The 57671-nt window shown below is 67.6% G+C and carries 46 protein-coding genes, 2 tRNA genes and 4 pseudogenes (1 of these 52 running past the window's edge); 36 read left to right on the forward strand and 16 right to left on the reverse strand.

All coding sequences use genetic code 11. The features are described from left to right. The first annotated feature begins 72 nt into the window (after nucleotides 1–72). From dnaA to HBK84_RS00045, 10 genes are all read left to right on the forward strand, one after another. Nucleotides 73–1701 (forward strand): chromosomal replication initiator protein DnaA, encoded by a 1629-nt coding sequence (dnaA, locus tag HBK84_RS00005; protein WP_167317866.1) that lies wholly within the window; start codon nucleotides 73–75, stop codon nucleotides 1699–1701. 600 nt (nucleotides 1702–2301) lie between these two features. Next, nucleotides 2302–3426, forward strand: coding sequence for a DNA polymerase III subunit beta (dnaN, locus tag HBK84_RS00010; protein WP_144997575.1), 1125 nt, complete (start codon nucleotides 2302–2304; stop codon nucleotides 3424–3426). Between the two features lie 4 nt (nucleotides 3427–3430). Continuing rightward, entirely contained in the window at nucleotides 3431–4678 is a 1248-nt protein-coding gene (gene recF / locus HBK84_RS00015; RefSeq protein WP_167317867.1) for a DNA replication/repair protein RecF, read from the forward strand. Next, the gene (locus tag HBK84_RS00020; protein WP_064845489.1) at nucleotides 4675–5268 is read left to right on the forward strand and encodes a DUF721 domain-containing protein; all 594 of its coding nucleotides are present in this window, start codon (nucleotides 4675–4677) and stop codon (nucleotides 5266–5268) included. The genes recF and HBK84_RS00020 overlap by 4 nt, the downstream gene beginning before the upstream one ends. 239 nt (nucleotides 5269–5507) lie before the next feature. Further along, a complete protein-coding gene (gene gyrB / locus HBK84_RS00025) occupies nucleotides 5508–7577 on the forward strand; it encodes a DNA topoisomerase (ATP-hydrolyzing) subunit B (protein WP_085107213.1) in 2070 nt (689 codons plus the stop codon). Nucleotides 7578–7651: 74 nt separating this feature from the next. Continuing rightward, nucleotides 7652–10378, forward strand: coding sequence for a DNA gyrase subunit A (gyrA, locus tag HBK84_RS00030; protein ID WP_144997569.1), 2727 nt, complete (start codon nucleotides 7652–7654; stop codon nucleotides 10376–10378). After that, nucleotides 10375–10857, forward strand: a complete 483-nt coding sequence (locus HBK84_RS00035) for a DUF3566 domain-containing protein (protein ID WP_035962792.1) — start codon at nucleotides 10375–10377, stop codon at nucleotides 10855–10857. The genes gyrA and HBK84_RS00035 overlap by 4 nt, the downstream gene beginning before the upstream one ends. Before the next feature lie 92 nt (nucleotides 10858–10949). After that, a tRNA-Ile gene (locus HBK84_RS00040) sits at nucleotides 10950–11023 on the forward strand. Nucleotides 11024–11072: 49 nt separating this feature from the next. Next, nucleotides 11073–11195 (forward strand): hypothetical protein, encoded by a 123-nt coding sequence (locus HBK84_RS13005; protein ID WP_255359867.1) that lies wholly within the window; start codon nucleotides 11073–11075, stop codon nucleotides 11193–11195. A gap of 53 nt (nucleotides 11196–11248) precedes the next feature. Further along, nucleotides 11249–11321: transfer RNA gene (locus tag HBK84_RS00045), tRNA-Ala, on the forward strand. A 538-nt stretch (nucleotides 11322–11859) separates the two neighbouring features. On the opposite strand, the pseudogene HBK84_RS13080 reads toward HBK84_RS00045, so the two are convergent. Continuing rightward, nucleotides 11860–12009 (reverse strand): annotated as a pseudogene (locus HBK84_RS13080) (hypothetical protein); the annotation flags it as partial. Between the two features lie 36 nt (nucleotides 12010–12045). Continuing rightward, nucleotides 12046–13360, reverse strand: a pseudogene (locus HBK84_RS00055) (ISL3 family transposase). A gap of 553 nt (nucleotides 13361–13913) precedes the next feature. Between HBK84_RS00055 and HBK84_RS00060 the strand changes: the two are divergent. The 3 genes from HBK84_RS00060 (at nucleotide 13914) to HBK84_RS00070 (ending at nucleotide 19415) form a co-directional block, all read left to right on the forward strand. Further along, the gene (locus HBK84_RS00060) at nucleotides 13914–14882 is read left to right on the forward strand and encodes an AAA family ATPase (RefSeq protein ID WP_167317868.1); all 969 of its coding nucleotides are present in this window, start codon (nucleotides 13914–13916) and stop codon (nucleotides 14880–14882) included. Nucleotide 14883: 1 nt separating this feature from the next. Next, the gene (locus HBK84_RS00065; protein WP_240919024.1) at nucleotides 14884–17409 is read left to right on the forward strand and encodes a S8 family peptidase; all 2526 of its coding nucleotides are present in this window, start codon (nucleotides 14884–14886) and stop codon (nucleotides 17407–17409) included. Nucleotides 17410–18119: 710 nt separating this feature from the next. Then, on the forward strand, nucleotides 18120–19415 hold the full coding sequence (locus HBK84_RS00070) for an Nramp family divalent metal transporter (protein WP_064845492.1): 1296 nt from the start codon (nucleotides 18120–18122) through the stop codon (nucleotides 19413–19415). A 202-nt stretch (nucleotides 19416–19617) separates the two neighbouring features. Here HBK84_RS00070 and HBK84_RS00075 read toward each other — a convergent pair whose 3' ends face one another. Further along, nucleotides 19618–20523, reverse strand: a complete 906-nt coding sequence (locus tag HBK84_RS00075) for a hypothetical protein (RefSeq protein ID WP_098053827.1) — start codon at nucleotides 20521–20523, stop codon at nucleotides 19618–19620. Between the two features lie 167 nt (nucleotides 20524–20690). Between HBK84_RS00075 and HBK84_RS00080 the strand changes: the two genes are divergently transcribed. From HBK84_RS00080 to HBK84_RS12735, 6 genes and pseudogenes are all read left to right on the forward strand, one after another. After that, nucleotides 20691–21236 carry a peptidylprolyl isomerase gene (locus tag HBK84_RS00080; RefSeq protein ID WP_064845494.1) on the forward strand — a complete coding sequence of 182 codons (546 nt, stop codon included), beginning with the start codon at nucleotides 20691–20693 and terminating at the stop codon, nucleotides 21234–21236. Between the two features lie 103 nt (nucleotides 21237–21339). Next, nucleotides 21340–22098, forward strand: a complete 759-nt coding sequence (locus HBK84_RS00085) for a rhomboid family intramembrane serine protease (RefSeq protein ID WP_240919025.1) — start codon at nucleotides 21340–21342, stop codon at nucleotides 22096–22098. Between the two features lie 509 nt (nucleotides 22099–22607). After that, on the forward strand, nucleotides 22608–23858 hold the full coding sequence (locus HBK84_RS00090) for an MFS transporter (RefSeq protein WP_144932786.1): 1251 nt from the start codon (nucleotides 22608–22610) through the stop codon (nucleotides 23856–23858). Then, nucleotides 23855–24874 (forward strand): annotated as a pseudogene (locus tag HBK84_RS00095) (amino acid--tRNA ligase-related protein); the annotation flags it as partial. The gene HBK84_RS00090 and the pseudogene HBK84_RS00095, both read left to right, overlap by 4 nt. Nucleotides 24875–25007: 133 nt before the next feature. Beyond that, nucleotides 25008–25511 carry a DedA family protein gene (locus tag HBK84_RS00100; RefSeq protein ID WP_240919026.1) on the forward strand — a complete coding sequence of 168 codons (504 nt, stop codon included), beginning with the start codon at nucleotides 25008–25010 and terminating at the stop codon, nucleotides 25509–25511. After that, complete coding sequence (locus HBK84_RS12735; RefSeq protein ID WP_240919027.1) at nucleotides 25508–25681, forward strand: hypothetical protein; 174 nt, start codon at nucleotides 25508–25510, stop codon at nucleotides 25679–25681. Before HBK84_RS00100 ends, HBK84_RS12735 begins: the two co-directional genes overlap by 4 nt. Here the strand turns inward: HBK84_RS12735 and HBK84_RS00105 are convergent. Further along, the gene (locus tag HBK84_RS00105; RefSeq protein WP_240919028.1) at nucleotides 25665–26042 is read right to left on the reverse strand and encodes a hypothetical protein; all 378 of its coding nucleotides are present in this window, start codon (nucleotides 26040–26042) and stop codon (nucleotides 25665–25667) included. The two genes, HBK84_RS12735 and HBK84_RS00105, sit on opposite strands and share 17 nt — an antisense overlap. A gap of 140 nt (nucleotides 26043–26182) precedes the next feature. Here HBK84_RS00105 and HBK84_RS00110 point away from each other — a divergent pair, with 140 nt between their 5' ends. After that, on the forward strand, nucleotides 26183–27439 hold the full coding sequence (locus HBK84_RS00110; RefSeq protein WP_167317871.1) for an MFS transporter: 1257 nt from the start codon (nucleotides 26183–26185) through the stop codon (nucleotides 27437–27439). A gap of 93 nt (nucleotides 27440–27532) precedes the next feature. Here the strand turns inward: HBK84_RS00110 and HBK84_RS00115 are convergent, their stop codons facing one another. The 3 genes from HBK84_RS00115 to HBK84_RS00125 all read right to left on the reverse strand — a co-directional run bounded on the left by HBK84_RS00115 (nucleotide 27533) and on the right by HBK84_RS00125 (nucleotide 32337). Then, a complete protein-coding gene (locus tag HBK84_RS00115) occupies nucleotides 27533–29194 on the reverse strand; it encodes a thiamine pyrophosphate-dependent enzyme (RefSeq protein ID WP_167317872.1) in 1662 nt (553 codons plus the stop codon). A gap of 200 nt (nucleotides 29195–29394) precedes the next feature. Further along, a complete protein-coding gene (locus HBK84_RS00120) occupies nucleotides 29395–30825 on the reverse strand; it encodes a sugar porter family MFS transporter (protein ID WP_167317873.1) in 1431 nt (476 codons plus the stop codon). A gap of 255 nt (nucleotides 30826–31080) precedes the next feature. Beyond that, nucleotides 31081–32337 (reverse strand): ROK family transcriptional regulator, encoded by a 1257-nt coding sequence (locus tag HBK84_RS00125; protein WP_167317874.1) that lies wholly within the window; start codon nucleotides 32335–32337, stop codon nucleotides 31081–31083. A 338-nt stretch (nucleotides 32338–32675) separates the two neighbouring features. Here HBK84_RS00125 and HBK84_RS00130 point away from each other — a divergent pair, with 338 nt between their 5' ends. After that, entirely contained in the window at nucleotides 32676–33530 is an 855-nt protein-coding gene (locus HBK84_RS00130; protein WP_167317875.1) for a phosphatase PAP2 family protein, read from the forward strand. A gap of 147 nt (nucleotides 33531–33677) precedes the next feature. On the opposite strand, the gene HBK84_RS00135 is transcribed toward HBK84_RS00130, so the two are convergent. The 4 genes from HBK84_RS00135 to HBK84_RS00150 all read right to left on the reverse strand — a co-directional run bounded on the left by HBK84_RS00135 (nucleotide 33678) and on the right by HBK84_RS00150 (nucleotide 38432). Next, nucleotides 33678–34088, reverse strand: coding sequence for a universal stress protein (locus HBK84_RS00135; protein WP_064846944.1), 411 nt, complete (start codon nucleotides 34086–34088; stop codon nucleotides 33678–33680). Between the two features lie 41 nt (nucleotides 34089–34129). Beyond that, complete coding sequence (locus tag HBK84_RS00140) at nucleotides 34130–35638, reverse strand: APC family permease (RefSeq protein ID WP_167317876.1); 1509 nt, start codon at nucleotides 35636–35638, stop codon at nucleotides 34130–34132. A gap of 245 nt (nucleotides 35639–35883) precedes the next feature. Continuing rightward, the gene (locus HBK84_RS00145; protein WP_085108195.1) at nucleotides 35884–37395 is read right to left on the reverse strand and encodes a peptide MFS transporter; all 1512 of its coding nucleotides are present in this window, start codon (nucleotides 37393–37395) and stop codon (nucleotides 35884–35886) included. A 206-nt stretch (nucleotides 37396–37601) separates the two neighbouring features. Then, entirely contained in the window at nucleotides 37602–38432 is an 831-nt protein-coding gene (locus HBK84_RS00150; RefSeq protein WP_085108198.1) for an aldo/keto reductase, read from the reverse strand. 145 nt (nucleotides 38433–38577) lie between these two features. On the opposite strand from HBK84_RS00150, the gene HBK84_RS00155 reads away from it, so the two are divergent. Then, nucleotides 38578–38916 (forward strand): hypothetical protein, encoded by a 339-nt coding sequence (locus HBK84_RS00155; protein WP_144932800.1) that lies wholly within the window; start codon nucleotides 38578–38580, stop codon nucleotides 38914–38916. Between the two features lie 78 nt (nucleotides 38917–38994). On the opposite strand, the gene HBK84_RS00160 is transcribed toward HBK84_RS00155, so the two are convergent. Continuing rightward, on the reverse strand, nucleotides 38995–39687 hold the full coding sequence (locus HBK84_RS00160) for a hypothetical protein (protein WP_167317877.1): 693 nt from the start codon (nucleotides 39685–39687) through the stop codon (nucleotides 38995–38997). Between the two features lie 43 nt (nucleotides 39688–39730). Between HBK84_RS00160 and HBK84_RS00165 the strand changes: the two genes are divergently transcribed. The 5 genes and pseudogenes from HBK84_RS00165 to HBK84_RS00185 all read left to right on the forward strand — a co-directional run. Then, on the forward strand, nucleotides 39731–41068 hold the full coding sequence (locus HBK84_RS00165) for an MFS transporter (protein ID WP_159450052.1): 1338 nt from the start codon (nucleotides 39731–39733) through the stop codon (nucleotides 41066–41068). Between the two features lie 85 nt (nucleotides 41069–41153). Next, on the forward strand, nucleotides 41154–41639 hold the full coding sequence (locus HBK84_RS00170; RefSeq protein ID WP_064846950.1) for a MarR family winged helix-turn-helix transcriptional regulator: 486 nt from the start codon (nucleotides 41154–41156) through the stop codon (nucleotides 41637–41639). A 29-nt stretch (nucleotides 41640–41668) separates the two neighbouring features. After that, a complete protein-coding gene (locus HBK84_RS00175; RefSeq protein WP_370520552.1) occupies nucleotides 41669–43636 on the forward strand; it encodes an ABC transporter ATP-binding protein in 1968 nt (655 codons plus the stop codon). A 3-nt stretch (nucleotides 43637–43639) separates the two neighbouring features. Next, complete coding sequence (locus HBK84_RS00180; RefSeq protein ID WP_167317878.1) at nucleotides 43640–44230, forward strand: DUF421 domain-containing protein; 591 nt, start codon at nucleotides 43640–43642, stop codon at nucleotides 44228–44230. A 662-nt stretch (nucleotides 44231–44892) separates the two neighbouring features. Beyond that, nucleotides 44893–45415, forward strand: a pseudogene (locus tag HBK84_RS00185) (transposase); the annotation flags it as partial. A gap of 94 nt (nucleotides 45416–45509) precedes the next feature. Here HBK84_RS00185 and HBK84_RS13010 read toward each other — a convergent pair. After that, nucleotides 45510–45644, reverse strand: a complete 135-nt coding sequence (locus HBK84_RS13010) for a hypothetical protein (RefSeq protein WP_255458068.1) — start codon at nucleotides 45642–45644, stop codon at nucleotides 45510–45512. A gap of 157 nt (nucleotides 45645–45801) precedes the next feature. Between HBK84_RS13010 and HBK84_RS00190 the strand changes: the two genes are divergently transcribed. The 6 genes from HBK84_RS00190 (at nucleotide 45802) to HBK84_RS00215 (ending at nucleotide 52926) form a co-directional block, all read left to right on the forward strand. Then, nucleotides 45802–46968 (forward strand): ABC transporter ATP-binding protein, encoded by a 1167-nt coding sequence (locus HBK84_RS00190; RefSeq protein ID WP_144997545.1) that lies wholly within the window; start codon nucleotides 45802–45804, stop codon nucleotides 46966–46968. Next, a complete protein-coding gene (locus HBK84_RS00195) occupies nucleotides 46965–47768 on the forward strand; it encodes an ABC transporter permease (protein ID WP_240919029.1) in 804 nt (267 codons plus the stop codon). Before HBK84_RS00190 ends, HBK84_RS00195 begins: the two co-directional genes overlap by 4 nt. Continuing rightward, complete coding sequence (locus HBK84_RS00200; protein WP_064846971.1) at nucleotides 47765–48442, forward strand: ABC transporter permease; 678 nt, start codon at nucleotides 47765–47767, stop codon at nucleotides 48440–48442. Before HBK84_RS00195 ends, HBK84_RS00200 begins: the two co-directional genes overlap by 4 nt. Then, entirely contained in the window at nucleotides 48439–49425 is a 987-nt protein-coding gene (locus HBK84_RS00205) for an ABC transporter substrate-binding protein (protein ID WP_206069167.1), read from the forward strand. The genes HBK84_RS00200 and HBK84_RS00205 overlap by 4 nt, the downstream gene beginning before the upstream one ends. Nucleotides 49426–49937: 512 nt before the next feature. After that, complete coding sequence (locus HBK84_RS00210; RefSeq protein ID WP_085108222.1) at nucleotides 49938–51902, forward strand: amylosucrase; 1965 nt, start codon at nucleotides 49938–49940, stop codon at nucleotides 51900–51902. 415 nt (nucleotides 51903–52317) lie between these two features. Next, nucleotides 52318–52926: a hypothetical protein gene (locus tag HBK84_RS00215; RefSeq protein WP_167317879.1), complete on the forward strand. Its 609-nt coding sequence runs from the start codon at nucleotides 52318–52320 to the stop codon at nucleotides 52924–52926. 90 nt (nucleotides 52927–53016) lie between these two features. Here HBK84_RS00215 and HBK84_RS00220 read toward each other — a convergent pair whose 3' ends face one another. Beyond that, nucleotides 53017–53673 (reverse strand): N-acetyltransferase, encoded by a 657-nt coding sequence (locus tag HBK84_RS00220; RefSeq protein WP_144997539.1) that lies wholly within the window; start codon nucleotides 53671–53673, stop codon nucleotides 53017–53019. Between the two features lie 162 nt (nucleotides 53674–53835). Here HBK84_RS00220 and HBK84_RS00225 point away from each other — a divergent pair, with 162 nt between their 5' ends. Both HBK84_RS00225 and HBK84_RS00230 read left to right on the forward strand, forming a co-directional pair. Then, entirely contained in the window at nucleotides 53836–54456 is a 621-nt protein-coding gene (locus HBK84_RS00225) for a superoxide dismutase (protein ID WP_035962724.1), read from the forward strand. Between the two features lie 180 nt (nucleotides 54457–54636). After that, nucleotides 54637–55614 carry a D-glycerate dehydrogenase gene (locus HBK84_RS00230; RefSeq protein WP_167317880.1) on the forward strand — a complete coding sequence of 326 codons (978 nt, stop codon included), beginning with the start codon at nucleotides 54637–54639 and terminating at the stop codon, nucleotides 55612–55614. A 94-nt stretch (nucleotides 55615–55708) separates the two neighbouring features. Here the strand turns inward: HBK84_RS00230 and HBK84_RS00235 are convergent, their stop codons facing one another. Then, a complete protein-coding gene (locus HBK84_RS00235; protein WP_240919030.1) occupies nucleotides 55709–57145 on the reverse strand; it encodes a cysteine desulfurase family protein in 1437 nt (478 codons plus the stop codon). A 71-nt stretch (nucleotides 57146–57216) separates the two neighbouring features. Between HBK84_RS00235 and HBK84_RS00240 the strand changes: the two genes are divergently transcribed. Further along, complete coding sequence (locus HBK84_RS00240) at nucleotides 57217–57549, forward strand: cupin domain-containing protein (RefSeq protein WP_085108234.1); 333 nt, start codon at nucleotides 57217–57219, stop codon at nucleotides 57547–57549. Here the strand turns inward: HBK84_RS00240 and nadC are convergent. After that, nucleotides 57546–57671, reverse strand: the final stretch of a protein-coding gene (gene nadC / locus HBK84_RS00245) for a carboxylating nicotinate-nucleotide diphosphorylase (protein WP_167317881.1). It continues 774 nt past the right edge of the window; the window shows 126 of its 900 coding nt (coding positions 775–900); its start codon lies off the right edge, out of view; the stop codon is at nucleotides 57546–57548. The genes HBK84_RS00240 and nadC overlap by 4 nt on opposite strands.

Below are 57671 nucleotides of genomic sequence, written 5' to 3' on the forward strand. Positions count from 1 at the left end.
GAAGTTATCCACCGCTGTGTACAAGTCTGTGGAAAACTGGGGCTTCCCCGTATCTCACGTCAGGAGTCGTTCATGCAGCAGGACAACAGGGCTTTGCTCGAGCAATGGGCAGAGTGCGTCCGCGTCATGAACGAGAACCCGCGGGTCACGGGACGGGCACGCGGGACCATCGCGGTGTGTGAACCCCGCGGCCTGATGGGCACCACGCTGCTGATCGCGGTCCCGAGTGAGGCCACGCGGGAATTCCTACAGAACCGCCCCATGTCCGAGATCCTGGACGAGAGCGTGGGCCGGGTCCTGGGAGCGGACACGCTCGTGGCATTCGTCGTGGACCCCGAGCTCGAGGTCCAGCCGCCCACCACGCGCGCCGCGACCGACGCACGGTCCTCCGACCGCACCATCCCCTCGCTCAACGAGCTCGAAGCCGAACGTACGCCCGGGTCCTTCCAGCCCGCTCCCGGCCGCGATGCGCCGTCGGGCGAGAGCGTCTCGCGCTCCCCGGCCGGCCTGGCAACCACCGAGCCCGGCGACGGCGCCGGCGAGTACGACGATCTGCCCCCGCGCCGCCTACCCGAAGCCGCGCCCCCGGTGCCGCAACAGCGCGAGGTGCTCAGCACCGGCAACGGTTCGGACACCAGCCCGGCGGATTCGGAATGGGACAGTTCCGCCCGACTGAACCCCAAGTACGTCTTCGACTCCTTCGTGATCGGCCAGTCGAACCGGTTCGCCCACGCCGCAGCCTTCGCGGTCGCAGAGACCCCCGCCAAGGCATATAACCCGCTGTTCATCTACGGGGATTCGGGTCTCGGCAAGACCCACCTGCTGCACGCGATCGGGCACTACGCCAAGCGGCTCTACCCCAAGCTGCGCGTGCGGTACGTGAACTCGGAAGAGTTCACCAACGACTTCATCAACTCCATCCGCGACGACGAGGGCTCGTCCTTCAAGGGCATCTACCGCAACGTGGACCTGCTGCTGATCGATGACATCCAGTTCCTCGCGGGCAAGGAGCACACGCAGGAGGAGTTCTTCCACACCTTCAACGCGCTGCACAATCACGAGAAGCAGATCGTGATCACCTCGGACATGCCGCCCAAACAGCTCACGGGATTCGCCGAGCGGATGCGCTCCCGCTTCGAGTGGGGACTGATCACGGACGTGCAGCCGCCCGAGCTCGAGACCCGGATCGCGATCCTGCGCAAGAAGGCGATCAGCGAGGGGATGGACGCCCCGGACGATGTCATGGAGTACATCGCCTCCCACATCTCCACCAACATCCGCGAACTGGAAGGGGCGTTGATCCGGGTCACGGCCTTTGCGTCCCTCAACAAGCAACCGGTGGATCTCCCGCTCGCAGAGCTCGTGCTGAAGGATCTGATCACCGACGACGGGGGACAGGAGATCACCGCGGCCTCGATCCTGGGGCAGACCGCTGCGTTCTTCAACATCACCCTGGACGAGCTGAAGTCCAAGTCCCGCACGCGCACCCTGGTGACCGCGCGCCAGATCGGCATGTACCTGTTGCGGGAACTCACGGACATGTCCCTGCCCAAGATCGGTCAGGAACTGGGCGGGCGGGACCACACCACGGTCATGCACGCGGACCGTAAGATCCGCACGCTCATGGCCGAACGCCGGCAGATCTTCGATCAGGTCACGGAGCTGACCAACCGGATCAAACAACAATCGCGCGAGGGCTAAGACCCGCCCCGATCACGCGATACCCGGAGACGGGCCCTCGGAACACGGTTCCGGGGGCCCGTTCTTCTTGTGATTCGTCCACAGGCCGAGCCCGCGGATCCACTGCTTTCGCCGCCCACGGTGCACAGGAAAATTCGGGGGTGTGGACGCGCTGTGCACAGTCCTGCTCAACGCCGTGTGGAAAAATCTGTGGACAACGCAGAACAGGCGGTGGACAACCGCCGCGCATCGGTGGGCGAGCCTGTGGAATCCGCGGAATCACGCGGAAGTTGTGCACTCGGCACGCACAAGGCAATCCACAATCGTCCACACCGGATCAACACCCTCGAACCGCGGGATTCCTGAGGAACAGGCAGTTATCCACAGAGTCCACAGGGGTTATTAACACTTCTACCCCTTAAGAAAAGATCGACCGAATAACAAAAATCCGGTCCTCCCTGACCGAACGGGTCCCCGGGATCTCTGTAATTACAAGAATCCAGGAACCGCCACGGGCGGATCCTGTCCGAACCCGACGATCCGGGGGGTTCGGATGACGTCCCCGCAGCCGGATACCATGCAGACAAAACACTTCGGTTCCGAACCAAAGAGGGGCACCCCGTGAAGTTCTCGGTCGAGCGCGACGTACTGGCTGAAGCAGTCACCTGGACTGCCCGTTCGCTGTCACCGCGGCCTCCCGTCCCCCTGTTGTCCGGACTGCTCATCAAGGCGGAGAACGGTTCGCTGTCCATCGCAAGCTTCGACTACGAGATCTCCGCGCGCCTGACCATCAGCGCGGACGTCCTCGAGGAGGGCACCACCCTGGTCTCCGGCCGTCTGCTCGCGGACATCTGCCGCTCGCTGCCCTCCGCTCCCGTGCAGCTCGAGGCCGACGGCGGCAAGGTCACCCTCACGTGCCGTTCCGCCAAGTTCAACCTCGCGGCCATGCCCGTGGACGACTATCCCCAGCTGCCCGGACTGCCAGACCTGTCCGGCGTCGTGGCCGGGGACGAGTTCGCGCACGCCGTGGCACAGGTCAACATCGCGGCGTCCAAGGACGACACCCTGCCGATCCTCACGGGCATCCGCATAGAGATCGAGGGCGAGAAGATGACCCTGCTGGCCACCGACCGCTACCGGCTGGCCATGCGGGAACTGACCTGGCGGCCCTCCGATCCCACGATCTCCACGGCGGCCCTGATCAAGGCCAAGACGCTCAACGACATCGCCAAGACCCTGGGATCCTCCGGGGACGTGAACATCGCGCTCGCTCAGAACACGGAACTCGTGGGATTCGAATCCGGCGGACGACGCACCACGAGCCTGCTGATCGACGGCGAGTACCCCAAGATCCGCTCGCTGTTCCCGGATCACACACCGATCACCGCCGTGGTGAAGACCTCGGAACTCGTGGAAGCGGTGCGCCGCGTGTCCCTCGTAGCCGAACGCAACACCCCCGTGCGGCTCGCGTTCAGCGAGTCCCGGGTCGCGCTCGACGCGGGAACCGGGGAGGACGCCCAGGCGTCCGAAATTCTGGACGCCCAGCTCAACGGGGACGACATCACCGTGGCCTTCAACCCCACCTACCTCTCCGAGGGACTGCACGCGTTCGACTCCGACTACGTCCGGTTCTCGTTCACGGCCCCTCCGAAGCCGGCCGTGCTCTCGGCCCAGAGCGAGCCCGACGGCGAGGACAGCGTGGACTACAAGTACCTGCTCATGCCGGTGCGTCTGCCCAACCAGTGATCGTGTGTTCGTAGACCACCTGTCGCTCGCCAACTTCCGGACCTACCCCGGTCTGGACCTCCCACTTGCCCCGGGTCTCACGGTGTTCGTGGGATCCAACGGTGTGGGCAAGACCAATATCGTGGAAGCGATCGACTGGGCCGCGACCCTGGGCTCCCACCGCGTGTCGGGCAACGGACCGCTCATCACCACGGGATCGGACCAGGCGATCATCCGGGTACGCGTCAACCGCGGGGGACAGCGCACGGTCCTCGAGTACGAACTCAACGCCGCGCGGGCCAATCGCGTGCGGATCAACCGGGCGGCCCCGGTCCGCGCCCGTGAGGCCCTGGGGACCCTGCACACCGTGTTGTTCTCCCCGGAGGACCTGACCCTGGTTAAGGGGGATCCATCCCACCGGCGGCGGTTCCTGGACGATCTCGCCACGGCCATGCGGCCGGTGCTCGGTGCCGCGCGCTCGGACTACGACCGGGCGCTGAAGCAGCGCAACGCCCTGCTGAAATCGGCGCGGCGCTCCCGGGGGTTCTCGGACTCGGATCGTGCGACGCTCGCGGTGTGGAACGACCAGCTCGCGCGCGCCGGCGCGGCCGTGATGGGTGCGCGGTTGCAGTTGCTCAAGGCTTTGGAGCCCGAGGTGGACCGGGCATACCAACAGCTCACGGACGGACCCAAGCACGTGTCCCTGGGCTACGAGAGCTCGTCCGTGGCACCCGGTGCCGATCAGGAAGCGCTCGAACACTTCTCGGTCACGGACCTCTACGAGCTCATGATGAATGCCTTCGAGCGCATGGCACGTCATGAGCGGGATCGCGGGATCACCCTGGTGGGACCGCATCGGGACGACCTCGTGATCCGGCTGGGCGACACCCCCGCCAGGGGCTACGCGTCCCACGGGGAGACCTGGTCCACGGCCCTGGCCCTCCGCCTGGGCTCGTGGTATGTCCACCTCGCCGACGATCCGGCCCGGGGTTCGGCGCCCGTGCTGATCCTGGACGACGTGTTCGCGGAACTGGACGCGCGCCGTCGACGCCGCCTGGCCGAGCTCGTGCGGCAGGCCGAGCAGGTGCTCGTAACCGCCGCGGTGGACGAGGACCTACCCGCGGCGCTGCTCGAGGACTCGCCCACGGTGATCGAGGTAGAGCCGGGGGCGGTATGGAACCGCGCAGCGTCGTCGGCCGAGCCCGAGCCCGAGTCCGGACCCGAGCCCGGGTCCGGCGGGAACCAGAACGCTCCCCAGGCGGAGCAGCCGTGAGCGAGCCCGTGCATCGCGACGTCGTGGACGCGGCGGCCGTGGCCCTGCAACGGGCCCGGAAGGCCGCCCGCGACCGCGGGGACACGCCCCTGTCCAAGGCGGCCGCGGCCAAGAACATGCGCGCTTTCGGCACGGCCATGGAGGAGGGAACGGGCTCCCCGGCATTGCGCGCGCGGGACCGCTACGGCGTGGATCCGCGGCAGCTCGGGGGCTTCTCGGGACCGGGGCGTTCCGCGCGGGACCCCCGAGCGCTGTCCACCGTGGTGGACGCGCTGATGACCCACAGGGGCTGGAAGACGCCCGTGAACGTGAGCAGTGTGCTCGCGGACTGGCCGTCCCTCGTGGGGGCGCGCAACGCTGAGCACACGTGGCCCGAGAGTTTCGAGGACACCGTGGTGCGCGTGCGCTGCGACTCCACGGCCTACGCGACCCAGCTGCGGTTGATCCAACCCCAGATCATCAGGAAGTTCTCGGACAAGCTGGGGGAGGGGATCGTCACGCGGCTCGAGATCCACGGTCCCGTGGGGCCGAGCTGGAAACGGGGGCGCTGGTCGGTGCAGGGCAGGGGGCCGCGGGACACCTACGGGTGAGCTGAAAGCGCCAAAAACGCGCCAGAAGCGCGCGAGGCGCACCGCACCCCGAAAATGGGTCCACCCAGCGCGGCGGGGCTCCGGGGCGTCTGCGGGCCGTCCAGCGCTTCATGCGGTAGAATGGGAAGCCAAAGATCTTCCCGTCCCGCCAGCCGATGAGCCGCGAGCCGTCTCATCGGCTGTATTCATATGGGCCGGGTGATGATCGCCATCGATTACGCAGGAGGACCGGAGACCCCGTGGCTACAGAGGATCCCCTACAGCACGAGTACGGTGCGAGCGACATCACCGTTCTGGAAGGCCTCGAGGCGGTCAGGAAGCGCCCGGGGATGTACATCGGTTCCACTGGCCCCCGCGGCCTGCACCACCTGGTCTACGAGGTGGTCGACAACTCCGTGGACGAGGCGCTCGCGGGGTACTGCGACCACATCGAGGTGACCCTCCAGTCGGACGGCGGCGTGCGCGTGAGCGACAACGGCCGCGGCATCCCGGTGGACATGCACCCCACGGAGGGCAAGCCCACCGTGGAGGTCGTGATGACCATCCTGCACGCCGGCGGCAAGTTCGGCGGCGGTGGCTACGCCGTGTCCGGCGGTCTGCACGGCGTGGGCATCTCGGTGGTCAATGCCCTGTCCCGGCGTGTGGACACCGAGGTCCGCCGGCAGGGCTACGTCTGGCGGATGAGCTTCGCGAACGGCGGCCACCCCCAGGGTGAGCTCGAACGCGGCGAGCAGACGGACGAGACCGGGACCACCCAGGTCTTCTACCCGGACCCCGAGATCTTCGAGACCGTGGATTTCGATTTCGAGACCCTGCGGGCGCGGTTCCAGCAGATGGCGTTCCTCAACAAGGGTCTGCGGATCACGCTCACGGACGAGCGTGTCACGGACGAGACCGGCGAGGAGATCGCGGGGGAGTCCCCCGTGGACGCCTCCGGTCCGGTCGAGGGACAGGACGGAGGGACGGTCGGCGCGGACGACGCCGCTGTCCACGCCCACGCGGGCGCCCGCCGGGTGGTCTACTGCTACGAGCACGGGCTGCTGGACTACGTCACGTTCCTGAATTCGGCCAAGAAGGTCGATCTGATCCACGACGACGTCATCTCGCTCGAGGTGGACGACCCGGACAAGAAGATGTCCCTGGAGCTGGCCATGCAGTGGACCACGGCGTTCAACGAGTCCGTGCACACGTACGCCAACACCATCAACACCCACGAGGGCGGCACCCACGAGGAGGGCTTCCGCACCGCGCTGACCACGCTCATCAACCGCTACGCGCGGGAGAACAGGCTGCTGCGCGACAAGGACGACAACCTCACGGGCGAGGACGTGCGCGAGGGGCTCACCGCGGTGATCTCGATCAAGCTCGCGGAACCCCAGTTCGAGGGGCAGACCAAGACCAAGCTGGGCAACTCGGAGGCCAAGACCTTCGTTCAGCGCGAGATGTTCGACTTGTTCGGGGCGTGGTTGGAGCGCAACCCCAACCCCGCCAAGGACATCATCCGCAAGGCGATCTACGCGTCCCAGGCGCGGTTGGCCGCGCGCAAGGCACGCGAGACCACACGACGCAAGGGCCTGCTGGAGTCCGGGGGCATGCCGGGCAAACTCAAGGACTGCTCGTCCAAGGACCCCACGGTCTCCGAGATCTACATCGTGGAGGGTGACTCCGCGGGTGGTTCCGCCGTGCAGGGCCGCGATCCCGCGCACCAGGCGATCCTGCCGCTGCGCGGGAAGATCCTCAACGTGGAGCGGGCCCGGTTGGACCGGGCGCTGTCCAACGCGGAAGTGCAGTCCATGATCACAGCCTTCGGCGCGGGGATCGGTGACGACTTCGACATCGAGAAGGCCCGCTACCACAAGATCGTGCTCATGGCGGACGCGGACGTGGACGGTCAGCACATCACCACCCTGTTGCTCACGCTGCTGTTCCGGTTCATGCGTCCGCTCATCGAGCACGGGTACGTGTACCTCGCGCAGCCGCCGCTGTATCGCATCAAGTGGTCCAACGCGCCGCACGACTACGTGTTCTCGGACGCCGAGCGCGATGCCGCCCTGGCCAAGGGGCTGGCGGAGAACCGCCGGCTGCCCAAGGACAACGGCATCCAGCGTTACAAGGGTCTGGGCGAGATGGACTACACCGAGCTGTGGGAGACCACCATGGACCCGGAGCACCGCACGCTGCTGCAGGTCACCATGGACGACGCCGCCGCGGCGGACCAGGTGTTCTCGGTCCTCATGGGCGAGGACGTGGAGTCCCGCCGCGAGTTCATCCAGCAGAACGCGAAGGACATCCGCTTCCTGGACATCTGAGCATGTGACGCCCGGAATATTCCGGCGCGAGTATGAACGATGATCCCGGGGACGAGAGAAGGAAACAGCAACCCATGAGTGACGAGACGCAGGACGGCAACGGCCCCGTGGACCCGCAGGACGCACCCGAGGCCGGCGACGGCGTCGTGACCGACGAGGTGGCGATCACGGGCGACCGCGTGGAGCAGATCGATCTCCAGACGGAGATGCAGCGCTCCTACCTGGACTACGCCATGGCGGTGATTGTGGGGCGCGCGCTGCCGGACGTGCGGGACGGTCTCAAGCCCGTGCACCGGCGGGTGCTCTACACGATGTACGACGGCGGTTACCGCCCCGATCGGTCGTTCAACAAGTGCGCGCGCGTGGTGGGCGACGTGATGGGCAACTACCACCCGCACGGTGACTCCGCGATCTACGACGCCCTGGTGCGACTGATCCAGGACTGGATCATGCGCTACCCACTCGCGCTGGGGCAGGGCAACTTCGGTTCCCCCGGTAACGACGGCGCCGCGGCCCCCCGGTACACCGAGACCAAGATGGCGCCTCTGGCCATGGAGATGGTCCAGGACATCCACGAGGACACCGTGGACTTCCAGGACAACTACGACGGCAAGCAGCAGGAACCCGTGGTGCTGCCCGCGCGGTTCCCCAACCTGCTGGTCAACGGCTCCTCAGGTATCGCGGTGGGCATGGCCACCAACATCCCCCCGCACAACCTGCGCGAGGTCGCGGACGGCGTGCAGTGGTACCTCAAGAACCCGCACGTGGACCGCGAGACCCTGCTCGAAGAACTCATCAAGCGGATCAAGGGTCCGGACTTCCCCTCCGGGGCGCAGATCCTCGGCCACAAGGGCATCGAACAGGCCTACCGCACCGGTCGTGGTTCCATCACGCAGCGCGCGGTGGTCAATGTGGAGGAGATCCACAACCGCACGTGCCTCGTGGTCACGGAGCTGCCGTACCAGGTCAACCCGGACAACCTGGCCATCAAGATCGCGGACCTCGTCAAGGAAGGGCGGGTCCAGGGCATCGCCGACATGCGCGACGAGACCTCGGGGCGCACGGGTCAGCGGTTGGTGATCGTGCTCAAGCGGGACGCCGTACCCAAGGTCGTGCTCAACAACCTCTACAAGCACACGCAGTTGCAGGAGAACTTCTCCGCGAACATGCTCGCGCTCGTGGACGGGGTGCCCCGGACGCTGTCCCTGGACGCGTTCGTGCACCACTGGGTCACCCACCAGATGGAAGTCATCGTCCGGCGCACCACGTACCGCCTCAAGCAGGCGCAGGAGGAAGCGCACATCCTGATCGGCCTGCTCAAGGCCCTGGACGCCCTGGACGAGGTCATCGCCCTGATCCGGCGCTCGCCCACCGTGGAGCAGGCACGCACCGGGCTTATGGAGCTGCTCGAGATCGACGAGGCCCAGGCCCAGGCGATCCTCAACATGCAGTTGCGCCGCCTGGCCGCGCTCGAACGGCAGAAGATCCAGGACCGGCACGCCGAGCTGCAGCGGTTGATCGCCGAGTACGAGTCGATCATCGCGTCCGAGGAGCGTCAGCGCGAGATCATCTCGGAGGAACTGCAGGGCATCGTGGACCACTACGGTGACGACCGCCGCACCGAGGTGCTCTACGGCTTCGACGGGGACGTCTCCATGGAGGACCTCATCCCGCAGGAGCAGGTCGTCGTGACCATCACGCGCGACGGCTATGTCAAGCGAACCCGCGCGGACGAGTACCGCGCCCAGCACCGAGGTGGCCGCGGCATCAAGGGCGCGCAGTTGCGCGGCGACGACGTCGTGGAGCACTTCTTCGTGACGAGCACCCACAACTGGATCCTGTTCTTCACGACCCTCGGGCGTGTCTACCGCGTCAAGGCCTACGAGTTCGTGGAGGCCGGCCGGGACGCAAAGGGCCAGCACGTGGCCAACCTCATGGAGTTCCAGCCCGAGGAACGCATCGCCCAGGTCATGGAGCTGCACTCCTACCAGGACGCCCCGTACCTCGTGCTCGCGACCCGCAACGGGTTGATCAAGAAGTCGCGGCTCACGGACTACGACACCAATCGTTCCGCGGGCGTGATCGCGATCAACCTGCGCGAGAACGACGAGTTGGTCTCGGCCATGCTCGTGAACACCGACGACGACGTCATGCTGATCTCGCGCCTGGGCCAGTCCCTGCGGTTCACCGCTGACGACGACGCCCTGCGCCCCATGGGTCGCGCGACCTCCGGTGTCACGGGCATGAAGTTCCGCCCCGGGGACGAGTTGCTCTCCGCCAACGTGGTCAGCGACGACTCCTACGTGTTCGTGGTGACCGAGGGCGGCTACGCCAAGCGCACGAGCGTCCAGGAGTACCGCGTGCAGGGCCGCGGTGGCCTGGGCATCAAGGTTGCCAAACTCGCCGAGGTCCGCGGTGGCCAGGTGGGCGGGCTGATCGTGGGCGAGAACGACGAGGTGCTCGTGGTCATGGAGAGCGGCAAGGTCGTGCGCTCCAACGTGAGCGAGGTCCCCGCCCGCGGCCGCGACACGATGGGTGTGATCTTCGCCAAGCCGGGTCCCAACGACGCCATCGTGGGGGTCGCCCGCAACGCCGAGCGGGAGATCGAGAAGGAGGTCGCGGAGGAGGATGCCGCCGAGGCCACCGGGCCGAGCGACGTCGCCCCCGGCTCCGCGATGGACTCCCCCGAAGCCACGACCGCGGACGTCCCCGCGGGCCAGGACGGTGCCGACGCCGCTGCGCCGGTCGGTGACGACGATGCAGTAGCGTTGGAGCACAACGACAACGGAGGTGACGCATGAGCGCGAGCTCAGCCTCGAAGGCGGGCCAGCCCGTGAAGACTTCTTCCCCCCAGAAGCCGTCCCCGCAGAGCGCCAAGAGCTCCGGCAAGGGACTCGTGCGACCCGCCCCCCGGGCCAAGGTGCGCCGCGCACGGCTCGTGGTGTCCAAGGTGGACACGTGGTCCGTGCTCAAGCTGGCCTTCCTGCTCTCCGTAGCGCTCGGGATCATCACGGTCGTGGCGTCCCTGGTGCTGTGGATCGTGCTGAGCCTCACCGGGCTGTTCGACGGGATCAACGAACTGCTGTCCATGCTCGGCGGCAGCGCCGGGGGAGCGGACATCAAGCGGTTCCTCTCGCTCGGCAATGTGGCCCTGTTCGCCACGATCATCTCCGTGGTCAACGTCATCCTGCTGACCGTGCTGTCCGTGCTCGGGGCGCTCGTGTACAACATCGCGGCGTCCCTGATCGGTGGCATCGGGGTGACCCTGACCGACGACTGATCCCGCGGTCCGCCCGATTTTGTGCGGCGGATGAAACTCCGGTAAAGTCTTGGCGTGGCCGATCGGAGGACGATTCTGGCGGTGCACGCTGAGGGCGTATAGCTCAGACGGTTAGAGCGCTTCGCTGATAACGAAGAGGTCCCAGGTTCAATTCCTGGTACGCCCACCCATCGAATTCCCGCCAACCGCGAGATGATCTCGTTCGGAGGGTCCCCATGAAGGCACGAATCGCAGCCCTGGCCGCACTGGCCGGTTTGTCCGTGGCAGCCTTCAAGTCTTGGCGCGAGGCGGAAGCCAAACGAGAGGCGTGGAATTCGGCCGTGGACCCCGTGGACTGACCGTCCCGGTACCGCGATCCGCGTTCTGCAGGATCAGCACCACAATTGAACACGGGGCCTTAGCTCAGTTGGTAGAGCGCCGCCTTTGCAAGGCGGATGTCAGGAGTTCGAATCTCCTAGGCTCCACCCAAAGTTGAATGTTCGAACCTTGCCCCGCGTGATCGCGGGGCAAGGTTCTTTCGTTGTGTGGCCTGGGGCTGGTGGCCAGGATTGTCTGGATCGCTTCGGTCGGCTGCAGGGTGGCTTCGTCCTCGTCATCGATGGTGATGCGGTCGAACAGTGCCCGGTTGAGCATCCTCCGTTCGGCGGGTTCGGCCTTCGCGTAGACGTCGCCGATGTCGGTGAGGAGTCCGAGGATTGAGTCGAGCCCGACCTTGGCCTTGTCGTAGGTGGTTTCCAGCGTGTCGAGCCGGCCGGTGATCGCTTGCAGGCTCGCGCGGATGCGGTCCTGTTCGGTCTTGAGCAGGTCGAGGGGGATCGCATCGGCGTAGTGGGCTTGGAGGAGCTTGACCTGTTCGGCTTCGAGCTTGGCCTTCTGCCCGGCGAGGAGCTTCTGCTCGTCGCTGGTGGATTCGGAGAGGGTGTCGAACACCTGTCCGAGCACGCCCTGGATCTGTGCTGCCTCGTCAGGGCTGAGGGAGATGCCACGGTAGCCCTCTTCGATGGACTGCTCGACGCGGTGGGTGAGGATGGCGGTGCGCTGGCAGTCGTTGCGTTTGAACCGGCGGCCGGTGCAGGTGAAGTAGTCGTAGGCGACGCCCTGGTGGTTGCGGGGTCGCTCGAACATGAGCTTCTTTCCGCATCCGCAGTAGATCGAGCCTTTGAGGGCTCTTCGGACATTCGGTGGGGATCAGGTCTTGAGGCCGCCAGCCGCGAGGAGCATGCGGAGGCGGTAGTTGTCACGGTTGCGGTAGCCGCGGGCGAGGCGGCGGTGGAGCTCGATGATGCCGTTGATGGCCTCGGTGCCGCCGTTGTTGGACCGTCCGGTGGTGAAGTAGGCCAAGAACGCCTCTTTCCAGCGGCGTAGCGTCCGCCCGAGTCTCGCGATCTCGGGGACCAGGCAGGTGTGGAAGATCGCCAGGATGCGTTCGGCCATGGCGCGGCCGGCTGTGAGGTCGGGGCAGCGGTAGGCGGCGCGCAGGTCCTGGGCGCAGCGCCAGGCGAGGTAGACGGCCTGGTGGGCGTCGTCGGCTTCGATCGCTGCGGCGAGCCGCTGGAGTTGGCGGTCGGTGAGGTTCTCCGCCCCGGCGCGCAGGAGCTTCTGGATGCCGTAGAGCGGGTCGCCCTTGCGACCCCGGTGGCCCCGGGTCTCTTGCTGGACGCGGCGGCGGACCTCATCGACGGCCTGGGTGCCGAGCTTCACGACGTGGAAGGCGTCCAGCACCGCGGTGGCGTCGGCGAGCTCGTCGGCGATCGCGCTCTTGTAGCCGGCGAAGGGGTCCAGCGCCGCGACCTGAACCCCGGCACGGAACGCGGCGCTGCGGTCATTCAGCCAGTCGGCGTAGGCCTTCTTCGACCGTCCGGGCACGAGGTCCAGCAGCCGGGCGCGGACCTTGCCCTCGGTGTCGCGGGTCAGGTCGACCATCCCGGTGAGCTCCTTCGCGCCGCGACGACGAGGGGCAACGTGATGCCAGATGTGCTCATCGACCCCGAGGCTGACCACCCCGTCGAAGCGGGACTCATCGGCGGCCAGCTCCACCAGACGAGGCTTGACCGCGCGCCACAGCGTCTTCCAGTCCACCCCCAGCTGGCCGGGCCAGTCCCTGCACCGTGGCGTGCTCGCGACGCAGCTGGACAATCGCCCACCCCACCGCCCGGCTCGTCAGCGAGCCGCGGGGCGCGACGAGGACGGGGACCTGCTCGACGAACGTGCCCCTCAAGCATGCAGGGTCGGGGCACCGCCAGGTCCGTTGTCGCCAGATCACCCGCACCGGCACGATGCCCGGCACGTCATGCAGCTCGCGCCGCCGCCGTCCACGGCTGGGCGCCACCACCACGCACGCCGGGCAGCCCATCAACTGCCACGGCGTGGAGACGGTGACCGTCACGAGCGCGTCGGTACGCTCGACGGCCTCCACATGAACGCCGGGAATCCCCAGCAGTGTGTCGCATCGCGCGCAGGGATCAGTGGTGGGCGCATCGCTGCACCCCGTAGCGTTGGTCAACGTCGAGGTCCTCGGAACGAACGGTTGCTTGGTCGCTACCGATCATCGAGGACCTCGACCCTTATGCGCCCTCAGCTTGCGTCGCGAGTCCCGCTCCCCACCGGAAGTCCGAAGAGCCAACAAACACGAGATCTAGGTCAGATTCGGCACCATCCGCTGTGGGAACGATGGTCGCGTTGGCGATCGAGTAGCGCGAATTTGAGAGCTGCTCTGAGCCGCAGTTGCTCGAAGCGCGCCGATCGTCTGACAGTGAGCCTGGCAGGTGTTCAGATCGGCGAGCCGGCCTCACTCGGGTCGCGTCGAGTTCTCGCGGCCTGCGGTGAGATCGAGGCGAGGCTCGACTACTCACTCGGCGACTAAGCCACCGGTAGGTGGGGCCGGGTTCGGTTCGTCAGCTGGGCCTGCTCTCCTCGTCGAGAGCGGACCAGTTCGTGCCACCCGCCGTCCTTCGCAGGCCGAGTCCGGACGGAGCGGCGCCGCTGGGCTGTCGGCCTTGGCCAGATAGACTGAGGGGAAATGGACGACGCACGGACCTGCGGAAGTGAGGTGCATCATGGCCGGTCTTGGACAGCACATCACCGCGATGGTGCGCAGTCACGCCTCGGGTGACGACGCCAGTTTCTACTCGGTCGCCCTTCAAGTAGCCGCGCGTGAGGCCAAGGCGGGACATCACGTCCTCGCCAACGACATCAAGAAGGCTGTCGACGCATCCCGCGAACGTGACTCTGTCGGCAAGATCACGACGCTTGCGCAGCCACGTGGTGAGCTTGCTGAACTTGTTGAGGCGACGCATCCCGCCGTACAGCTTCGAGAGCTCGTCGCACCTACCGAGCTCGTCGCGCAGATCAAGCAGGTTCTCGCCGAGCAACGCCAGCGCAAGAATCTTCTCGAGCATGGTTTCGCACCGGCGCACCGGCTACTCTTGGAAGGGCCGCCCGGAACCGGGAAGACGATGACCGCGGCCGTACTCGCAACCGAGCTTGCCGTACCGATGTTCACGGTCAGGCTCGACAGCCTGCTGAGCAAGTTCATGGGCGAGACCGCCAGCAAACTCCGCCTCGTCTTCGACTCCGTTGCTCAGCGTCGCGCCGTGTACCTGTTCGATGAGTTCGACGCCCTCGGGGCCGACCGTTCTGGGAACGACGTCGGAGAGGCCCGTCGAATCCTGAACTCGTTCCTCGTCTTTCTGGAAGAGGCGAGTACCGAGTCGCTCGTGCTCGCGGCTACAAACCACCGTTCGATCCTCGACAAGGCACTCTTCCGCCGCTTCGACGCGGTCTTGACCTACACGTTGCCCGATGCACGCCAGGCGACAGCCGTGATCAGGGCGCGTCTCGGGACGCTAGCCAGCGGCACCAGCATGGCGAAGCTGGGCGACTACACAACCGGCCTGAGCCATGCCGAGCTCGTGAAGGCGGCCGAGACCGCAGCGAAGACGGTCTTGATGCGCGGCGATACCAAGGTTCAACGAGACGATCTCATCGCCGCACTGACCTCGCGTCGAACGGCAAGTCTTGGCTGAGGTGCCACGCAATCTCGACCACCTCTACGTTCAGGGCCACGTCGAAACAGCAGACTTCCACCGCGCGGGCGGAGGACCGGGCAAGCCGCCCCGCCAAGTCGACCGCCGCGCCCACGGGTCCGGGCTGAAGAACGCTGTCGAGCAGGTCTTCGCTACCTTCGACCAACAAGCTGCAGCCGTCATGCCCTCGGATGAGGAACTCCGCGCAACCGGCACAGTCATCGTGCTCGAAGGAGAGGGCGCTGCGCACCCGCTGAAGGTCGACTCCTTCAACTCCTATACGGGCGGCAAGACACGTAAGCCGAAGTGGCTCCTGCTCTCGGTGCGTGAAGCTCAGGGTGAGATGCCCGAGACGGCCACCGTCTGGGTGTCCGACTCCTACCGCTCGCAGTTCTTGAAGCTCTTCGAGGATTACCTCAACGACGAGAAGAACACCAAGAAAGGTCGGCCGAGGAACCAGGACCTCGTCGCGAACATCTCGCGCATTCGCGAGGCAGTCCTTGATGACCTCTGGACTTCGGAGATCCAGCCGCCGAAGTTCGGTCGCCACTGGTGGGAGCTGTGGCTCGACGGAAGTAGCGCCCACCTCGCCGACTGGGAGAGCTTCGTAACCGCCCACCGGCTTCAAGCTCGTCGCAGCGAATTCCGCCTGGGTGATCGTCTCGTCGTCTGGGTAGAAGCATCATGGGCGCAGTTGCAGATCCTCCCTTTCACCTCGGTTCCCGTGACCGAGATTCGGAGGCCCGAATTCATCGACACAGTGGAAGACCTGAGCATCGATGAACAGACCGAGTACGTCGAGGACCTCGCCCGACGCACCGTTCACGCTCCGGCCGATGCGCCAGCCGTGTGCAACCTCGACACTGGAGTACTGCGCACCCACACTCTCCTCGAAGGGTCCCTGGCGCCCGACGACCATCACTCCATCTTCGGCGGATCAGGAATCGACGTTCACCCGCGTGGGCACGGAACATCGATGGCCGGTCTCGCATTGTTCGGGGACGTCGAGCCGCTGCTCACGGGGCGGACCCGTGTTGAGCTGCGTCACCGGCTGGAGTCCGTGCGGATGCAGCCCGGGCCTGGTGACCAGCGGATCGACCCGCTCGACTACGGCACCGCGACGGTAGAAGCGGTCTCGCACCCGGAAGCAGCCCGAGCCGATCGGAGCCGTACGTACTGCTTGACGTTGAGTACGGAGCCCGACAAGCCGGGCGAGCCGACGCTGTGGTCCGCGTCGGTGGACGCTCTGGCGGCCGGCACGGACATCGTCCGGGCAGGCAACGAGCTCCAACTGCTGTCGACGCCAGATCCCGCGTCTGCCCGACTTATCGTAGTCGCGGCGGGAAACGTGTCCTCCTACGACATCGATCACCACACGAACTCCGTGAACTCGCCGATCCAGGACCCGGCGCAGGCCTGGAACGCGCTTACTGTCGGTGCCTACACGGAACTCACACATGTCCCTTCGCACCCGCAGTACGCAGGATGGAACGTCGTGGCCGCATCCGGGGACATCTCGCCACACACCACGACCTCGCTCTACTTCAACAAAAGCCGATGGCCGATCAAGCCGGATATCTGCATGGAAGGAGGCAATGTCCTGACGGACGGCGCCGGTATGTTCGAGGATCGGTTGCCTTCGCTCTCGCTGCGCTCGACCGGGCACCAGACCGACGCCGCATTGACCTCGGCCAACGCCACGAGTGCCGCGGCCGCGCAGGCCTCCCGGTTGGCGACCCTGGCGATGGACCGGTATCCCTCGTACTGGCCCGAAACCGTGCGAGGACTCTTGACACATTCGGCGGAGTGGACCGAATCGATGGTCCAACAGCTCGGTACGGACGACACCAAGACCGCGCGCCAGACGCTCCTGCGTCAGTTCGGCTGGGGTGTGCCATCGGAAGAGGATGTGCTGAACTCGGGCCGCGGCGCGGTTACGCTCATCGCTCAGGACAGCTTCGTTCCGTTCAGCGGCAACACGTATTCGATGCGGCACTTCCGCCTCCACCCGTTGCCATGGCCGACCGATGTCCTCCAGAGCCTTGGCGCGACCGAGGTACGCCTCCGCGTTACCCTGTCCTACTTCATCGAGCCGTCCGCATCTCGACGAGGCTGGCGCAACAAGTACCAGTACGCATCCCACGGTCTGCGGTTCGACCTCCAGGGCCGACTGGAGAACCAAACCGAGTTTGTCCAGCGCGTCAACCGAGAAGCACAGAACGAAGAAGGCGGCTCTCGGCCGAGCGAGTCAGACCGTTGGTTCCTCGGCGAGCGAGGCCGACACCTGGGGTCGCTGCACCAAGACGAGTGGACCGGCACCGGTGCCGAGCTGGCCCACTGCAACAACGTCGCGGTCTATCCCGTCGGCGGCTGGTGGAAGAACAACAGCCGCAAAGACCGCCGCGATCTACCCGTCCGATACGCCCTTCTGCTCTCGCTCCAGACCAAGCAACAAGGCGTGGACCTCTACACGCCGATCGCGACCCAACTCCACATTCCCGTCATGGCCGAGATACCCGCAACATAGCCGGGGTCACTAGCAGCGCCCATGTGCGTCTCGAATTGATACACCCGCTCTACGGAGATGCGTCCGTACGGTGCCCGCGTCGAAGCCGACCCGCGCACCGACTCGCGCCAGTGACTCGCCCTGCTCATAGCGGCGGGCCATCTCCAGCACCTGTTCCGGGGAAGGAGACTGGCGACGGATCACGACCCCGCGCTCGCGCAAACGATCCGAGAGCCGCGGCCTGCTCACGTCCAGAGCATGCGCGACCTGCCGCAGCGTCTCCCCGTTGCGGTACCGGTGCTCTGCCTCGTCCAGCATCTCCACCGTCAAGCGCGGTAGCGGGACAGGTAGCCGCTCCATGAACTCCTGAGTGACTGTTACTGGCCTCCGCCGACGACGGATCTCTCGATGCGACGAGACCGCCAGCTGTAGAGACGGGGCAAGGTTCGAGCACTGTCGCGCTACCTCCACACCCGAGAACCCCCGGGGACCGCAGCGCCGGTCCCCGGGGGTTCCTTCGTGCCGGGCCTGTTCCTGGTCCGTGCTCATCCGCTCTCATCCGGTTCGTCCTGGCCCGGTTCCTCCTGTCCCCGGCCTTGCGTGCGCGTCCCCCGTCCTCGGCGGGGACACACCATCCATACTTCGCCACCGAAGGAGTGTGGCGCACCCGGCGTGAAAGACTGCATGAGCACAACTGTGACCTGATTCATGCCCGAAGTGTGGAGCCCCCGATGCGCGACAAGACCCCGCTGCAACCCCTTCCGTCCATCGACCCCGATGAGTCGTTGGAGAAGGTCAAACGGTGGCAGCTGATCGGTCCCGGTCTCGTGGTGGCGGCCACGGGCGTGGGTGCCGCGGACATGGTGGCCACGCTGACCGCCGGCTCGCGCTACGGCTACACCCTGTTGTGGGCGGTCATCGCGGGCACGATCATGAAGATTGTGCTCGTGGAGGGCGCCGGTCGGTACTCGCTCGCGAGCGGGCGCACCATTTTCGAGGGTTGGCGCTCCCTGGGCCGGTGGACGTCCTGGTACTTCGGTCCGTACATCCTGATCTGGGGATTCGTGTACGGCGCCACGGCCATGTCCTCCTCCGCCCTGCCGCTCGCCGCGCTGTTCCCCATCCTGCCCCTGTGGGCGTGGGCCATCCTCATGGGCCTGATCGGGTTCGTGATCGTGTGGGCGGGGCGCTACGCGGTGATCGAGAAGATCACCGCGGCCATGGTGGGGATCATGTTCCTGGTCATGGTGGGGCTCGCGATCATCACCCTGCCCAATATCCCTCAGATGCTTACCGGGCTGATCCCCGTGATCCCGCAGGGCGGTGTGGTCTACACGCTCGCGTTGGCCGGCGGCGTGGGCGGCACGATCACCCTCGCGGCTTACGGCTACTGGCTGCGGGAGAAGGGCTGGCACCAACCGCGGTGGATGCGCGTGATGCAGCTCGACAACACCGTGGCCTACACCGTGACCGGTATCTTCGTGCTCGCGATGCTCGTGGTGGGTGCCGAGGTCCTCTACTCCGCCGGCTACGCCATCAGCGCCGGGGACAAGGGCCTGCTGGACCTGGACCGGGTGCTGCGCGACCGCTACGGGGACGTCATCGGCATCGCGTTCCTCGTGGGATTCTGGGCGGCCTCGTTCTCCTCCGTGGTGGGTGTGTGGTCCGGGGTGTCCCTCATGTTCGCGGACTACTGGGGCAACATCCGCAAGAAGCCCAGCGGCCATCCGGACACCCGCAACGGCGGGAAGTACTTCAAGTTCTACCTGCTGTGGCTCACGTTCCCGCCCATGCTCCTGCTCCTGTTGGACCGGCCCGTGTTCCTCATCCTCCTCTACGGCGTGCTCGGGGCACTGTTCATGCCGTTCCTGGCGGTCACGCTGCTGGGACTGCTCAACACGTCCCGCACGCCCAAGCGCTGGCGCAACGGTGTGTTCACCAACGCGGTCCTGGTGGTCTGCGCCGTGCTGTTCATCATCCTGGGCGTCTACCAGATGTGGGACACGGTCTCCGACATCTTCTCCTGAGTCCCACCGCACGGGGCCGCGGGTCTCCCCGCACGGCCCGTGCGTTCGCAGCGAACGACTCATGCGTTCCTTCCATGTAGCCCGTGCGCTCGCCATGCACGGGTTCGTGTGTTCATTCCGGTACGACGACGACGCCGCACCCCCGAAGGGATGCGGCGCCGTCGTCGTGCGGGTCACGCGCGGTCGACGCGCGAGAACCGGCTCAGTGCTTGGGATCGCCCGGGTTGTGCTTGGAGCGGTTGTCCGGGGTGCCCATGTCGTCCGTCTTGGAGCCCTTGATCTGCTCCTTGACCTCGTTCACGGTCTGCTTGGCGTCCTCGGCCACGGACTTCACGCTGTCCGAGGCGCGGTGGGCGGCCTGGGACGCGGTGCCCGCCTTCTGGGCGGAGGAGGTGGGGTCCTTGACGTCGTCCACCTTCACACCGGTGCCGGCGGCGACCGTGGAGTTCGTGTTGACCGGGGAAGCCGAGACACGCGGGGAGGCCGTGACGGGGGTCTTCCAGGGGTCCTGCACCGGGCGGGACGCGCGCCACGCGGCCACACCGGCCACGCCACCGGCGGCGAGGAGACCGAGGAGCAGCAGACCCTTGTGGCCACCCTGGGCCTTCTTCTGCTGCTTGGCGTATTCCTTGGCCGAGTTTTTCGCGGCCTTCTGGATGCGCTTGACGGTCTTCTTGTCACCGGTCAGCTTGGCCACGAGGGCGTCGAACTGGTCCGAGGTGTCCGCGTGGGCGACCTTGGAGGCCAGCGCGGCCACGGCGCCGGAGTATTTGTCCTGCGCCACGGCACGGCCCTCGGCGGTCTTTTTGGCGGCCTTCGCGGCCATGGGGGCGGCGGCAGCGGCACCGGCGGCCTTGGCCTTCTCGCCGCGGTGCTTGATGTCCTCACCGAGGTTCTGCGCCTTGCCCAGACCGTCCTGGACGTAGGGACCCGTGGCCTCCACACCGCTCGCGAGGGCGGACGCACCCGCCTGCACGCCGTGCTGCAGCTTCTCCCCGAGCTCACCGATCTCGCTGGAGAGCCAGTCCCCAGCGCTGACGACCTTGGACTCGGCGTTCTTCCGGGCGTGCTCGGTCTGCTTCTGGGCCTTGCTCTTGAACAAGCTCATTGTGTGTCCCTCCTACAGTGGTGACCGTAAAAATCTCCACCTTCAGCATACGGTCTGACAACCCCGGGATTCCCGGGGAAAAGCGACACCCCAGCCCTTTTCACTGTGCGCTGAACACCTCGGGAGCGTTCTGTCGGCCCCGAGGACGCCGTGCCACAATGTGAATCATGACTTCCGCTATCGCCACGCACAAGGCCACCATCCACACCAACCACGGGGACATCGTGGTGGACCTTTTCGGCAACCACGCGCCCAAGACGGTCAAGAACTTCGTGGGTCTCTCGGACGGCACCCAGGAATGGGCGGACCCCCGCACGGGTGAGAAGCAGAACGGTCCGCTCTACAAGGACGTCGTCTTCCATCGCATCATCAAGGACTTCATGATCCAGGGCGGGGACCCGCTGGGCCAGGGCATCGGTGGCCCGGGCTACAACTTCGACGACGAGATCAGCCCCGAACTGAACTTCAACGCCCCGTACATGCTGGCCATGGCCAACGCCGGTACCCGCAACGGCCGCGGCACCAACGGCTCCCAGTTCTTCATCACCACCGCGCCCACCACGTGGCTGCAGGGCAAGCACACCATCTTCGGTGAGGTCGCGGATGACGAGTCCAAGAAGGTCGTGGACGAGCTCAACAACGTGCGCACCGGCGGCCAGGACCGCCCCGTGGAGGACTGCGTGATCACCTCCATCGACATCGAGAAGCTCTGACCCGCAGCTTTCACGCCCGGCACGAAGCCCACCCGGTCCCCGGGTGGGCTTCGTCCGTATTCGAGCCCCGTCCAGCCGCCCCGCCCACTCCCGGAGGATGACCATGACCCACCACCCCGACGACCCGCCGGATTACGGACGGCCCGCCGGCGCCCCGGACGCTCCCGCCCCGTGGAGCGGCGTGCCCGTTCCCGCCCCGCGGTACGGGCAGTACGTCCACGGTCAGCAGTCCGCCCACCCGGGTGGCGCGCCACGCGGCGGGTACGACGGCGCTGCGCCGCGCCGTCGTCGCAGCCCCCAGCGCGTCGGGGGCATGCCCGTGACGTGGACGCTCATCGGGATCTGCGTGGTCATGTGGGGCCTGCAGTGGCTCACGAGCCTGTTCACGCCCTACAGCCTGACGAGCATCCTGGGATACGCTCCTTCGCTCACGGACACCCAGCCGTGGCGGATGCTCACGAGCGGTTTCGTCCACGCGATGCCCTCACCGCTGCACCTACTGCTCAACATGTACACGCTCTATCTCTTCGGTCGGATGCTCGAGCCGTTGCTGGGGACCTGGCGGATGGCCGCCCTGTTCGTGGTGTCCGTGCTGGGCGGATCCGTGGGAGTGCTGTTGCTCGGTAATCCGTGGGTGCTCGTCATCGGGGCGTCCGGCGGCGTCTTCGGGCTCTTCGGCGCCATGTTCGTGTTCATGCGCCACTTCAAGAACAACATCACGCCCATCGCGGTGTTGATCGCGATCAACCTGGCTTTCGGTTTCCTGGTGGGCGGCATCGCCTGGCAAGCGCATGTGGGCGGGTTGATCGCCGGTGGTCTCGTGGCGCTCGCCATGCTGCCGGGGCTGCGTCGCCGACTCTGACCGGGCCCGGCCGCAAGCAGGGAAAGCTCTCCCGTTCCGCCGGATCCGGGTCGGGGATCGCGCTCTGATCCGGGCGTCCCAATGGCTGTCCACAGGGGTTGTCCACACCTGTTAACAACTTACAGATGTGTAATTCCACAACTGTGAACACCCCTGTGGATACCGCGACAGCGCGCTAGGACTGCCCCGTAGGGGACATGTCGATCGCGATATGCACAAGGTTCTCCACCCCTGTGGATAACTTTCGTGCACGGGGTGGGGACAGTTCATGATCGTGACCTCACCCACACGTGCGCGGGCTCGTGAATAAATCGCGCGTGCACCGTGTTGTAGTAATCCTGTGCCCGCCCGGGTGCTGCCCGAATGGTCCGCCCGCGCGGTTCACCCGCTACGAGCGCCTGCGCGGTGCGCTGTCATAGGCCACGGACCGATCGCCACGGCCTCTCCGGCCACTCGCCCGCATCCCTCTGGGGAGCTCCACCTGCGAATCCTCGAAAGGTCGCGCGTCCATGACCCAGTTGACCCCCGCCCGTCGCAGACTCGCGCTGTTCGCCCTGGCTCTGGGCGGTTTCGGCATCGGCTGCACGGAATTCGCGTCTATGGGACTGTTGCCCCAGATCGCCCAGAACCTCCTGCCCGATCTCTACGGTGCGTCCTCCGAGACCGGGATCGCACGCGCCGGGTGGCTCGTGAGCGCGTATGCCATAGGTGTCGTGGTCGGGGCCCCGGTCATCTCCTTCTTCGCCGCGAAGTCCTCCCGCACCACGATGCTGCTCGTGATGGCCGCGGCACTGCTCATGGGCAACCTCGCCTCTGCAATCGTGCCCACGTTCGAGTCCCTCCTGGTGATGCGGTTCCTCGCGGGTATTCCCCATGGCGCATACTTCGGTCTGGCGTCCCTCGTGGCCGCCACCGTGATGGGTCCGGGGAACCAGGCCAAGGGTGTGGCACTTGCTTTATCGGGGCTCACGGTCGCCAACGTCGTAGGTGTCCCCGTGATGACGGCGGTCGGTCAGGCCTACGGCTGGCGCATGGCATACGTCGCGGTGGCCGTGGTCTTCGCGGTCACTGCGATCGGCGTGTGGCTGACCGTCCCCCACCAGGACCGGGTGGTCGGAGCGAACCGGCGCCGTGAACTGCGGGCGTTCCGGCTGCCGCAGGTGTGGATCGTCATGGGGATCGCGGGGATCGGTTTCGGCGGGTTCTTCGCGATCTACAGCTACCTGACCCAGATGAGCCGTGAGCTGGCGGGGCTGTCCGGCGCCGGCATCCCGTGGTTGCTCGCGGTCGTGGGAATCGGCATGACCCTGGGCAACATCCTGGGCGGGATCAGCGCGGACCGCAGTGCCCGGCGCACCATGGCCGTGGGTTTCCCGGCCCTCACCGCGGCACTGTTGCTCGTGGGGGCGCTCGCGGGATCCCCCGTGGGGATCTTCGTGGCCGGGTTCCTCATGGCACTGGCCAACTCGTTCATCATGCCCAGCATCCAGAGCTGGCTCATCACGGCGGCGGGGCCCGCCCAGCTCATGGGCGCATCGCTCAACCACGCGGCGTTCAATGTGGCCAACTCGATCGGGGCCCTGCTGGGCGGTGCGGTGATCTCCGCCGGTTTCGGCTACCGCTCCCCGGCCCTCGTGGCGGCCGCGCTGGCCGTGATCGGAGGTCTCCTCGCGCTCGCGGGTGTCAAGCGCCAGAAGGCGGACCGGCGGCGTCGGCTCGAGGCCGGCCTCCCGGTGACGGCCTCGCAACAGGCCGTCTGACGCCCCACCCGCGCGGGATGGACCTGTTGCGTCAGCGCTCGCTCGCGGTGGACACCGTGCGCCGCGTGTTGACCGGGCAGGGCTACCGCGAGGTCGAGACACCGGTGCTGAACACGGTGCACGGTGGGGCCTCGGCGCGCCCGTTCCGCACGTACATCAACGCGTACGGGATGGACCTCACGCTGCGGATCGCACCCGAGCTGTACCTCAAGCGACTGCTCGTGGCGGGCAGCGGGCCCATCTTCGAGGTGGCCCGCAACTTTCGCAACGAGGGCGCGGACGCGACCCACAACCCGGAGTTCACCGCGCTCGAGGCGTACCACCCGTTCGCGGATTACACGGTCATGCGCGAGCTGACCGAGACGATGATCAAGACGGTGGCCCAGGCGTTGCACGGTACCCAGGTGCTGCCCCTGTACGACGTGCACAACCCCGACGCCGCGCCCGTGCTGACCGACGTGTCCGGGCCGTGGCCCGTGATCGCCGTGACGGATGCGGTGAGCAAGGCGGTGGGACGGCGGATCTCGATCGAGTCGGACTTCGAGACTCTGCTCGCAGTGGCCGCGCAGCACGACGTGGAGATCGGTCCGGGCATGGGCCCCGGGGCGGTGCTCGAGAGCCTCTATGAGGAGCTCGTGGAACCGCACACCGTGTTCCCCACGTTCTACTGCGACTTCCCGGAGGAGACCTCCCCGCTGACCGCACCCCACCGCTCCGAGGGCGGGCTCGTGGAACGCTGGGACTTGGTGGTCAACGGCATGGAACTCGGTACGGCGTACTCCGAGCTGACCGACCCGGTGGTCCAGCGCCACCGGCTCACGGAGCAGTCGCTCAAGGCCGCCGCGGGGGACCTCGAGGCCATGCGGGTGGACAATGATTTCCTGGACGCCCTGGAGGTGGGCATGCCCCCGGCCGGTGGCATGGGGATCGGGCTGGACCGGTTGGTCATGCTCATGACCGCCACGACCATCCGCGACGTCCTGAGTTTCCCGTTCGTGAAGCCGCAGCAGCCGTGATCGCGCCCCGCGCGACCCCGGTTGCGGGCACACCCGCGGGACGAACGAGCTACCCCGGGCGAGCGCCGTCGTCCGGGGAGGAACAGGACCGTGGTGCACGGCACCCGGCCCACGAGGAGAAGAGTGGGTCACCATGACGCTTGAACTGCTGCACACCGCGGGAACGCTGATCCCGCAGCTGCCACCGCTAGGCGATCCCGCCCAACTGCTCGAGCAGCTGGGGCCGTGGGCGCTCGCCGGGACCACCCTGATGGTGTTCGTGGAATCGGGGCTGTTGTTCCCGTTCCTGCCCGGGGACTCCCTGCTGTTCACGGGTGGACTACTGCACGAGGCGTTGCAGGTCCCGCTGTGGCTCATGATCCTGGTACCGTTCATCGCGGCGGTCGCGGGGGACCAGGTGGGCTACTTCCTGGGTAACCGGTTCGGCCGGCGCTTCTTCTCCCACGACGCCCGGTTCCTGAAGACCTCCTACCTCAACCGCACGGAGGACTTCTTCCTGCGCTACGGCGGCAGGGCGATCGTGCTCGCGCGCTTCGTCCCGATTATCCGCACGTACGTCCCGCTCGTGGCGGGCACGGCGCGCCACCCGTACCGCCGCTTCGTGGGTGGAACGTCCTGGGTGGCTTCCTGTGGGTGACCATCATGGTGGTGGCCGGGTCCCTGCTGGGCGGGATCCCGCTGATCCGTGACCACGTGGACCTGATCGCGATCCTGATCGTGGTGATCTCGGTGATCCCGGTGGCCCTGCAGATCCTCAAGGGGTTCCGGGACCGGGGACCGCAGGAGAGTGCTACGGGACGATCGTGAACTTGACGTGGCCGTCCCCGCCGCGTTCGACGATCCGCAGCACCTCGCCGGCCTCCTCGAACGGGTATACGGGGCCCAGGCAGTAGTCCACGGTCACCTCGCCGTCGTGGATGCGGCGCACGGCCTTGTGGAAGGATACGAGACCGGGCTCGGACCGGGCGGCCACGGAGGCCAGTTCCTCGTCCGGGACCCGGACCGTGTGCGCCCCCAGCTCCCGGGCGATCCGCAAGCGTGATTCCTGCTTGTCCGAGACGATCACCTGCTCGAAGCCCCGGCGCAGCGCGTCCTGGAGGAAGAACAGATCCGCGGAGCCCGCACCCATGATCACGCACGTGCCCGCGTGGCCTCCGGGGTCGGTCACTGCTCGGTCAGGATGATCCCCTTCTCGAGGACATGGGTTGCGCGCACGATGACTCCTCCACGGCGGGGACGGACAGGCTTCCGTCCTCACCGTATGGCACCGGTGTGGTCCCCGTGACAACGTACCGGTAACCTGTGCGGGTGAAACTTCCCCGGGCCCTGCGGCCGTTCTCGTCACGTGCGTACACGGTGCTCGCCGTGGCCATGTGCATGAGCGTCTTCGGCTCCGGGTTGTGGGCCGTGGCCCTCGTCGCGCGGGTCATGGCGCTCGGGGGTTCCGCAGTGCAACTGTCCCTCGTTATGGCCGCCGGCGCGGTGGGCATGGTGTGCTTCGTGCTGCTCGGCGGGGTCACCGCGGACCGCCTGCCCCTGGGACTCATCCTGCGGTGCGTGGAGGTCACCAACCTGGTCACGGCGTTGACCATCGTGATCCTCACCTGGACCGACACCCTCGCGCTGTGGCACCTCGCGCTCGCCGCGTTCGTCTTCGCCGGCACCGTGGGGTTCTTCTACCCCGCCTACTCCGCGGCCCTGCCCAGGATCCTGCCGCCCGATCAGCTGCTCGCGGCCAACGGCGTGGAGGGCACGGCCCGCCCCCTGCTGCAGATCGCGGCCGGGCCCGCGGTGGGCGGGGTCCTCACGGGCCTGGCCCTCCCTGGGGCGTCCGTCCTGGCGATCGCGGTGTGCCACGCGATCGCGCTGTCCTTCATGCTGCGGTTACGGATCCCGGAGCGCGAGGTCACCGGACCGATCCCTGCGGTGGACACCGCCCGGCCCTCCGTCCTTCGCGATCTCGTGGACGGGTTCCGGTACTGCGTGCGCACCCCGTGGTTGCTGTGGACGCTCTTGTGGGCCATGAGCGCGGTGTTCCTGTTCATCGGCCCGCTCGAGGTGCTCGTCCCGTTCCTGGTGGTGGACCGGCTGGGCGGATCGCTCGCGAGTTACGGCGCCATGCTGGGGCTGTACGGCGTGTCCACGGCCGTGGGCTCGAGCATCATGGCATCAGTGCAACTGCCCCGCAAGTACCTCACGACCATGATCTGGCTGTGGGGTTTCGGCACCCTGCCGTTCGGTCTGGTGGGCGGCACCGACTCGTGGTGGGTCATGGCGGCGGCGCTGTGCATCTTCGGGGCCACGGGTGGCGCGGGTCAGGTCATCTGGGGCACGCTGCTGCAGCGGCGGGTGCCCGGGCACATGCTGGGGCGGATCTCGTCCCTGGACTTCTTCGTCTCGCTGTCCCTCATGCCCATCTCCATGGCCGTGGCCGGGCCCGTCTCACAGCTGCTGTCCCCGGAAGCGATCTTCTGGGGCGTCGCTCTGCTGACCCCCGCGCTCGGCGTGGTCGCGGTCGTCGTCGGGCGGATGTACCGGGACCAGGCCGCCCACCCCTTGCGGTGATCCCCGCGCGCGTGTCCTGAACGGACGACGACGCCGCGGTGCCCCTCCCCGAGGACGGGCGCCGCGGCGTCGTGACAAGTATTTATACCGGGATCAGTATGCCTTGTTGCGCTGCTGGACGACCAGGTGGATTAACGCGAACGTGTGGTCCTCGTCGATCGCCTTGTAGGCCTGCTCGAGCGCCCCGGGGATCTCGGACTCGCGCTCCACGCGCACGCCGAAACCGTGGAACGCCGTGGCCATGGCCGCGAAGTCCGGGTTCTTCAGCTGGGTCCCGGAGACGTGACCCGGGTAGTGCTGTTCCTGGTGGGTGCGGATGGTGCCGTACTCCTGGTTGTCCATCACGATGACCAGGGGAGTGGCGCCGTACTGCGCGGCGGTCGCGAGCTCCTGGCCGTTCATGAGGAACTCACCGTCCCCGGCGATCGAGATCACGCGGCGGCCGGGGTAGTTCAGGGACGCCGCCACGGCGGAGGGGATCGAGTAACCCATGGAGCCGTTGCGCGCGGAGATCATGGACGCATAGCCGTTCGTGGGGAAGTAGCGGTGGGCCCAGTTGGTGTGCTCGCCCGCGCCGAAGGTGACCATGGCGTCCTCGGGGAGGGTCGCGACGAGGTTCGCCATCATGGTGTCCATCGAGGCGGGACCGTCCGCGGGGGAGGCGTCCTTGGGGGTGGAGAAATCCACCTGCTGCTGACGCAACCGCGCGCACCAGTCCCGCCACACGTCCGAGACGGGCAGGTCCATGCGCACCAGGTCACGCACGAACACGTCCGGCTTGGCCACGATCTGGTAGGTCACCGCGCCGGAACGCCCGCGCATGGACGGGTCCATGGTCACGATGAAGTTCTTCTTGGTCCAGTCCTGGCGCACCAGGAAGCCGTTCGTGATCACGTCACCGGGGACCGTGCCCACGAACACCAGCAGGTCGGTCTCCTCCAGCAGGTCGTAGGTGGGCTTGGGGCGGCCGTAACCGATGGGTCCCACGTACGAGGGGGAGTCGAACGGGACGGTGCCCTCGCAACGCCACTCCGCGGCGGCGGGGATGTGGTGTTCCTCGAGCCACGCGGTGAAGCGCTGCGCGCCCTGCGGGGTCCAGTCGTTACCACCGAAGACGAACAGGGGCTTCTGGGACTCCTTGAGCGCGGACTCGAGGGCCTTCCAGTCCTCCACGGTCATCCCGCCGCCGGCCACCGGGATCTCCGGGTGTACCGTGGGTTCGATCTGCCGGGTGATGACGTCCTCGGGCAGGCCCACCACCACGGGCCCCGGACGCCCGGAACGCGCGGCGAACATGGCCTCGGCCACGTACTCGGAGGCCCGCTCCGCGTGGTCCAGGACCATCACGCGCTTGGCCCCGGAGGCGAACCACTGATGCGGGTCGAACTCCTGGAACGCTTCCTTCTCACGGTGCTCGAACGGGATGAGTCCCACGAACAACACCATGGGCGTGGAGTCCTGCCACGCGGTGTGCAGGCCCACGTGCGCGTTGGCTGCGCCGGGACCACGCGTCACCATGGCCACGCCCGGGACGTCGTTCATCTTCCCGTCCGCTTCCGCCATGTACGCGGCGCCACCCTCCTGACGGCACACCACAGTGTCGATGGGGGAGTCGTAGAGACCGTCCAGGACGTCCAGGTAGCTCTCGCCGGGAACCACGTAGGCGCGCTCGACCCCGTGCGCCGCGAGGGAATCCACGATCACGTGGCCCGCGGACTTGCGTCCTGAGGTCGAGGAGTCGGTGTGCTGCGTCATGGGAGGCTCTCTTTTCGCCGTTGAACGTGTCGTGCTTCCCGGGCCCCGATGCCCGGGCAGCGGCAAATCTGTCTTGAAAATACCCGAACACCGGACCCCTGCCGGTATTGCGACGAGCTGTTATCACGAACGTGAACCCGGTGTGACGATGCCCCGGTGCGCGTAAAGCGGACCGGGGCATCGGGACGGGGAGAGTGGGATCAGGCGCGCATGTCCTCGAGTTCCACGTTGTTGGTCTCCCGCACCATCTTGATGGTGAAGACCAGGGACACCAGCGCGAAGAACGCGTAGATGCCGTAGGTCAGCCCCAGTGAGAAGTTGGACAGGGACGGGAAGGAGACGGTCACGGCCCAGTTGGCGATCCACTGCACCGCACCGGCCACGGCCAGCGCCGCGCCGCGGATGCGGTTGGGGAACATCTCGCCGAGCAGGACCCACATGAGCGGGCCCCATGAGACACCGAAGAACACGACGAACAGGTTGGCGGCGATCAGTGCCACGGGTCCGGCCATGGGGCCGAGCTCGGGGGTGAGCTGACCGTCCACCATGACCTTGGTGGCGGTCGCGAACACCACGGACATCACGCCCAGGGACAGGGCCATGCCGGCGGAGCCCACGAGCAGCAGCGGCCGGCGCCCGATCCGGTCCACCAGGAAGATGGCCACGACGGTCACCGCCACGTTGACCACGGAGGTGGCCACGGAGATGGTGAACGAATCGGACTCCTTGAAGCCCACCGACTCCCACAAAACGTTGGAGTAGTAGAAGATCACGTTGATGCCCACGAACTGCTGCAGTGCGGCCAGGCCGATGCCCACCCACACCACGGGCTTGAGCCCGGCCATGGAACCGCGCAGGTCCGCGAAGCGGGGCTTGCGCTCGTTGTCCACGGTGCTGCGGATCTTGGAGACGCGGGCGTCCACGGCGTCGTCACCGTGGATCCGGGAGAGGACGGCGCGCGCCTCGTCCGGGCGACCCACCGAGACCAGGTAGCGCGGCGACTCGGGGATCAGGAACGCGCCGATGCCGTACAGCACGGCGGGCACGGCCATGACCAGGAACATCCAGCGCCACGCGGCCAGCCCGAACCACAGCTCGTTGGCGGCGCCACCGGCCCAGTGGGCGAGCAGGGCGTCGATGAGCAGGGACAGGAAGATGCCCAGCACGATACCCATCTGCTGGAGCGAGCCCAGGCGTCCGCGCAGGTGTGCGGGGGAGACCTCCGCGATGTACGCCGGTGCGATCACGGACGCCACACCCACGCCGATACCGCCCACGACCCGCCAGAACACGAGCCATTCGATGGACTGCGTGAAACCGCAGCCGATCGCCGAGAGCAGGAACAGCAGTGCCGCGATCTTCATGATGGGGATGCGCCCCGTGCGGTCCGCGATGCGGGAACCGAAGAACGCACCCACGGCGGCGCCCAGGAGGGCCGCGGCTACCGCGAAGCCCAGGGGCCCCGGACCCACGTCGAACGTGGACTGGATGGAGGAGACCGCACCGTTGATCACGGCGGAGTCGTACCCGAAGAGGAGGCCGCCGAACGCGGCCACGGTGGTGATGCGAATGACCGCGCCGGTGTTCGTCTGATGACGCTCCGGCGAGTGTGCTTGCGCTGGATGGCTCATCCCGCAGCTCCCTTGCTGTATCGAAATTCAACGCTTCCCGCTCCCGGGCATCATGCGTCCCGTTCCGGGGATGTACCGGTCGAGGGGCCCGTACGAGGCGGGTTTTCGTCTCCTGGAATCGGCTCGTGGGACCAGGGAGGGCAGCTGCCGGGGAAGGACAGTGAACCCAGGGTAGGACCCAGATCACAAAATGTCCATGAGTCGAAGACAAATTTCCCGCGTGTCGTTTGCAGCGGCTGGCGCGCCCCGGACGTCTTACACGGGGAGGGACGTCTCGGCCCGCGCACGGATGAGCGCACCCGTGAGGTGCGCCCGGGCCCCGAGCTGCGCGGTGGCGATCCGCAGCCCGGACACGCAACCGCGCACCGCGTAGCGCTGCACTGCGTCCCGCACGGGATCGAGCAGCAGGTCCTCGGCGCGCGCGAGCTCCCCGCCCACGACCACGAGTTCCGGGTTGAACGCATTGCACAGCTGCGCCACGGCGCCGCCGATCAACCGCCCGGTGTCCGTGATCACCCGGGTGCATCCGGGATCGCCGGCCAGCGCCTCCCGGGCCACGTCACCCACGGATTCCACGCGCCGACCCGAGGAGGCCACGACGTCCAGCACGGTCTGGGAGGACACGAAGGTCTCGAGGCACCCTCGGTTGCCGCACCTGCACAGCCCCGCGCGTTCGTCGAGCGTCACGTGGCCGATCTCACCCGCGGACCCGGTGGCCCCGCGGTACAGCCCGCCGCCCAGGATCAGCCCGGCACCCACGCCGTGCGAGAGCTTGAGGTAGGCCATGTGAGCCGTCCCACGCCCCGCGCCGAGCGCGTGCTCGGCCACGGCCCCGGCGTTCGCGTCGTTCTCCACCACGGTGGGACAGCCCAGCGTCCCGGTGGCCAGCGCTCGCAGGTCCAGCCCGGCCCACGCCGGGAGGATGGCCTCCGAACCGAGGCCGCGGCACTCGGCGTCCACGGGCGCGGGAAGGGTGAGCCCCGCGCCCAGGATGCGCTGGGCGGGGACGTCGAGCGAGGTCCGCAACTCGTCCAGGATCTCTCGCGCCCCGGTCAGTACGTCCTCGGCGCGGTGCCCGGCCGGGAGGTCGATGCGCCGCTGCGCGCGGACGTCCAGGTTCAGGTCCGCCACGGCCACGCTCGCGTGACGGTGGCCCACGTCCAGGCCCACCAGGTAGCCGGCGCTCTCGCTGAAGTGCACGCGCTGCCCGCGCCGCCCGCCGTTCTCGGGTTCCATGGCGAGCAGGTCGCACGCGGTGAGCTCGTGGACGATGGACGAGACCGTCGACGGCGCCAGGGCCGTCTCCCGCGCGATGCTCGCCTGGGTCGCCGCACCCAGCTCGCGCACCGCGTCCACGACCCTGCGGCGATTGGCGAGGCGCAGTGCGGCCTGCGATCCCGGGGCGGGGGGCTGGGTGAATGGTGGCTGCGGCGAGGGCGGCTGTGTGGAGGGCGGACCGGCCTGGGCCCAAGGCTCTCGCGTGGAGTGCGGGGGCGGGGGTGTGGACGCCATCGTCTCTTCCCTTCTCGAATGTTTCTTGAGGGCTGAGTGTAGTCAGTGTTCGGGAAATGAACTTTTCGGGCGTCCCGTGACGGTGTCCGCGGCAGAAAAACCACATGACTGGATTCCCTATCCCCATCAAGGATATTCCAATCGACGCATGCAACCATAAAAAAGTGTTTTCAGATTAAGTGTTTCACGTGAAACCCCATTTCCAGCCCGCGGGGCACGGTGCGCCCGCGCAGCGACGCCGACCCTGGAACACCCCGGAACTCCGCATCACACACGCCACACCGCGTGCGACACGCCCACTTCAGGAATCGTTGAGTGTCTCGTGTCACCATTGACACATGACCTATCCGGCGCAGCACACTTCCCCCTCGCCGGGCGGGTCCCCGTGGCGGTTGCCGCAGTTGCGTCACCGAGTGGCCGTTCCCTTGGTCACGGTGTTGTTGACGGCAACCCTTGGGCGTCTGGTGGTGTTGTCACCGCAGATCACCCACGGGGAGACCGCGTTGCTCGAGGGGTTCTCCCAGCATCGCAACGTTCTTCTGGACGCGGTGGCCACCGCGGTGCAGTACGCACTGTCCAACGGCGCGGTGGTGTTGATCATCGCCGCCGTCATCGGGTGGCTGGCCGTCCTCAGACGCCGCCCCCTCGACGCCACCGGGTTCGGGATCACCGCCCTCGCCGGATGGGGTGCCGTGGGTCTGGTCAAAGTGTTCGTGGAGCGGCCGCGTCCCATGTTCCTGAGCGGAGAGGCCCTCGCGCCGGTCACTGGCTCCATGTCCTTTCCGTCCTCGCACACGGGTGCGGTCGTGGCGATCGCGCTGGCCATGGGTCTCGTGGCCTCCCGCCGTTCCTCACGGCGTCGGATCGCGCTGCTCGGCACGCTGGCCGTGGTGATCGTCGGGGCCGCCCGCATGTACTCGGGCGCGCACTACCCGTTGGACGTCCTGGCCGCCGTGCCCGTGGCCTGGGCAGGGGTCATCGCCGGGTGCACCCTGGCCAACAAGGTGGTGCCCGCTCTCGCCTTCGGGTTCTCGTGGCGTCAGGCCGGGGTGTCCCAGCCCGCACCCGCGACCATGCGCCGCGCCGGCTCCACGACGACAACCGCGCCCGCGCCGTCGTACCGGCCCGCGCGGGGCAGTACCGCTCTGGACGGCGCCGCGCAGCACGACGAGCGCACCGACCGCGCGGCCTGAGCGTCCTTTCCATCACGTACCACCGACGACGGCGGGCCGGACCTTGGGGGTCCGGCCCGCCGTTCCACGGGGCGATGGTTGGTGCCCGCGTGGTCTCTCCCCGTCAGGGCCGCCGGCGCGTGACGGGAAACTGTCGACGTCGCTCGCTCAGGCGGCGTCGTACCCCGCCTTCACACACAGCACAGGGCACCCGGCCTCGAGCAGCAGCCGCTGCGTGGTGGGGGCCATGATCAATTTGCCCACCGGGGTGCGCCGGCGGGTCCCGATCACGAGCAGAGCGGTCCGGTCGCGATCGGTGGCCTCGAGGATGACGTCCGCCGGATCGGCGTCGTGCGCCACGGGGACCAGCTCGTAGGACACGCCGCTCTCGTCGAGCGCGGCGCGGTCCTCCTTCACGGCGGCTTCGGTGTCCTCGGGGCCGGTGTGCCGCCCCCAGCGCTTGGTGTGATGGCCCTGGACCACCACGAGGTCCGCCGAACGCAGGGTGGCCTCGGTGATCCCGGCGCGCAGGGCGGCCCGGCCGGCGGGGGTGGGAAGGTATCCGACAACGATGTTCATGACGTCTCCGGGTCCGTGAGCGGGTGGGTGGGGGAGCGGACTCAGCGGTCCACGTCCTCCAGGTTGGCGAGGTCCTCGGGGCGCTGGAAGCGGGTGCGGCGACCCGTGAACAGGCGGGCGTACAGGAAGTTCAGCAACCACAGGACCAGGCCCAGGGCGATCAGGACGAGCGCGATCTGGTACTCGATGACGTCCTGGGCCCACGGCCCCAGCAGGAACGCGCACGTGATGGCGCCGAGGTAGGGCAGGACGCGCGGGGCGTGGAAGTAGTCGTGACCCTCCTGGGAGCGGTCGCGGCGCAGGATCACGGCGGCCACGTTGACCACGGTGAACACCGCGAGCAACAGCAGCGCCGTGGTGCCGCCCAGTGCCGCGGCGGTGCCCTTACCCATCGCGTTGTTCACCAGGATGATGAGCACCATGCCCAGCGCGGTGGTGAAGATGATCGCGGTCCAGGGGGTGCGGCGCCCGGGGAGCACCTTGCCCAGGAAGCCCGGGATCACGCCCTGCCGTGCCATGCCGTAGAGCAGGCGCGAGGCCATGAGCATGTTGATCAATGCTGTGTTGGCGACCGCGAAGATGGTCAGGAACGGATAGATGGTGTCGATCGGCAGACCGGGGGCGCCGATGCGCACCACGTCCAGCAGCGGGGTCGTGGACTGTCCCAATTCACCGATGGGCACGATCGCCACCGTGAACACGGACACCAGCACGTAGATCACGCCGGTGATGCACAGGCCCAGCAGCATCACGCGCGGGAAGTTGCGCGTGGGGTCCTTGGTCTCCTCGACCATGTTGACCGAGTCCTCGAAGCCCACGAAGGAGAAGAACGCGAGGGACGTGACGGCGGTCAGGGCCAGGAACATGCCCTTGTCGTCCGAGGTCTCGAAGATGACCGTGCGGCTGAAGTCCGCGTTGCCCTGGGCCGCGGCCCAGAACCCCACCAGGATCACGATCAGCAGGCCGGTGAGTTCGATGCACGTGAGCACCACGTTGAGCTTGACCGATTCGGACACCCCGCGCAGGTTGATCAACGCGAGGATCGCCAGGAAGGCCACGGCCACGATGGTGATCCCCAGCGGGCCCACGTCCAGGTGGAAACCCTTGGCGAAGTTGGAGGCCACGGTGCTGGATGCCGTGGCGGCGGAGGTCAGTCCCGAGCACAGCACGGCGAACGTCACCAGGAACGTGAGGAAGTGGATCCCGAACGCCTTGTGCGTGTAGAGCGCCGCACCCGAGGCCCCGGGGTACTTGGTCACGAGTTCCAGGTAGGAGAACGCGGTGATCGTGGCCACCACGAACGCGATGAGAATGGGTGCCCACGCGGCGCCGCCGATCTCACCGGCGATGTTGCCGGTCAGCGCGTAGACGCCCGTGCCCAGGATGTCGCCCACGATGAACAGGAGCAACAGTCCCGGACCCATGACCCGCTTCAGCTCATGCCCGCCCCCCGAGGACGCGGGTGCCCCGGCGGCACCGGATGCGCCCGGTGTCCGGCTGTTCGCCGTGGATGCCGGGGTGGCACCCTTCGACGCTGATGAATCGCTCATGGTGTCCTCCGCGGATCGGCCTCGTGCAGCCGCTGACTGGCACCCGTTTCCGATGACATGGATGTGACCCGCGGCTCATGCGTACAGGTAACCCTAAAGGATGCGGTCCGGGTGGTGGGAGCATCAGAGGACCCGGCGCGGCGAGCCGCGTGGGGGAAAGGCGCGGGCGGCGTCGTCGTCCGGTACGACGACGCGCCCCGCACCCGCCGCTGCGGGTACGGGGCGCGCGCCCACGGAAGGGGAACTCAGCGGATGCCGCGCATGAGCCGCAGGATGGGCTTGGCGGCGAGCAACATGATGATGCCGAGCACGATGGTGATCGCGCCCATGGTGCCGAAATAGCCGACCTCGTTCTCACGGGAGTAGAAGCTCGCGAGGGAGCCGGACAGGGCGGTACCGAGGGCCACCGCGAGGTTGTTGAGGGCCACCATCTGCACCGGGAACTTCCGCGGGGCGAGTTTGGTGGACAGGGACAACCCCACGGGGGAGAGGAACAGCTCACCCATGGTCGCGAAGAACAGGACCAGGACGATCCACCCCACGAACACGGAGGCGGTGTTCGCCTGCGTGATGAACAGCAGGAACGCCACGCCGATCGCCAGCAGGGCCACACCGAACTTCACGGGGGTGCTGGGCTGACGGGTACCGAGCTTGGTCCACATGGCCGCGAACACCATGCCGAACAGGATGATGAACACCGGGTTGATGGACTGCACCCAGGAGGGCGGGAACTCGTAGCCCAGGAAGTTCAGGTTCAGGCGGGTGTCCGCGTAGATGGCGAGCACCGTGAACTGCTGCTGGAACAGGGCGAAGAATGCCGCGGTGGCGATGAACATGGGGATGAAGGCCAGGACCCGGGAGTGTTCCTCCGGGGAGAGGTCCTTGTCCCGGAGCATGATCGTGAACAACAGGATGGTCGCCACCAGCACCACGAGGACCACGGCGTCGGCCAGGTTGCCCGGGTTGAGGAGGCCCGTGAACAGCAGCACCAGGATGATCACCACGGCGGCCACGGCGATGCCGATCCACTTGCCGTACTGCGAGCGCGGCAGGGGGTTGGCCACGGTGTGCACGCTGGCGGGCAGGCCCTTGCGGGTGAGGACGTACTGGATCAGGCCGATCGCCATGAAGAAGGCGGCCAGGCCGAAGCCGAAGTGGAAGCCCCACGTGTTCCAGGCGAAGCCGGTCAGCAGGGGGCCCAGGAAGCCGCCGATGTTCACGCCCATGTAGTAGATGGAGAAGCCGGCGTCACGGCGGGGGTCCTCACGGTCGTAGAGGGTTCCCACGAGGTTCACGCACGTGGTCTTGAGGCCACCGGACCCCACGGCGATGCACAGCAGACCGATGGTCAGCCCGGCCACGCTGGGGATCAGGGCCAGGGCGATGTGTCCCGCCATGATGAGCACGGCCGAGGCGAGCATGGTGCGCTCGGAGCCGAGCAACCGGTCCGCGATCCAACCGCCCAGGATGGAACACAGGTAGACGGTGCCGCCGTACGCACCCACGATGCCCGCGGCGACGCCCTGGTCGATGCCAAGACCGCCGTCGGAGACCGCGTAGTACATGTAGTACAGCACCAGTGCTTGCATGCCGTAGAAGGAGAAGCGTTCCCACATCTCCACGGAGAAGAGATTGGCCAGCATTCCTGGCTGGCCGAAGAAGGATTTACGACCCGCGGGGTTGTGCGGGTCCACGTGTGTATTGGGAGCAACGGGCACGCTGCTGGCCTGGCCGCCGTCCGAAGTGTTGTGACTCATAACTCTCTATGATGCACCCGCGCGCCGGGTGCGGTGACCTTTGACGCCGTACGAACGTGCCCCCGGGGCCCTCTCGTGAGGGCCTCGGGGGCACGTTTCCGGGGCATGTTCCCGCCGTGTCGCGGGGAGTCGACGCCGCCTGGTGGCCGGCCGACGCCGCGTCACAGCAGTGTGCGCCGCGTCACGGGACGCGCGTGTCGGAGGTGTCAGTCGTTGAAGTCGGCGGGGTCGGGGCCGAGGCGCCCGTCCTCGCGGGACAGCCCGCTGATCCGCTCGATCTCGTCCTGGCTCAGGGTGAGTTCCTGGGCGTCCCAGTTCTCCTGGATACGCTCCGGGGTCACGGACTTGGGGAACACCACGTTGCCCAGGGCCAGGTGCCACGCGATGATGACCTGCGCGGGGGTGGCGTCGTGGGCGCGGGCGATCTCACCGATGGTCTCGTCCTGCAGCTCCGCCTTGCCCTGGCCCAGCGGGGACCACGCCTCGGTCACGATCTGGTGCTGGGCGCCGATCTCGCGCAGGCGCTCCTGGGTGAAGTACGGGTGCAGCTCGATCTGGTGCACTGCGGGGACCACGCCGGTGTCCAGGACGTCCTGCAGGGCCTTCTCCGTGAAGTTGGAGACACCGATGGAACGCGCCTTACCGGACTCCTTGATCTCCTGGAACGCCTTCCAGGTCTCCACGTACTTGCCCTTCTCGGGCTGCGACCAGTGGATGAGGTAGAGGTCGACGTAGTCCAACCCGAGCCGTTCGAGGGACGCGTCGATGGCCTGCAGTGCGGAATCGTGGCCCTGGTCGTCGTTCCACAGCTTGGTGGTCACGAACAGTTCCTCGCGGGGGATCCCGCTCTTGGCGATCGCACGACCCACACCTTCTTCATTGCCGTAGATCTTGGCGGTGTCGATGTGTCGGTAGCCGATCTGCAGTGCCTTGCTCACGACGTCCTCGGCGACGTCCGCCGCGACCTGCCACACCCCGTACCCGAACTGGGGGATGGTGTTTCCGTCGTTGAGCTGCACGGTCTGGTTGGTGGGCATGAGGGCAAATCCTTTCGTTGACAACTACCGCTCAGTCAACTGCCTACCGGGTGGTTCTGACAAGCCCTTTACGTTCTGGGTGAAGTCCCTGGTGGGGGCGGGTATCCCGGCGGGAGGCCCCGCGGAAACGTGATGGAATAGGGGTATGCAGTTCAATTTCCGGCGCGTCAAATCCCCCGCTTACCTCACGTCCGTGGGTCTCCTGCTCATCGGTCTGCTGTTCGCCCTGGCCTCGGTGGCCGTGGCCGCCTGGATCTTCTTCCTCCTGGGTATCGCCCTGAACGTGGTGACCGTGAGCGTCACGGACGTTCCCGATTCCTCGTCCCGCGCCCGCGGTGCCGGCACCCGGGTGGTCGTGGAGCCCGAGGCGGACACCGAGCAGCACGCGGCGGTCCCACCCGCCGGATCGTCTCCCGCGGGTTCGTCGTCCCTGCGCCGGGACGAGGAGTGGGTCCGGGACGCACACGAGGGTTCCCGCCAATGACCCTGCCCTGGCAGTGTGCCGTCGTTCCGCGGCACCGGAGCTGATGACGACGGCGCGGTATGGGACCCTGCCCCGCGGTCAGTTCATGGCCGCGGCGCGGTAGATCTGCTGCACCGTCGGTTCGGGCAACCGGGTTTCGATCCCCACCGTGTTCTCCGGGTCCGAGCGCAGGTAGCGCACCGGCCCGTGCGATCCCACGGTGAGCTTCTCGGCGTCAGCCAGTGCGTAGACCGCGTCCAGCACGGCGGTGAACGCCGGGCCCTGCGTAGGGTTCACGCGCAGGGTGAGGTGGGCGGTCACGGTGTCCGAGACGCCGTTCTCGTCGAAGGGGGACTCCACGTCCAGCTCGCGTACGATGCCCACACCGTGGCCGATCACTCCCGGCAACCGCGCGGCCAGGTGGCCCCGGGCGCGGGCGAACGCGCCCCGCAGCACCGCGACCCAGGACAGCGCGGCCAGCGCGAGCACCACCGCGATGACCCCGAGCCACAACCCGTTGCGGGTGTCCGTGTACCGGATGGCGCTGAGCACCACCACGAGCGCGGAGACCAGGGGGATTACGAGCAGCAGGGAAGCCGTGAGCTTCTCGCGCAGGGTGGGCTTGGCGGAGAGGTCGGGATCGGCCCCCGGGGCCCCGGTGCCGGTACCCGCGGAACCGGTCCCTGCGGCGTCGTCCGACGCGGGTGCGCGGCCCAACTGACGCATGGCGGCGGCGTCGAACCCGTGGTCGTCAACGGTCACGGGCGCGGGCCAGGTGTCGTGGGAGTCCATGCCTCCCATTATGGTGGCATGGACGTCCAGGAGAGGTGGCCCCGTGCTCGCAGTCGATCCACGCCCCGAGCGTTCGGTGTCCGCCCGTGCGCCCCGCGCGGGACTGCTGCTGGTCGGCGTGCTCCTGCTGGGGGCCAACCTGCGGGCGGGGATCACCGCGGTGGGCCCGGTGCTGCCGCAGATCGAACACGAGGTGGGATTGAGCGCGTCGCAGGCGTCGCTGCTCGTGAGCCTGCCGCTCGTGGCGTTCGCCGTGATCTCCCCCTTCGCGCCGCGACTCGCGGAGGCATTCCGGCTCGAACGGGTCCTGGGTCTCGCCCTCGTGGTCCTCGCGGCGGGCATCGTGGTCCGCTCGGTTCCCGGACCCGGATTGATCTGGGTGGGCACGGGATTGCTGGGCGCGGCCATCGCGGTGCTCAACGTGCTCATCCCGTCCCTGATCAAACGTGACTGGCCGCACCGGATCGGCCCCATGACGGGTGTGTACCAAGCGGTCACGGCGCTGACCGCGGCGCTCGCCTCCGGTGTGGTGGTCCCCATCGCGGACGTCGCCCCGTCCGGCTGGCGGTTCGCGCTCGGGATCTGGGCGGCCGTGGCGATCATCGGCGTGGCCGTCTTCCTGCCGTGGATCCTGGGGGTGGCCTCCCGGGTGGGCTCGGGCACTGCCGCTCCCCGGGCTGCGGCCCCCGGCCCGGCGGCCCCCGATGCGACGGGGCCTGGTTCGCCGACTCCGAGTTCAGGAGCGGACGACGACGCCGCACCGGCGGTTCCCCCGGCCGTCACCGCGTCCGTTGCACGTTCCCGGGCCCGGCTCCCGCTGGGCTCCGCCCTGGCCTGGCAAGTGACCGTGTACATGGGGCTGCAGTCCACCGTCTACTACACGATGGTCACATGGCTGCCGACGATCCAGATCTCCGCCGGCGCTACCCCGGTCCAGGCCGGGTGGTACCACTTCGCGTTCCAGGCGTGCGGACTCGTGGGGACTCTCTTCGCCGCGTTCATGATCCCCCGGCTCCGGGAGCAGTCCGGTCTGGGTGCGGTGTTCGCTGCCTCAGCGGTGATCGGTCTGCTGGGTCTGCTGTTCGTCCCCTCCCTGTCCCTGTTGTGGGCGCTGTTCATCGGGTTCTGCACCGGCGGGGCGATCGTGCTGGCCATGGCCCTGTTCGGGCTGCGCACCACGGACTACCACCGGGCTGCGGCCCTGTCCTCCATGGCGCAGAGCGTGGGGTACCTCTTCGCCGCGCTCGGCCCCGTGATGATCGGGTTGTTGGAGGACGCCTCCGGGTCCTGGACCGCACCGCTGCTCGTGATGGTCGGGGTGGCCGTGGCACAGGGCGTGTTCATCGCGCTCGCGGGGCGGCGTCGCACGCTGGGTGCCTGAGCGGTCGGCGTGGGGCGGGGTCACCCAGGTCCTTAGATACGCGAGATATTTGCTGCGTCAATATATGCTCACTACACTCGTGAGTATGGAAGAGACAAAGTGGCTGTCAGAGGACGAGCGGGAAGCGTGGCTCGCGCTCGTCTCCATCATGTTCCGCCTGCCGGGTGCCGTGGAGGGGCAGTTGCGCAGCGAGGAGGACATGTCACTCGCGGAATACCTGGTGCTCGCCATGCTGTCCGAAGCCCCGGACCACCGGCATAAGATGTCCGCTCTGGCCACGGCCACGAACACGTCCCAGTCCCGGCTCTCGCGAATCGTCGCGCGGATGGAGAAAGACGGGTTGGTCACTCGCGCGGGCCGTCAGGACGACCGCCGCGTGGTGATCGCGGAGATCACCCCCGCGGGACTCGAACGTTTGCGTGAGGCTGCTCCCGCCCACGTGCGTCATGTGCGGGAAATCGTCTTCGACCGACTGGCCCCCGAGCAGGTGGGCCAACTCAGTGAGATCGGCCGCGCCCTCAACCGCGGCTCCAATACCCGCGGTGCCATGGGGCTGGACTGCCCCGCGTGATTCCCTGACCCGGGGATACAGTTGCGAGCGTGAGTATGCAGAGCGCCCACATGGCCATGTGGCGGACCATGAAGGGGCAGGAGAACAAGGGCCGCAAGATCAGCGGTGAAACCGTGCGACGCATCATCACGTTCGCGCGTCCCCACCGCCATGCGATCCTGGCGTTCGTCCTGGTGTCGGTGGCCCTGGCCGTTCTGGGTGTGGTCACGCCCGTGCTGGCCGGGCGGGTGGTCAATGCGATCACCGGCGGGCACGACGTCTCCGTGGTGGTGTGGCTCGCGGTGGCCATCGCGGCGGTAGCCATCACGGACGCTGGACTGTCCCTGCTGAACAGGTGGCAGTCCTCACGAATCGGTGAAGGGCTCATCTACGATCTGCGCACCGCCGTGTACGACCACGTGCAGACCATGCCGCTCGCCTTCTTCACCCGCACGCGCACCGGGGCTCTCGTGTCCCGGCTGAACACGGACGTGATCGGCGCGCAGCGCGCGTTCGCCGGGACCCTGTCGGGTGTGGTGTCCAACGTGGTGTCCCTGCTGCTGACCGTAGGGGTCATGGTCACCATCTCGTGGCAGGTCACCGCGCTGTCCCTGCTGCTGTTGCCCATCTTCCTGATCCCCGCCCGGGCCATGGGTGGCCGGTTGGCCGCGTTGCAGCGTCGCTCCGCCCAATACAACGCCCAGATGTCCACGCGGATGACCGAGCGGTTCTCCGCCGGTGGCGCCACCCTGGTCAAGCTCTACAGCGATCCCGCGCAGGAATCGCGGGAGTTCGCCGCCCGCGCGAACGACGTCCGGGGAATCGGGATCCGCGCGACCATGTTGCAGACCACGTTCGTCACCGCCCTGACCCTGGTCTCCGCCCTCGCGCTGGCGCTCGTGTACGGCGTGGGCGGAGCGCAGGCCCTGCTGGGCCACCTGGACGCGGGCTCGGTCGTGGCCCTGGGCATGCTTCTGACCAGGTTGTATACCCCGTTGACCATGTTGGCGAACGCCCACATGGACATCATGAGCGCGGTGGTCAGCTTCGAGCGCGTCTTCGAGGTCCTGGACATCAAGCCCCTCATCACCGAGAGCCCCGAGGCGCGTGCCCTGCCCGAGGGGCCCGTGGCCGTGGAGTTCGATCACGTGCGCTTCTCCTACCCCTCCGCGGACAAGGTCTCGCTCGCGTCCCTCGAGGACGTGGCCGTCCTGGATTCACGCGGCGGCGAGGAAGTCCTGCACGATATAGACTTCCGGGCGGGACCCGGCCACACCGTGGCCCTTGTGGGGTCCTCCGGGGCCGGGAAGTCCACGATCGCGCAGTTGGTCGCGCGGTTGTACGACGTCGACTCGGGCGCGGTCCGGCTCGGCGGCCAGGACGTGCGGGACACGACCTTCGAATCGCTGCGCCGCTCCGTGGGAATGGTCATGCAGGACGGGCACCTGTTCCACGACACGATCCGCGCGAACCTCGGTGTGGCCCGGGAGGGGGTCACGGACGCCGAGCTGTGGAACGCCCTGGAGCGCGCTCGGTTGCGGCACGTGATCGAATCCCTCCCGGACGGTCTGGACACCGTGGTGGGGGAGCGCGGCTACCGGCTCTCGGGTGGCGAGCGCCAGCGCCTCACGATCGCTCGCTTGCTGTTGGCCCAACCCCGCGTGGTGATCCTGGACGAGGCGACCTCCGCCCTGGATTCCACGAACGAGGCCTACGTGCAGGCGGCACTCGACGAGGCGATGTCCGGGCGCACCGCCGTGGTCATCGCGCACCGGCTGTCCACGATCCGCCAGGCGGACCAGATCCTCGTGATCGAGGCCGGCCGAATCGTGGAGCGCGGTTCCCACGAGGAACTGCTCGCACGCGCTGGCCGCTACGCAGAGCTGCACGCCACGCAGTTCGCGGCGGGCCGCAAGGACGACGCCGCTGCCCGGCTCGATGACGCCACCCGGCCCAAGGAAGGCGCCGGACCGGCGTCGTCGGCATCGCTGGAACGCGGCGGCACGGGTCGGGGCTGAGGCATGCCGTCCTGGGAGGGTCTGGGCTCCGAACTGGGGATCACGTCCGCCCATGCGATCGTGGTGGTGCTCTCCGCGGTGGGGATCTACGTGGCATTCCTCGTCTTCGTGCGGATCTTCGGCCAGCGGGTGCTCACGGCCATGTCCACGTTCGACGTGGTGATCACTGTGATGCTGGGTGCCGTGGCGGGGCGCGTGATCCTGGGGCACCCGCCGACACTCATGAGCGGTGTGCTGGGACTGGGCACCCTGTTCCTGCTGGAAGTGGTGTTCGGCCACCTGGGCACGCGGGCTCGGTGGCAGCGCGTGTTCAATTCACCCGCCCGCCTGCTCATGATCGGTGACCGCGTGGACGAGCACGCCCTGCGTCGCGCCCACATCACGCATTCCGAACTCAACGGGGCACTGCGTCGGGCGGGGGTGCGCTCCTACCGCGAGGTGGCGTGCGTGCTGCACGAACCCGGGGGCGGGATCAGTGTGCTGCGCCGGGGGGTTCCCATCGACCGCCGGATCCTCGCGGACGTGGCCGGGGCGGACCGGATCCCGGAGGAGTTCCTGACCGAGGACATCGGGGACGCGCCACTTGATCGGTGAACTGACTGATGGGAACCCACCCCGGTGGTGCGGGGCGAAGTCCCAGGGATGCTCTATAGCAGGCTCGGTTGGTGGAACCTCGTAGAAAGAGAATGTCATAGAATTCAAAAGTCCGATCACAGTTTACTGCAGTGCGTTTGCAGTGATCGGATTGACCATATGCGGATGGTTGCTGATTTCTAAGGGGGTTGTTTTCCCTTGGCCCTGACTCTGGCGTTTTTCTGTCTAGGGTCTCTCATGACATCCTTTTTCGTCGTTTCCGATGCCGTCTGGGGAAAGCAGATGCGGTGGGATTCGAACGCCTACAGGTCCGGTAGTGCGAGTGAATAGGACGTAGACAAGGATCTCAAGACCGGCCGGCGCATATTTGATCTGCGTTTTCATCATCAGTGCGATACTGGCAATCTGGTTCTTCGTGGTTGGGGGTGTGGTGGGGGTTCGCGCGGCGGTGGTCGCATGGACGTCGGGGTCCCCGTGGATGGAGGTTTTGCACTCACCATCCGGAAGAGCTCGACGTGTTCAACGCTATCTTCGCCGCGCTGTGCCTGATCACGTTCTGCCGCCTCGACGCACATGGCCTCGAAGCCGTCGGGCAGCGACTCGACCCGGGTCGGGCGGTCATCGAGTGTCGTGTCGTCGAGGGTGATCCGTGGTGGCGTAAGTTCAGCGGGTTAAAGGCCGCCGCGGCGGAAGAGCTGCCCGACGCGGTCCCGGTGATGGACCCGTTCCATGTCGTTCGTCTGGCCGGCGACGCCCTCGACCGGTGCCGGTCTGCTCACCGAGAAGCACACCGCCCGCTTCAACGCCGTGTTAGCGATCGAGGAGCATGTCGAGGTCGAAGCGACCTGAGGCATTTACCAGCGCATTGTCCCCGCCTACCGCGAGCCCGAGAAGAAGAAGGCGAAGCAGATGATGCAAGCGGTGATCCACGCGCTTAGCAGCGGTGTCCCGGCTACGCTCGTCGATATCCGCAAGCTTGGCCACACCTTTAGGCAACGCGCCTTCGACGTGTTCGCGTTCTTCGACCGGTCAGGCACCAGCAACGGGCCGACAGAGGCGATCAATGGGCGCGTTAAGCACCTGCGCGGCTCCGCTTTCGGTTTCGGCAACCTCACCAACTTCATCACCGGGAGCCTGCTCGAGGCTGGAGGATTCAGACCACACCTACACCCTCGAATGCGATGAGCCGGCAATCCCGGTGTTCATCCAGACGCGGGACATCATACAAATCTGACTCGTGAGCGGCGCGCGTGAGTGCAAAATAAAATGGGTGGGGCATTTACGGGTGTTCCGCCCATCGCTGTGGTCGGGGCTTGGGGGTGCGCGTGGCCGCGCGTTGTCCCCGCTCGCGCAGCTTCTGCTCCAGTTCGGACTCGCTGGTGCTGCCCAGGCGGTTCCGATCCTTGGCCGCCATCGAGGACGTCTTCCTCGTGCCTTCCTTCCGGACGGCATGCTTCAGCGGCACTTGTGACGGCTCCACCGGGTGAACCGTCACGAATCTGGAAATGGTCCGCTCACCGATGGTTTTGCGCCGTTAGGATGAAACCACGGCTACGAAGGGATACGGCCCCATGACCGATCTGGCGATCCGCTACCGCGGGGTGAGCAAAGTCTATTCGGACGGTACTGCCGCGGTGGATAACTTGGACCTGGACGTTCCCGCGGGTTCCCTCACGGTGTTCGTGGGCCCATCCGGCTGCGGCAAGACCACGTCCCTGCGGATGCTCAACCGCATGGTGGAGCCCTCCTCGGGGACGGTGGAGGTCAACGGTCAGGACGTCGCGAGCATCCCGGCCGCCAAGCTGCGCCGCTCCATGGGGTACGTGATGCAGCAATCGGGCCTGCTGCCCCACAAGACCGTGGAGGACAACATCGCCACGGTCCCCCGGCTGAACGGGGTGTCCAAACGGGAGTCCCGCGCGCACGCCCGGCAGTTGCTGGGCTCGGTGGGATTGGACGAGTCCGTGGCCACCCGGTACCCGGCGCAGTTGTCCGGAGGTCAGCAACAACGCGTGGGCGTGGCACGTGCCCTGGCCTCGGATCCGCCCATCCTGCTCATGGACGAACCGTTCTCCGCCGTGGACCCCGTGGTGCGCCAGGACCTGCAGAGCGAATTGTTGGACCTGCAGAAGCGGTTGCACCGCACCATCATCTTCGTGACCCACGACATCGACGAGGCGATCCTGCTGGGCAACCGCGTGGCCGTGTTCGCGCGCGGGGGCAGGCTCGCGCAGTACGCGACCCCGGAGGAACTGCTGCGGGCCCCCGCGGACGACTTCGTCGCGGACTTCATCGGCCGTGACCGCGGGTTCCGTTCGCTGAGCTTCGACAACGCCTCCGTGGCACTGCAGCCCGTCACGGTTCTGGTCGTGGACACCGGCGAGCGCTTCCTGGTGGGCCCCTGCAGCGAGGACCCCGCGCCGTGGCAGGCGGCGGGAGCGGCGTCGTCGTCGGACTGGGTGCTCGCGGTGGACGAGCGCCGCCACCCGCTGGGCTGGCTGCCCGTGACGGCGTCCGGAGAACCGGCCGCGCGCGAGGAACTGCGTGTGGGAGGAACCCTGTGGCACGACGGCGGGTCGTTGCGCACCGCGCTCGACGCCGCCCTGTCCTCCCCGTCCGGGCAGGCCGTGGCCGTGCACCGCGACGGCTCCGTGGCGGGCGTAGTGCCCGGCGAGGACGTGATGCGCGCGGTCGAAGAGCAGCGCTCGGCGCGCTACGACAGGTCGGAACGCTCGTGAACTGGCTGTCGAACAACTGGTCCACGGTCCTGGACCTCGCTGGCGCGCACCTGATCCAGTCCATCGTGCCCGTGGTCGTGGGCCTGCTGATCAGCGTCCCGCTTGCCCGGTTGGCCACGAGCAGACGCTGGTTGCGTCCGGTGTTCGTCACGGGCTCGTCACTGCTGTACACGATCCCCTCGCTGACCCTGTTCGTGGTCCTGCCGCTGATCCTGGGCACGGGCATCACGTCCGTGGTCAACGTGATCGTGGCGCTGACCCTGTACGTGATCGCAATCCTGGTGCGCTCGTGCGTGGACGCGTTCGAGTCCCTGGACCGAGATGTCCTCCAGGCCGCCACCTCGCTGGGGTACAAACCCGTGCGCCGCTTCTTCGGGGTGGAACTGCCGCTGGCGGTGCCCGTGATGATTGCGGGGCTGCGCGTGGCCACGGTCTCCAACATCTCCATGGTCTCCGTGGGCGCCGTGATCGGCATCCAGTCCCTGGGCACCCTGTTCACGGACGGGCTGCGCCGCTCAATCGTCTCGGAGATCGTGGTGGGCATCGTGGCCACCGTGCTGATCGCGATCGTGCTGGATCAGCTCTTGCGTCTGCTCGGCCATGTCCTGACCCGCTGGCAGCGCACGGGGACCACGACGGCGCGCGAGCGGCGTCGTGCCGGGGCGGCACGGCACGACAGCGCTAACGGCCGAGCCGACCGGCCCGGGGGCGGGGACCCCGAGGGCCGCGATTCCGTGGCCGGTGCGCCCGGCGGCGCGGGCGCCGTCGCCGCGGTGGAAGCCCGGGGTGATTGCGCGTGAACCTGTTCTCGGAAGCCGCGCAGTTCCTGACCGACCCCGCCAACTGGAGCGGAGCCACCGGGATCCCGCAGCGTTTGCTCGAACACGTGGGCTACAGCGTGCTGACCATGGGGATCGCGCTCGCGATCGCCGTGCCCCTGGGCCTGTGGGTGGGCCACACACGCCGCGGCGGCGGCGTGATCGTGGGCCTGGCCGGCGCATTGCGCTCGCTGCCCACCCTGGGTCTGCTGAGCCTGTTCACGCTGCTCATGGGGCTGGGGCTCATGCCCCCCATCCTGGCGCTCGTGTTGCTGGCCATCCCGCCCATCCTTTCGGGCACGTACTCGGGGGTCGCCGCGGTCTCCCCGGCGCTCGTGGACGCAGCTCGTTCCATGGGCATGACCGAGGGTCAGGTACTCACGCGCGTGGAGATCCCCGTGGCGCTGCCGGTGATCCTGGGCGGGATCCGCAATGCCGCGTTGCAGGTGCTCGCGACCGTGACCATCGTGGCGTACATCAACCTGGGCGGTCTGGGCCGCTATCTGATCGACGGGCTCGCGGTGCGCGACTATGCGCGCATGCTCGCGTCCGTGGTACTCGTGGCCGTGCTCGCACTGGCCGCGGATGCAGTACTCGCTCTCGTACAACGCCTGGTGACGTCGCCGGGCCTCAGACTGGCAGGAGATCGACCATGACACCGTCCCCCTCTACGCAGCGCACGCGCGCTGCGCGCCGCGCCCTCCGCCCCGCCGCGTGGGCGGCCATGACCGCCACGGCCGTGTTCGCCCTCACCGCGTGCGGCGGCGGTTCCGACCCGCTCGCGGAGAACTCGGGCGACGCCGCCTCAGGCGGCTCCTCGGATGCCGTCACCGTGGGTTCTGCGGACTTCCCCGAGTCGCAGGTCATCGCCGAGCTCTACGCCGGGGTGCTGCGGGACGCGGGCGTCACGGTGGAGACCAAGCCGGGCATCGGCGCGCGCGAGGCCTACGTGGGTGCCGTCAAGGACGGTTCCGTGGACGTGGTCCCGGACTATTCCGGGAACCTGTTGCTCTTCGCGGACAAGGACGCCACCGCGGCCTCCGCCGAGGACATCATGAAGGCACTGCCTTCCGCGTTGGAGGGCCAGCAGCTCTCGGCGCTCGACCCCTCCCGCGCGGAGAACAAGGACGCCCTGGTGGTCACACAGGCCACCGCGGAGAAGTACGGTCTGACGTCCATCGAGGACCTCTCCTCGGTGTGCGGGGACCTGATCATGGCTGGCCCGCCGGAGTTCCAGGAACGCGCCTACGGCGTGGACGGGTTGAAGCAGAAGTACGACTGCTCCTTCAAATCCTTCCAGCCCATCAACGACGGCGGTGGCCCCCTCACCGTGCAGGCCCTGACCCAGGACGACGCCCAGGTGGCGGACATCTTCACCACCACCCCGGCCATCCAGGACCAGCACCTCACGGTGCTCGAGGACCCCAAGAACAACTTCATCGCCCAGCAGGTGCTCCCGCTCACCGCCCCGGACCGCTTGCCGCAGAACGCGGTGGACGCGCTGAACGAGTTCTCCACCAAGCTGACCACCCAGGACCTGATCGACCTCAACCGCAAGGTCAGCGGGGACCAGCAGCAGAACCCCGCGGACGCCGCCAAGCAGTGGCTCTCCGACCACGGGTACGAGAAGGCCTCCTGATCCGCGACACCCGCAGCGACGTCGGCCGACGAACCGCCGTCAGGGTCACCTGGTGACGTCCGGAATCCACCCCACGGGGTGGGATCGCCCGGTGCTCCCCGCATGGGGAAGCACCGGGCGTTCGTCATGTTCCGTTCATCCGCGTCCGGCCGAGCGCGTTCTCCACGGCCGTGTGCGCGGTTCTGCACAGGCTTGTCCACACCCGCTGGGGATTCGCGTCATATCGCCCTGACCTGGGGTTTCAGAGGTATCGCCCCACGTGGCCCACCCGGGAACGCGCCATGGTTTCCACACCTGTGGATAACTCTGTGCACAACCTGTGGGGTGAATACGGGGTGCGGGGACGAGTCACGCGGACGTCACCTGAGCGTCGAGTGCAACCGCGCCCGTATCCTGGACGCAACCGGCCCGCGGGAACGCGGAGGCGGTCGATCCGAGCTCGGCATCAAGGGGGATCCCGGGCACCATGACTCCCCACGCACGTGACGTGCGTCAACCGAGGAGGCATTCCCGTGTTGTCCGAACCCTCGATCCCCCGGGACACCACCGATCGCGAACACGTACTCGAATCGGTGCGGGAGCATCTCGCGCTGGATACGCGCGCGACCCCCGAGGAACGCACCGTCTTCCTTGGTCGGCTCAGCCGTCAGCTGGACCGTCTGATCACCTCCTTGCACGCGGTCTACGGACCCGGGCTCGGTATCTGGGACACCGTGACCCGCGCCGTCCTCACCGCGTGGGAGGCCTATGTGCAGCGCCCCCGGGACCTCAAGGACCTGGACCGCCGCCGCGAGGACCAACTGCCGTGGTTCACGTCCCGGGAGGCCGTGGGCGGGGTGTGTTACGTGGACCGCTACGGCGGGGACCTCGCGGGGATCCGGGAGAAGATCCCGTACTTCGAAGAACTCGGGCTGACCTACCTGCACCTCATGCCCCTCTACGAGAGCCCCGCCGGCAACTCGGACGGGGGGTACGCGGTGTCCTCCTACCGCCGGGTGGACCCGGAGCTAGGGACCATGGCGGAGCTCGCGGACCTGGCGGCCGAACTGCGGGCCCAGGGGATCGCCCTGGTGCTGGACTTCGTGTTCAACCACACCTCCAACGAGCATGAGTGGGCCCGGGCCGCGGCCGCCGGGGACCCGTTCTACGAACGCTTCTACTGGATGTACTCGGAGCGCACCGTGCCGGACGAGTTCGAGCGCACCGCGCGGGAGATCTTCCCGGATGACCACCCCGGGGTGTTCACGCGCGTGGACAGCACGCCGGCGGGACGGGACGCGAGCCCCTACGACCCGGATCCCCGGTGGGTATGGACCACGTTCCACCGCTTCCAGTGGGACCTCAACTACTCCAACCCCCACGTCTTCCACGCCATGGCCGCGGAAATGCTGTTCCTGGCCAACCAGGGGGCCCAGGTGCTGCGCCTGGACGCCGTGGCGTTCATCTGGAAGCAACTCGGCACCTCGTGCGAGTCCCAGCCACAGGTCCACGATCTGCTGCGCGCGTTCAACGCCGTGACGGCCCTGGCCGCCCCGGCCGTGGAGTTCAAGTCGGAGGCGATCGTCCACCCGGACGAGGTCATCCGCTACGTCCACCCGGACCAGTGTGCGCTGTCCTACAACCCCCTGCAGATGGCCCTCACATGGGAGGCCATGGCCACCCGGGACGTCTCCCTGCTCTCCGCCGCGCTCGCCGAACGTCACGAGACGCCAGCGGGCACCGCGTGGGTCAACTACGTGCGCGGCCATGACGACATCGGGTGGACGTTCTCCGACGACGACGCCGCTCGCCTGGGTGTCGATGGCCACGACCACCGCCGCTTCCTTAATGCCTTCTACACCGGGCGCCACCCCGGTAGCTTCGCGCACGGCGTGGCCTTCCAGGGCAACCCCCGCACGGGCGATTGCCGGATCTGCGGCACCACCGCGTCCCTGTTGGGTCTGGAGACCGAGCCGGGTCCGGCCGTGGATCGGATCCTGCTGGCGCATTCGCTGGCCATGAGCACCGGCGGAGTCCCCCTGCTTTACCTGGGTGACGAGGTGGGTCAGCGCAACGACGTCCATTGGGACGAGAACCCGGACGCCGCGGACGACGCCCGCTGGGTCCATCGCCCGCGCTACCCCCGCGACGACTACGAACGCCGCCACGACCTGTTCTCGGTGCAGGGGCGGATCTTCGGCGGGATCCGGGGGATGATCTCGGTGCGCCGTGCCACCCCGGAGTTCGAGGGCACCGCGCTCATCCCGTTCATCACGCACAACCGCCATGTCCTGGGCTATCAGCGTCCCGGCGAGCACAGCGTGGTGCTGTGCCTGGCGAACTTCAGCGACTGGCCCCAGTTCGTCACGGGTGAGACGCTGAGCGGTTTCCTGCCCTCGGCGACCATGCTGCACGAGAACGAGCGGGTGGACCTGCGCGGGGGGATCCTGGTGGAGGCTCACGGTTTTCGGTGGCTGCGCGTGATTCCCACCTCCTGACACCGCGGAAATCACAGCGTCACATAACTGCCCCCTAAAAGGGGGTAACTCAACGCAGATAAGCGGACAGTGAGCGTTATCCACAACGCTTCTCCACAGGAGTGGATAAGTCACACGACTGTCATTCGACCCGGTTGGCCAGACGCTTGTTCGGTATTTACCCTGGTCATGCGTCGTTTCCTGCCGTTGCCGCGCCTGCCCAGGGTGTGTGCGTCGAAACTGTGTTCGAATTGTGCACAGACTTTTCCACCCCTGTGGATAACTTTTCTCCACCTTTTGTGGACGCGTCACACTTCCCCCGGCGGAGTGACGGCTTGTCGTCTTTGCATCAGACTGAGCGTCATAAGTTACTCGCGTGTAGTTGGTGTTCGGTGGGACGAACGCCATGGGGGGAAGCACGCACCAAGGGGGAAACATGTCTGTTCGCATCTCCGAGGTCGATTCCACCGACCACGGATTCTCGCTGCTCGTGGAGCAGGACGTGGCGGTCACCGCCCAGGAGTTCGATCTGGCCCTGGGCAGGCCCAGGGGGATGGGCCGATGGTTCGGGATCCACGTCACGTGGCCCACGTCCCTGGACGATCAACTGCACGTGGGCTCGGCGATCGAGTTCGACGCTCCGGTGGGGCCGTTCACGTTCGACTACGTCATGATCGTCGCGGACCGCGTGCCCGGTGAATCGCTCATGCTGCGCACCACCAAGGGGTTCGCGGACATGATCATGGAGTACGCGTGGCAGCCCACGAGCTCGGGGGTGACCGTCCAGCTGCGCGCGGATTTCCGACTGCGCGGGGGGTTGTGGTGGAAGCGCCCGTGGGCCCGGATGATGGCCCGCCGCCGACTTGCCCAGGGGCTGGAACGCATGCGGCGGGATCTGGCCGCGGGGCAGCCGGGGGAGTTGGCAACGTCGTCGACCGAGCATCCCTCTCGCGGCACCGGCCACGGCGTGCGGGCTGCTGCCCACGGCAGGCACGCGGGAACGCACCGCAAGGCCACGGGGCGGCGACGCGCGCAACGCGCGTGAACCGCTTGAAACGCGCGTACTACTGAGAGCTGTGCGGACGCCACCGGGACCAACGGGGGGGGGTGTCCCGCGGCGCCCGTCGGCACCGGATTACGGGCTGAGGCGGCGCTCCATGCGCATGACCGTGACCCGGTAATCCAACCGGGGGACGGTGAAATCCACGGCACCGCGGGGCGTGTAGCCCAGACCCGTGTAGAAACGCTTGAGCACCGGGTTGCCGTCATCGCAGTCCAGGCGGGAGACGCTCCGTCCGGACTCGACGATCACCCGTTCTGCGGTGCGGATCAGCCGGGCACCCGTGCCGGTGCCCGCGAGCGAGCGGTCCACCGCGACCCCGTGGGTGTAACCGGCGGGCTCCGGCTGCTCGCCCCAGATCTCAGGATCCGCCCAGATCACACGGATGCTCGCCAGGATCAGGCCGGGCTGCACAGGGGATTCCACGACCCACCACTCGCCGCGGTCGATCTCGCGGCGCACCTCGGCGGGGTCGAACTCGCCCTCGCGCCACTGGTCGATGCCCCGGCCCTGCAACCACCGCGCCAGACGGTCCCGCAGGTTCACGATGCCTTGCGCGTGCGAAGCCTGCGCGCGCGCGATCTCGAGGTCCGCGGGGTCGCCCTCGCCGGTTCGGGCCGCCAACGGGGCGTGGGCGGCGGCGGCGCGTCCCGGCGCGTGGGCGCTCGCGGTGGCGCCGCCGGAACCGGTCGCGGTCGCGGTGACCTCCAGGGCGGTATCGGGGGTGGACATGGGCCCGAGGATAGGTCACGGCCCGGGCGGCAAAGCACCGGTTGTGACGGAAGATGACGGGCTCCGTGAAACATACGCTAGTGGCTGAACGTCCTTGACCCGCCGAACCGCAGCGACGGACAGTTGAAGCATCACGCACCCGCAAAGGAAGGATGATTCACCGTGGCTGAAAAGTTCACTCTCCCCGATCTTCCCTATGACTACGCAGCGCTCGAGCCGCACATCTCGGCCCAGATCATGCAGCTGCACCACGACAAGCACCACAACACCTACGTGACCGGTGCCAACACCGCGCTCGAGAAGATGGAGGAGGCCCGCGCTAACGGCGACGCCGCCGGTGCCGCCAAGCTCTCCAAGGACCTCCAGTTCAACCTGGGCGGCCACATTAACCACTCCATCTTCTGGAAGAACCTCTCCCCGGAGGGTGGCGACAAGCCCGAGGGTGAGCTCGCCGCGGCGATCGACAACTTCTTCGGTTCCTTTGACGCCTTCCGCGACCAGTTCACCGCGGTGGCCACCACCATCCAGGGCTCCGGCTGGGCCATCCTGGCGTACGAGCCCATCGCCGGCAACCTGGTGATCGAGCAGATGTACGACCAGCAGAACGGTGTGCCCGTGGCCACCATCCCGCTGCTGCAGCTGGACATGTGGGAGCACGCCTTCTACCTGGACTACCAGAACGTGAAGGCCGACTACGTCAAGGCGTTCTGGAACATCGTCAACTGGGCGGACGTGGCCGAGCGCTTCGAGAAGGCTCGCGGCGGCGCCAAGTCCCTCATCTGATCTGGATGTGAAGTCCCGCACCCCACGGGGTGCCTCGGAACCCCGCACGGCAGTTCTCGTGGCCGCGCGGGGTTTCGTGTTCCTCCGGGCGGCCACCGCCGACGCCGCTCCCCACCTCCCACGCCCGCCCGCCCGGTCCGTGCCGCATGAGTCGGTGCGTGTCGTACCCGAGGAGAGTTCATGAAGACACCGCGTTTCCTGGTCACCCGTGAGATCCCCGAACCGGGGCCGTCCATCCTGGAGGACGCGGGCGACGTCGAGATCCGGGACGGGATGAGCGCGGACGAACTGCGCGAGGCAGTGACCGGCGGCGAGTACGACGTGGTGGTATCGCAGGTCTCCGACCGGTTCGACTCAGAGCTGCTGAGCGAGGCGCGGATCCGGGGGATCGCGAACTACGCGGTGGGGTACAACAACATCGACGTCGCGGCGGCCGCCGAACACGGGATCGCCGTGGGCAACACCCCGGACGTCCTCAATGACGCGACCGCCAACACCGCCATGTTGCTCCTGCTCGGCGCCGCGCGGCGTGCCCACGAGGCCGCCGAGTGCCTGCGGGACGGGAAGTTCACGGGGATCGGACCCAAACTGCTGGTCGGTCAGGACGTCACCGGGGCCACCCTGGGGATTGCGGGCATGGGCCGGATCGGCAAGGCCGTGGCCCGCAGGGCACTGGGTTTCGACATGACGGTGATCTTCACGCAGCGCCCGCCCGAGGACCGCGCGGTCTCCGACGACGAACTGGACGACCTGGCCGGGAGGGTGCGCCAGGTGCCGTGGGACGAACTGGTCGAGACGAGTGACTATCTCTCGCTGCACGTCCCGCTCACCGAGGACACCACGCACCTGGTCGACGCGGACGTGTTGCGGCGGATGAAGTCCACCGCGGTGCTCGTGAACACCGCCCGCGGCCCCGTGGTTGATGAAAATGCATTGGTTTCGGCGCTGCGGGACGGGGAGATCTTCGCGGCCGGGCTGGACGTGTTCGAGAACGAACCCGAGCTCGCGGACGGGCTGGCCGATCTGCCCAACGCGTTCTTGCTGCCGCACGTGGGTTCCGCAGAAGTGGGCTCACGGGCGGGGATGGCTCGCAAGGCCGCGGAGAACGCCGTGGCCATGGCCCGCGGTGAGAAGCCGCCGTACGAAGTGACGCCGTAGCGTCCTTCCCTCGGGGCGTCGCGCGGAGCGTGAACTCACCACGAGCGGCCCTGCGTCACGCCGACATCGGTGTGGCCGCGGGTGGGAACACCGGTCAGAGTGCGTGCTCGCCGCGGAGGTGGGCAATCACTTGCGCGGTGGCGCGGACGGCGCTGTCCACGTGGGCCTCGGTCGTCTCTCGGCCCAGGCTGAACCGCACCGACGTGGTGGCGAGCTCCGCGGGGATCCCCAGGGCCATGAGCACGTGGGAGGGCTCGCTGGAACCGGCCGCGCACGCCGAGCCCGAGGACACGAGCACCCCCAGGTTCTGGAGGTCCACCAGGACGGTTTCGCCATTGACGCCTGGGAAGCAGAAGGACGCGTTGGTCGGTAGTCGCGTGATCCCGTTCCGTCCCGACGTCGCTCCGACGGTTTCTGTCGCACGGCCGGCCGGCGGGATGAGGCCCTCGGAGGTGATCGAGGCTGGCGGGTCGACGGAAACGGCCGGGTCCGCGAAAGCAACCGGGCCGTCCGGAGCGACCGGGGTGGCACCGTCATTGCCGAGGTCGCCCACAACGTTTCGAGGATCCTGGCCGGTCAGGATTGCGTCCGGTACGGAGTTCAGGATGCCCGAGATCAGTCGGTCACGCAGGGCTGTCGAGCGGGCCGCGTAGGCCACCCGTTCTCGCTCGGCCAGCTCCAGCGCCACCGCCAGGCTCACGGCGCCGGCCACGGTGGAGGTTCCCGAGCGGCGCCCGCGCTCGTGACCGCCGCCGTTCAGCAGCGGGCGCAGCGGGGTGCCGCGCTTGAGCCACAGCAGGCCGATCCCTGGCGGCGTGCCGATCTTGTGTCCCGCCAGCGTCAGCGCGGCCACTCCCAGGTCTTCGACGTTCAGCGGCAGAGTGCCGGCCGCTTGCACGGCGTCCGTGTGTAGTGGAACCCCGTACTCCGCCGCGATCTCCGCCAGGGCGCGGATGTCCTGGACGGTCCCCACCTCGTTGTTGGCGAGCATCACCGACGCCACGGCCACGGTGGTCGGATCGGAGGCGCTGCTGCTCCCGGGAGGGGCATGGGAGGCGACGCCGCGGCAAGAGGCGGCACGGTCGGGGAGGGTGCGAGCGGCGTCGTCGGACACGAGGGCGGCGCGGAAGGTGTCGGGGGAGAGCGCACCGGAGGGATCGACGGGCAGTTCGAGCGTCTCGAAACCGTCATGCCGGGCGAGTGCGCGGGCGGATTCCAGGACGGCGTCGTGCTCGATGGCGCTGACCAGCACGCGGTGACGCGAAGGCTGCCGTTCCTGGCGGGCCAGGGCGATGCCCTTGACCGCCAGGTTGTCCGCCTCGGTGCCGCCGGAGGTGAAGATGATCTCACCCGGGCGGGCCCCGAGGACCGCGGCAACGCGCTGGCGGGCGTCCTCGAGGGCGCGGGCGGCGCGCTGGCCGCGCTCGTGATGACTGGACGCGTTACCGAACCCGCCGGTCAACCACGGCCACATGGCCTCGAGCACTTCGCGGCGCGGGGCGGTGGTCGCCGCGTGATCCAGGTAGATCATGATGTGACCTCTCGTGATGACGGACATGTCGTGCCCGTGACGGGCGATGAGCCGGACTGTAAAGATGGACCATGGAAGAAAACACGCTGACCACCATTGCCCAGGACATGCTCACCGAGGCGCGCGAGGCGTCCAGCGGGCGTTCCGCCCACCACCTCAACGGCGGCCGCGAGCACACGCTGCAGCAGACCATGATCGCGCTGGCCGAGGGCCAAGACCTCAAGGAACACGAGAACCCGGGCGAGGCCACGATCCAGGTGATCACGGGCCGGGTGGAGCTCGTCGCCGGCGACGAATCCGTGCAGCTCGGTCCTGCCCAGTACGCCGTGATCCCGCAGCAGCGTCACTCCCTGCACGCGCACGAGGACTCCGTGGTGCTGCTGACGCTCGTGAACAAGGGCTAGTCCACGGCCACGTCCAGACCCAGGTCCAATGCGCGCACCGAATGGGTGAGCGCGCCCACGGAGATGACGTCCACGCCGGTGGAGGCCACCCTGCCGATGGTCTCCAGCGTGATGCCACCGGA

The sequence above is a fragment of the Kocuria sp. KD4 genome (assembly GCF_011769905.1).
GTDB classification, from domain to species: Bacteria; Actinomycetota; Actinomycetes; order Actinomycetales; family Micrococcaceae; genus Kocuria; species Kocuria marina.

Coding starts and splice junctions, on each gene's coding strand:
- HBK84_RS00145 (WP_085108195.1), bottom strand. CDS start 37,395: ATGAGTCACAACACTTCGGACGGCGGCCAGGCCAGCAGCGTGCCCGTT.
- HBK84_RS00080 (WP_064845494.1), top strand. CDS start 20,691: ATGACTTCCGCTATCGCCACGCACAAGGCCACCATCCACACCAACCAC.
- HBK84_RS13010 (WP_255458068.1), bottom strand. CDS start 45,644: ATGGCGGCCAAGGATCGGAACCGCCTGGGCAGCACCAGCGAGTCCGAA.
- HBK84_RS00235 (WP_240919030.1), bottom strand. CDS start 57,145: ATGATCTACCTGGATCACGCGGCGACCACCGCCCCGCGCCGCGAAGTG.
- HBK84_RS00115 (WP_167317872.1), bottom strand. CDS start 29,194: ATGACGCAGCACACCGACTCCTCGACCTCAGGACGCAAGTCCGCGGGC.
- HBK84_RS00070 (WP_064845492.1), top strand. CDS start 18,120: ATGCGCGACAAGACCCCGCTGCAACCCCTTCCGTCCATCGACCCCGAT.
- HBK84_RS00100 (WP_240919026.1), top strand. CDS start 25,008: ATGACGCTTGAACTGCTGCACACCGCGGGAACGCTGATCCCGCAGCTG.
- HBK84_RS00085 (WP_240919025.1), top strand. CDS start 21,340: ATGACCCACCACCCCGACGACCCGCCGGATTACGGACGGCCCGCCGGC.
- HBK84_RS00090 (WP_144932786.1), top strand. CDS start 22,608: ATGACCCAGTTGACCCCCGCCCGTCGCAGACTCGCGCTGTTCGCCCTG.
- HBK84_RS13005 (WP_255359867.1), top strand. CDS start 11,073: ATGAAGGCACGAATCGCAGCCCTGGCCGCACTGGCCGGTTTGTCCGTG.
- HBK84_RS00125 (WP_167317874.1), bottom strand. CDS start 32,337: ATGGCGTCCACACCCCCGCCCCCGCACTCCACGCGAGAGCCTTGGGCC.
- HBK84_RS00220 (WP_144997539.1), bottom strand. CDS start 53,673: ATGTCCACCCCCGATACCGCCCTGGAGGTCACCGCGACCGCGACCGGT.
- HBK84_RS00130 (WP_167317875.1), top strand. CDS start 32,676: ATGACCTATCCGGCGCAGCACACTTCCCCCTCGCCGGGCGGGTCCCCG.
- HBK84_RS00150 (WP_085108198.1), bottom strand. CDS start 38,432: ATGCCCACCAACCAGACCGTGCAGCTCAACGACGGAAACACCATCCCC.
- HBK84_RS00230 (WP_167317880.1), top strand. CDS start 54,637: ATGAAGACACCGCGTTTCCTGGTCACCCGTGAGATCCCCGAACCGGGG.
- gyrA (WP_144997569.1), top strand. CDS start 7,652: ATGAGTGACGAGACGCAGGACGGCAACGGCCCCGTGGACCCGCAGGAC.
- HBK84_RS00135 (WP_064846944.1), bottom strand. CDS start 34,088: ATGAACATCGTTGTCGGATACCTTCCCACCCCCGCCGGCCGGGCCGCC.
- HBK84_RS00240 (WP_085108234.1), top strand. CDS start 57,217: ATGGAAGAAAACACGCTGACCACCATTGCCCAGGACATGCTCACCGAG.
- HBK84_RS00215 (WP_167317879.1), top strand. CDS start 52,318: ATGTCTGTTCGCATCTCCGAGGTCGATTCCACCGACCACGGATTCTCG.
- HBK84_RS00075 (WP_098053827.1), bottom strand. CDS start 20,523: ATGAGCTTGTTCAAGAGCAAGGCCCAGAAGCAGACCGAGCACGCCCGG.
- HBK84_RS00060 (WP_167317868.1), top strand. CDS start 13,914: ATGGCCGGTCTTGGACAGCACATCACCGCGATGGTGCGCAGTCACGCC.
- HBK84_RS00205 (WP_206069167.1), top strand. CDS start 48,439: ATGACACCGTCCCCCTCTACGCAGCGCACGCGCGCTGCGCGCCGCGCC.
- HBK84_RS00140 (WP_167317876.1), bottom strand. CDS start 35,638: ATGAGCGATTCATCAGCGTCGAAGGGTGCCACCCCGGCATCCACGGCG.
- HBK84_RS00120 (WP_167317873.1), bottom strand. CDS start 30,825: ATGAGCCATCCAGCGCAAGCACACTCGCCGGAGCGTCATCAGACGAAC.
- HBK84_RS00170 (WP_064846950.1), top strand. CDS start 41,154: ATGGAAGAGACAAAGTGGCTGTCAGAGGACGAGCGGGAAGCGTGGCTC.
- HBK84_RS00180 (WP_167317878.1), top strand. CDS start 43,640: ATGCCGTCCTGGGAGGGTCTGGGCTCCGAACTGGGGATCACGTCCGCC.
- HBK84_RS00155 (WP_144932800.1), top strand. CDS start 38,578: ATGCAGTTCAATTTCCGGCGCGTCAAATCCCCCGCTTACCTCACGTCC.
- HBK84_RS00190 (WP_144997545.1), top strand. CDS start 45,802: ATGACCGATCTGGCGATCCGCTACCGCGGGGTGAGCAAAGTCTATTCG.
- HBK84_RS00160 (WP_167317877.1), bottom strand. CDS start 39,687: ATGGACTCCCACGACACCTGGCCCGCGCCCGTGACCGTTGACGACCAC.
- HBK84_RS00035 (WP_035962792.1), top strand. CDS start 10,375: ATGAGCGCGAGCTCAGCCTCGAAGGCGGGCCAGCCCGTGAAGACTTCT.
- dnaA (WP_167317866.1), top strand. CDS start 73: ATGCAGCAGGACAACAGGGCTTTGCTCGAGCAATGGGCAGAGTGCGTC.